The organism is Ferdinandcohnia sp. SAFN-114 (assembly GCF_059415045.1).
The window spans coordinates 1-57,671 of sequence record NZ_JBPFDQ010000012.1; the positions used below are offsets into that span (position 1 = coordinate 1).

Annotated in this window: 51 protein-coding genes and 2 riboswitches (1 of these 53 running past the window's edge); of the genes, 15 read left to right on the forward strand and 36 right to left on the reverse strand. The window is 41.1% G+C overall.

Going from position 1 to position 57,671, the window contains the following annotated elements:
• Positions 1 to 933 precede the first annotated feature (933 nt).
• From ACR65M_RS05690 to ACR65M_RS05710, 5 genes are all read left to right on the forward strand, one after another.
• Positions 934 to 2,217, forward strand: a complete 1,284-nt coding sequence (locus tag ACR65M_RS05690; protein ID WP_341333169.1) for a M20 family metallo-hydrolase — start codon at positions 934 to 936, stop codon at positions 2,215 to 2,217.
• A 297-nt stretch (positions 2,218 to 2,514) separates the two neighbouring features.
• Positions 2,515 to 3,009 (forward strand): CBO0543 family protein, encoded by a 495-nt coding sequence (locus ACR65M_RS05695; protein WP_440272804.1) that lies wholly within the window; start codon positions 2,515 to 2,517, stop codon positions 3,007 to 3,009.
• A 3-nt stretch (positions 3,010 to 3,012) separates the two neighbouring features.
• The gene (locus ACR65M_RS05700; RefSeq protein ID WP_440272805.1) at positions 3,013 to 3,498 is read left to right on the forward strand and encodes a CBO0543 family protein; all 486 of its coding nucleotides are present in this window, start codon (positions 3,013 to 3,015) and stop codon (positions 3,496 to 3,498) included.
• Between the two features lie 455 nt (positions 3,499 to 3,953).
• Positions 3,954 to 4,055, forward strand: a riboswitch (purine riboswitch).
• A 189-nt stretch (positions 4,056 to 4,244) separates the two neighbouring features.
• Positions 4,245 to 4,835, forward strand: coding sequence for a xanthine phosphoribosyltransferase (locus ACR65M_RS05705; RefSeq protein WP_440272806.1), 591 nt, complete (start codon positions 4,245 to 4,247; stop codon positions 4,833 to 4,835).
• Entirely contained in the window at positions 4,835 to 6,139 is a 1,305-nt protein-coding gene (locus ACR65M_RS05710; protein WP_121445516.1) for a solute carrier family 23 protein, read from the forward strand. The genes ACR65M_RS05705 and ACR65M_RS05710 overlap by 1 nt, the downstream gene beginning before the upstream one ends.
• A gap of 74 nt (positions 6,140 to 6,213) precedes the next feature.
• On the opposite strand, the gene ACR65M_RS05715 is transcribed toward ACR65M_RS05710, so the two are convergent.
• From ACR65M_RS05715 to rbsK, 6 genes are all read right to left on the reverse strand, one after another.
• Positions 6,214 to 7,350: an SEC-C metal-binding domain-containing protein gene (locus ACR65M_RS05715; protein WP_440272807.1), complete on the reverse strand. Its 1,137-nt coding sequence runs from the start codon at positions 7,348 to 7,350 to the stop codon at positions 6,214 to 6,216.
• Positions 7,351 to 7,471: 121 nt separating this feature from the next.
• Positions 7,472 to 8,422: a ribose-phosphate diphosphokinase gene (locus ACR65M_RS05720; protein WP_440272808.1), complete on the reverse strand. Its 951-nt coding sequence runs from the start codon at positions 8,420 to 8,422 to the stop codon at positions 7,472 to 7,474.
• A gap of 162 nt (positions 8,423 to 8,584) precedes the next feature.
• Positions 8,585 to 9,472 (reverse strand): formyltetrahydrofolate deformylase, encoded by an 888-nt coding sequence (gene purU / locus ACR65M_RS05725; RefSeq protein WP_440272809.1) that lies wholly within the window; start codon positions 9,470 to 9,472, stop codon positions 8,585 to 8,587.
• A 171-nt stretch (positions 9,473 to 9,643) separates the two neighbouring features.
• Entirely contained in the window at positions 9,644 to 10,792 is a 1,149-nt protein-coding gene (locus ACR65M_RS05730) for a M20 family metallopeptidase (protein WP_440272849.1), read from the reverse strand.
• Between the two features lie 200 nt (positions 10,793 to 10,992).
• Positions 10,993 to 11,919 (reverse strand): nucleoside hydrolase, encoded by a 927-nt coding sequence (locus tag ACR65M_RS05735; protein WP_440272810.1) that lies wholly within the window; start codon positions 11,917 to 11,919, stop codon positions 10,993 to 10,995.
• Positions 11,920 to 11,960: 41 nt separating this feature from the next.
• Positions 11,961 to 12,893 carry a ribokinase gene (gene rbsK / locus ACR65M_RS05740; protein WP_440272811.1) on the reverse strand — a complete coding sequence of 311 codons (933 nt, stop codon included), beginning with the start codon at positions 12,891 to 12,893 and terminating at the stop codon, positions 11,961 to 11,963.
• 141 nt (positions 12,894 to 13,034) lie between these two features.
• Between rbsK and ACR65M_RS05745 the strand changes: the two genes are divergently transcribed.
• Positions 13,035 to 13,856 (forward strand): purine-nucleoside phosphorylase, encoded by an 822-nt coding sequence (locus tag ACR65M_RS05745; protein ID WP_440272812.1) that lies wholly within the window; start codon positions 13,035 to 13,037, stop codon positions 13,854 to 13,856.
• Positions 13,857 to 13,926: 70 nt separating this feature from the next.
• Here the strand turns inward: ACR65M_RS05745 and ACR65M_RS05750 are convergent, their stop codons facing one another.
• The 7 genes from ACR65M_RS05750 to ACR65M_RS05780 form a co-directional block, all read right to left on the reverse strand.
• Positions 13,927 to 15,048, reverse strand: a complete 1,122-nt coding sequence (locus ACR65M_RS05750) for an ROK family protein (RefSeq protein ID WP_440272813.1) — start codon at positions 15,046 to 15,048, stop codon at positions 13,927 to 13,929.
• A 57-nt stretch (positions 15,049 to 15,105) separates the two neighbouring features.
• The gene (locus tag ACR65M_RS05755; RefSeq protein WP_440272814.1) at positions 15,106 to 15,858 is read right to left on the reverse strand and encodes a sugar isomerase domain-containing protein; all 753 of its coding nucleotides are present in this window, start codon (positions 15,856 to 15,858) and stop codon (positions 15,106 to 15,108) included.
• A gap of 5 nt (positions 15,859 to 15,863) precedes the next feature.
• The gene (locus ACR65M_RS05760) at positions 15,864 to 17,036 is read right to left on the reverse strand and encodes an N-acetylglucosamine-6-phosphate deacetylase (RefSeq protein ID WP_440272815.1); all 1,173 of its coding nucleotides are present in this window, start codon (positions 17,034 to 17,036) and stop codon (positions 15,864 to 15,866) included.
• A gap of 1 nt (position 17,037) precedes the next feature.
• Entirely contained in the window at positions 17,038 to 17,802 is a 765-nt protein-coding gene (locus ACR65M_RS05765; protein ID WP_440272816.1) for a glucosamine-6-phosphate deaminase, read from the reverse strand.
• A complete protein-coding gene (locus ACR65M_RS05770) occupies positions 17,799 to 19,052 on the reverse strand; it encodes a neutral/alkaline non-lysosomal ceramidase N-terminal domain-containing protein (protein ID WP_440272817.1) in 1,254 nt (417 codons plus the stop codon). Before ACR65M_RS05770 ends, ACR65M_RS05765 begins: the two co-directional genes overlap by 4 nt.
• A 15-nt stretch (positions 19,053 to 19,067) precedes the next feature.
• A complete protein-coding gene (locus ACR65M_RS05775; protein ID WP_440272818.1) occupies positions 19,068 to 20,432 on the reverse strand; it encodes an AGE family epimerase/isomerase in 1,365 nt (454 codons plus the stop codon).
• Between the two features lie 68 nt (positions 20,433 to 20,500).
• The gene (locus tag ACR65M_RS05780; RefSeq protein WP_440272819.1) at positions 20,501 to 22,015 is read right to left on the reverse strand and encodes a sodium:solute symporter family protein; all 1,515 of its coding nucleotides are present in this window, start codon (positions 22,013 to 22,015) and stop codon (positions 20,501 to 20,503) included.
• A gap of 378 nt (positions 22,016 to 22,393) precedes the next feature.
• On the opposite strand from ACR65M_RS05780, the gene tagU reads away from it, so the two are divergent.
• A complete protein-coding gene (tagU, locus tag ACR65M_RS05785; RefSeq protein ID WP_121449188.1) occupies positions 22,394 to 23,326 on the forward strand; it encodes a polyisoprenyl-teichoic acid--peptidoglycan teichoic acid transferase TagU in 933 nt (310 codons plus the stop codon).
• A gap of 181 nt (positions 23,327 to 23,507) precedes the next feature.
• Positions 23,508 to 23,960 (forward strand): hypothetical protein, encoded by a 453-nt coding sequence (locus tag ACR65M_RS05790; protein ID WP_121449189.1) that lies wholly within the window; start codon positions 23,508 to 23,510, stop codon positions 23,958 to 23,960.
• Between the two features lie 88 nt (positions 23,961 to 24,048).
• Here the strand turns inward: ACR65M_RS05790 and ACR65M_RS05795 are convergent, their stop codons facing one another.
• The 11 genes from ACR65M_RS05795 to ACR65M_RS05845 all read right to left on the reverse strand — a co-directional run bounded on the left by ACR65M_RS05795 (position 24,049) and on the right by ACR65M_RS05845 (position 36,656).
• On the reverse strand, positions 24,049 to 24,198 hold the full coding sequence (locus ACR65M_RS05795; RefSeq protein ID WP_440272820.1) for a DUF4083 family protein: 150 nt from the start codon (positions 24,196 to 24,198) through the stop codon (positions 24,049 to 24,051).
• A gap of 194 nt (positions 24,199 to 24,392) precedes the next feature.
• Complete coding sequence (locus ACR65M_RS05800) at positions 24,393 to 26,060, reverse strand: methyl-accepting chemotaxis protein (protein WP_440272821.1); 1,668 nt, start codon at positions 26,058 to 26,060, stop codon at positions 24,393 to 24,395.
• 88 nt (positions 26,061 to 26,148) lie between these two features.
• Positions 26,149 to 26,234: riboswitch (cyclic di-GMP riboswitch) on the reverse strand.
• A gap of 338 nt (positions 26,235 to 26,572) precedes the next feature.
• Positions 26,573 to 27,544, reverse strand: coding sequence for a Gfo/Idh/MocA family protein (locus ACR65M_RS05805; protein WP_440272822.1), 972 nt, complete (start codon positions 27,542 to 27,544; stop codon positions 26,573 to 26,575).
• Between the two features lie 318 nt (positions 27,545 to 27,862).
• Positions 27,863 to 27,991 carry a YwzD family small protein gene (locus ACR65M_RS05810; RefSeq protein WP_341333179.1) on the reverse strand — a complete coding sequence of 43 codons (129 nt, stop codon included), beginning with the start codon at positions 27,989 to 27,991 and terminating at the stop codon, positions 27,863 to 27,865.
• Positions 27,992 to 28,120: 129 nt separating this feature from the next.
• Positions 28,121 to 28,486: a hypothetical protein gene (locus ACR65M_RS05815; RefSeq protein WP_440272823.1), complete on the reverse strand. Its 366-nt coding sequence runs from the start codon at positions 28,484 to 28,486 to the stop codon at positions 28,121 to 28,123.
• A 146-nt stretch (positions 28,487 to 28,632) separates the two neighbouring features.
• Complete coding sequence (locus ACR65M_RS05820) at positions 28,633 to 29,424, reverse strand: hypothetical protein (protein WP_440272824.1); 792 nt, start codon at positions 29,422 to 29,424, stop codon at positions 28,633 to 28,635.
• A gap of 36 nt (positions 29,425 to 29,460) precedes the next feature.
• Entirely contained in the window at positions 29,461 to 29,718 is a 258-nt protein-coding gene (locus ACR65M_RS05825) for a YecA family protein (RefSeq protein WP_440272825.1), read from the reverse strand.
• A gap of 520 nt (positions 29,719 to 30,238) precedes the next feature.
• Entirely contained in the window at positions 30,239 to 35,626 is a 5,388-nt protein-coding gene (locus ACR65M_RS05830; protein WP_440272826.1) for a LysM peptidoglycan-binding domain-containing protein, read from the reverse strand.
• A gap of 315 nt (positions 35,627 to 35,941) precedes the next feature.
• Positions 35,942 to 36,112, reverse strand: coding sequence for a YvrJ family protein (locus ACR65M_RS05835; RefSeq protein ID WP_121449195.1), 171 nt, complete (start codon positions 36,110 to 36,112; stop codon positions 35,942 to 35,944).
• A 61-nt stretch (positions 36,113 to 36,173) separates the two neighbouring features.
• Positions 36,174 to 36,389, reverse strand: coding sequence for a DUF2922 domain-containing protein (locus ACR65M_RS05840; RefSeq protein ID WP_341333184.1), 216 nt, complete (start codon positions 36,387 to 36,389; stop codon positions 36,174 to 36,176).
• A gap of 36 nt (positions 36,390 to 36,425) precedes the next feature.
• On the reverse strand, positions 36,426 to 36,656 hold the full coding sequence (locus ACR65M_RS05845; protein WP_440272827.1) for a DUF1659 domain-containing protein: 231 nt from the start codon (positions 36,654 to 36,656) through the stop codon (positions 36,426 to 36,428).
• Between the two features lie 259 nt (positions 36,657 to 36,915).
• Here ACR65M_RS05845 and ACR65M_RS05850 point away from each other — a divergent pair, with 259 nt between their 5' ends.
• Positions 36,916 to 39,276 carry a putative bifunctional diguanylate cyclase/phosphodiesterase gene (locus ACR65M_RS05850; protein WP_440272828.1) on the forward strand — a complete coding sequence of 787 codons (2,361 nt, stop codon included), beginning with the start codon at positions 36,916 to 36,918 and terminating at the stop codon, positions 39,274 to 39,276.
• 349 nt (positions 39,277 to 39,625) lie between these two features.
• Here the strand turns inward: ACR65M_RS05850 and ACR65M_RS05855 are convergent, their stop codons facing one another.
• Positions 39,626 to 40,162, reverse strand: coding sequence for a glycerol-3-phosphate responsive antiterminator (locus ACR65M_RS05855; RefSeq protein ID WP_440272829.1), 537 nt, complete (start codon positions 40,160 to 40,162; stop codon positions 39,626 to 39,628).
• Positions 40,163 to 40,949: 787 nt separating this feature from the next.
• On the opposite strand from ACR65M_RS05855, the gene ACR65M_RS05860 reads away from it, so the two are divergent.
• Complete coding sequence (locus tag ACR65M_RS05860) at positions 40,950 to 41,411, forward strand: hypothetical protein (RefSeq protein WP_440272830.1); 462 nt, start codon at positions 40,950 to 40,952, stop codon at positions 41,409 to 41,411.
• Positions 41,412 to 42,262: 851 nt separating this feature from the next.
• On the forward strand, positions 42,263 to 42,967 hold the full coding sequence (locus ACR65M_RS05865; RefSeq protein WP_440272831.1) for a YwaF family protein: 705 nt from the start codon (positions 42,263 to 42,265) through the stop codon (positions 42,965 to 42,967).
• A gap of 141 nt (positions 42,968 to 43,108) precedes the next feature.
• Here ACR65M_RS05865 and ACR65M_RS05870 read toward each other — a convergent pair whose 3' ends face one another.
• The 3 genes from ACR65M_RS05870 to ACR65M_RS05880 form a co-directional block, all read right to left on the reverse strand.
• Positions 43,109 to 43,759: a response regulator gene (locus tag ACR65M_RS05870; RefSeq protein ID WP_440272832.1), complete on the reverse strand. Its 651-nt coding sequence runs from the start codon at positions 43,757 to 43,759 to the stop codon at positions 43,109 to 43,111.
• Positions 43,734 to 45,590 (reverse strand): GAF domain-containing sensor histidine kinase, encoded by a 1,857-nt coding sequence (locus ACR65M_RS05875; RefSeq protein WP_440272833.1) that lies wholly within the window; start codon positions 45,588 to 45,590, stop codon positions 43,734 to 43,736. The genes ACR65M_RS05870 and ACR65M_RS05875 overlap by 26 nt, the downstream gene beginning before the upstream one ends.
• Before the next feature lie 368 nt (positions 45,591 to 45,958).
• Positions 45,959 to 46,120 (reverse strand): YwzD family small protein, encoded by a 162-nt coding sequence (locus ACR65M_RS05880; RefSeq protein WP_440272834.1) that lies wholly within the window; start codon positions 46,118 to 46,120, stop codon positions 45,959 to 45,961.
• A gap of 345 nt (positions 46,121 to 46,465) precedes the next feature.
• Here ACR65M_RS05880 and ACR65M_RS05885 point away from each other — a divergent pair, with 345 nt between their 5' ends.
• The 3 genes from ACR65M_RS05885 (at position 46,466) to ACR65M_RS05895 (ending at position 51,119) form a co-directional block, all read left to right on the forward strand.
• Complete coding sequence (locus ACR65M_RS05885; protein WP_440272835.1) at positions 46,466 to 48,064, forward strand: SWIM zinc finger family protein; 1,599 nt, start codon at positions 46,466 to 46,468, stop codon at positions 48,062 to 48,064.
• A gap of 9 nt (positions 48,065 to 48,073) precedes the next feature.
• The gene (locus tag ACR65M_RS05890) at positions 48,074 to 50,830 is read left to right on the forward strand and encodes a DEAD/DEAH box helicase (RefSeq protein ID WP_440272836.1); all 2,757 of its coding nucleotides are present in this window, start codon (positions 48,074 to 48,076) and stop codon (positions 50,828 to 50,830) included.
• Between the two features lie 163 nt (positions 50,831 to 50,993).
• Positions 50,994 to 51,119 (forward strand): hypothetical protein, encoded by a 126-nt coding sequence (locus ACR65M_RS05895; protein ID WP_262983929.1) that lies wholly within the window; start codon positions 50,994 to 50,996, stop codon positions 51,117 to 51,119.
• Between the two features lie 78 nt (positions 51,120 to 51,197).
• Here ACR65M_RS05895 and ACR65M_RS05900 read toward each other — a convergent pair whose 3' ends face one another.
• The 8 genes from ACR65M_RS05900 to ssb all read right to left on the reverse strand — a co-directional run bounded on the left by ACR65M_RS05900 (position 51,198) and on the right by ssb (position 56,988).
• Positions 51,198 to 51,821: a hypothetical protein gene (locus tag ACR65M_RS05900; protein WP_440272837.1), complete on the reverse strand. Its 624-nt coding sequence runs from the start codon at positions 51,819 to 51,821 to the stop codon at positions 51,198 to 51,200.
• A 71-nt stretch (positions 51,822 to 51,892) separates the two neighbouring features.
• Positions 51,893 to 52,438 (reverse strand): RNA polymerase sigma factor, encoded by a 546-nt coding sequence (locus ACR65M_RS05905; RefSeq protein ID WP_440272838.1) that lies wholly within the window; start codon positions 52,436 to 52,438, stop codon positions 51,893 to 51,895.
• 81 nt (positions 52,439 to 52,519) lie between these two features.
• Positions 52,520 to 53,710 carry a hypothetical protein gene (locus ACR65M_RS05910; RefSeq protein WP_440272839.1) on the reverse strand — a complete coding sequence of 397 codons (1,191 nt, stop codon included), beginning with the start codon at positions 53,708 to 53,710 and terminating at the stop codon, positions 52,520 to 52,522.
• A gap of 16 nt (positions 53,711 to 53,726) precedes the next feature.
• Positions 53,727 to 54,557: a hypothetical protein gene (locus ACR65M_RS05915; protein ID WP_440272840.1), complete on the reverse strand. Its 831-nt coding sequence runs from the start codon at positions 54,555 to 54,557 to the stop codon at positions 53,727 to 53,729.
• A complete protein-coding gene (locus ACR65M_RS05920; protein ID WP_341333197.1) occupies positions 54,554 to 55,243 on the reverse strand; it encodes an ABC transporter ATP-binding protein in 690 nt (229 codons plus the stop codon). The genes ACR65M_RS05915 and ACR65M_RS05920 overlap by 4 nt, the downstream gene beginning before the upstream one ends.
• 11 nt (positions 55,244 to 55,254) lie before the next feature.
• Complete coding sequence (locus tag ACR65M_RS05925) at positions 55,255 to 55,620, reverse strand: GntR family transcriptional regulator (protein ID WP_341333198.1); 366 nt, start codon at positions 55,618 to 55,620, stop codon at positions 55,255 to 55,257.
• An 818-nt stretch (positions 55,621 to 56,438) separates the two neighbouring features.
• The gene (locus ACR65M_RS05930) at positions 56,439 to 56,615 is read right to left on the reverse strand and encodes a hypothetical protein (protein ID WP_440272841.1); all 177 of its coding nucleotides are present in this window, start codon (positions 56,613 to 56,615) and stop codon (positions 56,439 to 56,441) included.
• Between the two features lie 31 nt (positions 56,616 to 56,646).
• Complete coding sequence (ssb, locus tag ACR65M_RS05935) at positions 56,647 to 56,988, reverse strand: single-stranded DNA-binding protein (RefSeq protein ID WP_341333200.1); 342 nt, start codon at positions 56,986 to 56,988, stop codon at positions 56,647 to 56,649.
• A 303-nt stretch (positions 56,989 to 57,291) separates the two neighbouring features.
• Here ssb and ACR65M_RS05940 point away from each other — a divergent pair, with 303 nt between their 5' ends.
• Positions 57,292 to 57,671 carry the 5' portion of a YwpF-like family protein gene (locus ACR65M_RS05940; RefSeq protein WP_341333201.1) on the forward strand. The gene runs 58 nt beyond the window's last position, so the window shows 380 of its 438 coding nt (coding positions 1-380); it begins with the start codon at positions 57,292 to 57,294; the stop codon falls past the right edge of the window.

A 57,671-nucleotide genomic window follows, 5' to 3' on the forward strand; every position in this document is an offset into this window, starting at 1 on the left:
TCAAATTAATGAAAAAGTGTTAAATTTAATATGGATAGGTGTTTTATATATGTCTCATTTGGCTAGGTCAGTTCATTATGAGTGAGGGCGTGGGGCTGTGTGTTGAATTGAGAGGATTACGACCTATGCGGTGCGAATTGTGCTCTAGTTTGGGCGGTTTTTGCCATGAGTTGATAGGATTGCGCAATATGTCCGAGCATTTGCGTTTTATTCGACGGAATTGCGCTTTATTCGACGGAATTGCGTTTAAAGCTCAAAGAATTGCGTAATAACCATTCTAGGAACTCCCCCGCTTTTAATACGCTGTAGAATCGGCATATAAAAAAGATCAGGTGCGGTTAAACATTGAAAATTGACAAAAGGAAGTATTCACCAAACTACCTTGGTTTGGCGTGCTGATTACTTCTTTTTCAACATTCTTCTTTTTTTGCTACTAATGCCACCTCAACAAGTTGAATTAAGCGATTATTAAGATTATAATAAAGATATAATAAAAAAGATCAGGTGCGCTAACACCTGATCAACACAGTTACATGCCGCAAGTGAGCGGCTTGCCCATGAACATAGTAGTGATACCAAAAAGAAGTAACTACCTAAATCCTAGGCGTGGATAGGCGGTTACTTCTTTTTGTTTTCAACGAACAACATTACCACAATTGTGATGACCCCTAGCAAAACTAAATTAGCTTCCATTGCCACGGTCATTGCCTCGTATGTCGTCATCTTTACCACCTCCCTTCTACCAGGAAGTGGCTAACCGCCCACCGCTTTATGTAACTGCAACTCTATTTTAACATTTCAGATAATAGATTACTAGCAAAAACAGAACATTTGTTCCTACTTTGTTCTACCCTCAAAAATATTATTTTTGCGCGATAACAGTTACAAGATGTGGTAGAATTATAAAAAAAATCAAAAAAGGAGTATCCTACCTTGAACTTATTTGACAAGTTAGTTTCAACTTATGATCTATCATTAGATAAAAACGGTGTAAGTGGTGAGCGTTTGGCGTCTCGCCTGTCTGCTCTTTCAGAAATTGGGTTAACTGCAGACAACGGTTCACACCGAACTGGATTTTCCCCCGAGGAACAGGCAGCAAAAGATTTGGTAAAGCAATGGATGGAGGAAGCTGGTCTCGTTGTAACTCAAGACGGAGCTGGAAATGTTTTCGGCCGCATCGATGGTAAAAATCCAAATCTACCAGCGCTTATGTCTGGTTCCCATGTTGATAGTGTTCCAAACGGCGGACATTTTGATGGTCCACTTGGTGTACTTGCGGCGCTTGAGGTGGCTAGTGCATGGAAACAAACTGGTTTTGTGCCGGAACGACCATTTGAAGTTGTTATTTTTACTGATGAAGAAGGCGCCCGTTTTAATGGAGGTTTTAGTGGAAGTGCAGCCATGATTGGGGAAGTAACAAGAGAGGAATATCTTGCAAAAACTGACTTCAATGGCGACTCTTTTACAAATGTTTTAGAGAATATCGGACTTTCAGTTGACGGATATTTTAATTCAAAAAGAGATCTTTCCAAACTTGAGGCGTTTGTGGAATTACATATTGAACAAGGTAAAAGATTGGAGAAAGCTGGGGTGCCAGTTGGAATTGTGACTGGAATCGCTGGTCCATGTTGGTTACGAATGACATTTTCGGGACTTGCCGGACATGCGGGCAACACCCCAATGGACGACCGCAAAGATGCGTTGGTTGCAGCAAGCCAGTTCATTCATGAGGTCCAATCTCTGCCTGGACAGGTAAGTTCATCAGCGGTTGCAACCGTTGGAAAAGTCGATGTACTGCCAAATGGCGCAAACGTCATCCCGGGTGAGGTTCGCCTGACAGTTGACATTCGTGATATCAAAAAGGAAACACGAGACCGACTTATTGAATTGGTGATTGAAAAAGCTCAAACAATTTCTGAAGCACATGGGATCGCACTTCAATATGAAGAAACTTTCCGTGAAGCACCTGTTCCGATTAGTGAAGACATGCAGAAAAAGCTTGAAAAATCTGTGGTTGCCCAAGGAATTGAGCCGGTCTATTTACCAAGCGGTGCTGGGCACGACGCGATGATTGTGGGACATGTATTGCCGGTAGCGATGATTTTTGCTCAGAGCAAAGACGGCATTAGCCATAACCCAGCTGAGTGGACTCCTTTGAATGACTGCGTTCAGTCTGTCCATGTGTTGAAAGATTTTGTGGAGAAATTTGATCATTGATTAGAGTAAGCTTGTTTTAATCTTATTAATATTACAAGAGGATGCACGGTTTTTTGTGCATCCTTTTTATATTTCCGACCAATGCAACTGGGACAAGGGACCTTTCCCCTTGACCCATCGCAATGTATTTAATGATGCCTTCGTGTTATTGAATGATTTGCCTTTTTCGCTCTTTACTGTATGAGCTGGCCATTCAGTTGTGTATTGGTAGGTGTCATTACATACAATTGAAAAAAATGGACAATATTAAGAATGTTCGTTTTGCACCCATTATCATTAATCGGGGGGTCAGGCAATATGCAGATGGAGCATTATATCTTGGGAGCCATGTGGCTATTCGGATTTAGTGGTTTTTTCCTTTTTATTCCCCGCCAAAATCGGCGCGAGGGAGTTTTGGCGCTGATTATGTTTCAAGGGATTATTTGGCTTTGTGACATGCCTTCCTTTTATTACAGGTTAATAAGCGCCCCAGTCCGATTGCTCCCTAAAGCAACAGATCTTGCAATTACCATCGATTATATTTTCTACCCGGTCTTGTTTTCTATCTATTATGTACACCAGAAAAAATATGTCCATAAAAGAAAAAAGCGCAACTGGACAATCTTTTTTTCATGGGTCACAATTGTGACGGTTTTCGATATTCTAACCGAGAGATATACAGATTTATTAGAATATGGATCCCTTACAAGGTACGGAATGGTGGTTTACATCGCTTTTCTCTTTTACGTAAGCGAAGTCTGTTGTAACTGGTTCTATCGTCAAAATTCTATATCTCAAGCAAGCGGTGGATGACCCATGAGAATTGAATGGTGGATCCTGATATTAGTTTATTTCGTATCAACAGGAATTCTATTTTTCATCCCAAAACAAAAGATTCGTTTGGCAGTTGTTGCATTTTTATTCAAACAGATTATTACTTTTCTCATTGGCTTAGTGGTCGTTGAGTTAGGATGGCTTGAATACCCAATCCGATTATTTCCTTCCATTAATCGAGCAAGTTTCACGTTTGAGTTTTATGCATTTCCTGTTATCTGTGCCCTCTTTAACACACGGTATCCCAATAACCGGAGTGCCCAAATTAAATTAAGTTATTATGTTCTTTTTTGTTCAGTGATGACAGTTGTAGAAGTTATGATTGAAAAATACACTGAGCTCATCACATATGTACACTGGGAATGGTATTTTACCTGGATTTCGTTATTTATTACATTTTATCTGTCTCGTTTATTTTGTCTTTGGTTTTTTTTAAACGAGAAAGCTATATATTTCAATGAGGAATAAAGATTTATAGAGCCATTTCGCAAACGCCAAAAAATATCTTCATGTATTACTCGTAATCATGGTTTACGTCTTATTTGCTACTTTTTTTATCGATGGGAAAAATGCAACTAATCAACTATCTACACCCATTTTTCTATTATTCTTGAATCCCGTTTGTATGTGGCTTTATCTACGTAACCATGACTATAAGTCTGTATTTTTTGTATGTCATGGTTACAGCTGAAATATAAATTACGGGGAAATGGATATTATCGCTTTTATCCGCAAATTTGCGTCTCGCTAACTTACTCATACACATATTTCGACAATTTTCATCAAGTTGTACAATCCTATAAAACCCTGCTATTTCAGCATCCAGTATGTTACACCTCATCTATAGCCACCCTCTTCCTATTACTTTTCCAACACCAACCATTTACAAATTTCGCGTGCCGTAATAGAATAAGTACATACCATTTTGAATATCGGCATTCACTCATATAATCACGGGGATATGGCCCGTAAGTTTCTACCAGCGTACCGTAAATGCGCTGACTATGAGTGAGCAATGGGAATGCATTTATGCTTATTCCGCTTCCTTCGTGAAAGCCTGAAGGTCATTGACTCACTCGTAATTGAGGAGTGCAATGATGTTCAGGCTTTTTTATTTTTTTAGGATGTTCAAAAGTACGGTGAAAATGACACTTAAAATTTCGTGGTCCTTTTCATCCTCCCATTTGAACACACATTTTAAGGAGGAAATTTGCTTGGAACTTTTACAGCAGAAAATTATCAATGAAGGTAGAGTCCTTTCCGACCACGTTCTTAAGGTTGACGCCTTTTTAAATCACCAAATAGATCCTGTGTTAATGGTGGAAATCGGTAATGAGTTTGCGCAACGATTCCAGCATGACCAAATCACCAAGGTTTTAACAATCGAGTCCTCAGGGATTGCGCCTGGCATGATGGCTGCTCTTGAACTTGGGGTCCCTGTGATTTTTGCTCGAAAAAGAAAATCTCTTACTCTAGTAGATGACCTACTCACAGCGTCCGTACATTCTTTTACGAAAAATGAGACCAATGAAATTTCCGTTTCTCAAAAGTTCCTTGAACCAACAGACAATGTGCTAATCATTGACGACTTTTTAGCAAATGGGCAAGCTGCTCTGGGCCTAACTGAGATCGTTGAAAAAGCTGGCGCTAAAACAGCCGGAATAGGAATTGTAATTGAAAAATCCTTCCAAGATGGTGGAAAAATGCTTCGCGACAAAGGTTTCAAAGTTGAATCACTTGCTCGCATCCAAACACTACAGGGTGGAAAAGTTACATTTTTAGAAGAAGTGGGGGCTGGTCGCTAATGAAGGAGAACTTATTTAAAACCGCATCTCTTGGAATTCAACATGTACTCGCGATGTACGCAGGAGCCGTGATTGTGCCACTTATCGTCGGAGGCGCTATCGGGTTAACTGGTGAACAGCTCACGTACCTCGTTGCAATCGACCTTTTAATGTGTGGAATTGCAACCCTGTTACAAGTTTGGAAGAATAAATACTTTGGAATCGGGCTACCAGTTATGCTAGGTTGTACGTTCACAGCGGTTGGGCCGATGATTTCAATCGGCGCAGACTACGGAGTATCCGCGATTTACGGTTCGATTTTAGTTGGCGGAGTATTCCTCGTCCTTGTTTCAACGATATTTGGTAAGTTAATAAAATATTTCCCTCCAGTTGTGACAGGGTCAGTTGTTACCATCATTGGTATCACACTTATTCCTGTTGCGATGAACGACATGGCAGGCGGACAAGGAAGCGCAGATTTCGGTTCGCTTCAAAACCTTGCATTATCTTTTGGAACACTTATTTTCATCTTAGTGTTATACCGTTTTGCCAAAGGATTTATGCGTCAAATCGCCATTCTACTTGGATTAATCATTGGAACGATTGTATCTTACTTCTTAGGGCGCGTTGATTTTTCAGCTGTCACTGAGGCGAATTGGTTGCACATGCCAGAGCCGTTTTACTTTGGTATGCCAACATTTGAACCTTCCGCAATCATCACGATGATTCTCGTGCTAATCGTGGGACTTGTTGAAGCATCAGGCGTGTACTTCGCACTTGGTGATATCACTGGTAGAAAGTTGTCTGAAAAAGAATTGTCAAAAGGCTATCGTGCAGAAGGTATTGCGACTATTTTAGGTGGAATTTTCAACGCATTTCCATATACAACGTACTCTCAAAACGTTGGACTTATCCAACTTTCTGGTGTAAAAAAGAACACCGTGATATACGCAGCAGGCTCATTTCTAATCATCCTTGGATTCATCCCAAAAATCAGTGCTTTCACAACCGTCATCCCAACGCCAGTTCTTGGGGGTGCAATGCTTGCGATGTTTGGAATGGTTATTTCTGCAGGCATTAAAATGCTAAGCAAAGTTGATTTTTCATCACAAGAAAATCTATTGATCATGGCATGTTCAATCGGTATGGGCCTTGGTATCACAACCGTCCCAACCCTATTCTCAAATCTACCTGAAGGCGTCCAAATCCTAACAAGCAACGGAATCGTCATCGGAAGCCTAACAGCCATCATCATGAACCTAATTTTTATGAAAAAACCGGCCAACCAAACAGTCCAAATCCTAGAAGGCCAAAAAGCATCCTAGGAACACAGGGATAAGGAGCTGTCCCTCGGATCCAAAAAAACGGCGAATCCCCAAATTGGATTCAGCCGTTTTTTTTATTTTCCACAGCATTTTTTATATTTTTTTCCGCTGCCGCATATGCATGGGTCGTTTCTGCCTATTTTATTTTCGTTTATCACTGGAGTTATTTGAAGCGCTGGACCTTCTTTTTCCATTTCATTTTTCTTCCACTCGAGTAGGTCTGGGTGCTTTTCGCCAAGGATCGTGTAAAAGCTGTAGGCGACGTGCTCAATTTCCACTAGTGAAAAATCATATTCATACTCCATATGGGCGTTCATTTCAGGAAGTCCCTCTTTTGAAAAATGGAAGCTAAGCGCCTCAATAATGGGTTCTTGTACATCCAATTCATCTGTTTCATGATAGGCCTTTTTTAATCCCTGAAGTGCAAGGTCGGTTTTGATATTTCCTAAGATCGAGGCTGCATATATGACAGACTCTGGCTTTCTTACATAAGGAGCAACCGCTTTTACTACTTGATCTGAATCAAATTGGATTAGTGCTGCATTCACTTCCTCCAATAAGGCGTCATCATCTCTCATTAAGAAACTTGCAAAAAGTGGGATGTGTTTTTCTAGTTTTAGCAATCCGGCCATATAGACATTCATAATCCCATTTTCAGAAAACCACTCTTCGTTGGTTTCCTCTGCAAGAACACCGTCAATCTCTTCCTCCGTTATCCAACCCTTTTCTACAATACACTTAGATATCTTTTTCGCAATTGGATAATAGTCATATCCAGGGGAAAGAGATCGTTCAATTTTATTCAATACCTCACCGTACATGGAATATACGTCTTCTTCCTCGGCATGTTCGATAACCTCATGGATTTCCCAGATTTGTTTTGGAATATATTTTTCAAGTTGCTTTTTATACTTTAAAGCAAGTGGAGTATCAATATTATTTAATAACCCCAAAGCCAGGTGACGGTCTTTCTGCTTCATAGTAGGAATATTATCGATTAAAATAGCCAGTGCTTCTTCATTAATTTTTTGTTTATCTAGGTACATTAATATGTCAGCTTGCTTCGCTTCATTTCTGAATGCTTCCTTCAGTAACTCAACTGTCCACTCTTCAGGAACATTTGGGTATTCATGTAGCGCATGCAAAACTGTTCTTTGAATCAAAATATCATCCGAAAGTAGATGTGGCTTTATTTTTTCTAAAAATGTCATAACAATCTATCCTTTCTTGGGACACAGGGACAGGTCCCTCGTCCCACCATATTACCATATAAAAGTGGATTGTCCCAAAAAGGGCCGTTCCAAAGTGTGGAACAGCCCGGATTCATGTATTTTATTCGAATAAAGGACTTACGGCTTTTTCGTTGTGTATACGTTCGACAGCATCTACTAACAGTGGTGCTACTGAAATTGTTGTGATTTTGTCGATCTGTTTTTCTTCAGGCAGTTGGATGGTATTTGTGATTACCAGTTCCTGAATTGGTGATGATTCTATTCTTTCAATCGCTGGGCCAGATAGGACGGGATGCGTACAGCATGCATATACTTCTTTTGCCCCCATTTCCTTTAATGCTTTCGCAGCTAAGGTAATGGTTCCAGCTGTGTCAATCAAGTCGTCAATGATGATTGCATTTTTACCTTCAATGTTACCAACGATATTCATCACCTGTGCCACGTTTGGTTTCGGACGACGTTTATCAATAAATGCGATAGGTGCATTTAGTCGGCTCGCAAGTTTTCTAGCACGAACAACTCCACCTTGGTCTGGCGCAACGACGACAACATCCTCAAGCCCTTTTTCACCGAAATACTTCGCTAAAAGGGGTACGCCAAGTAATTGATCAACAGGAATATCGAAAAATCCTTGGATTTGTGGTGCGTGTAGGTCCATCGTTATAACCCTAGTTGCTCCCGCTTTTTCCAGTAAATTTGCTACAAGCTTAGCAGTGATTGGTTCACGTGAGCGCGCTTTACGGTCTTGTCTCGCGTATCCATAGTATGGGATTACAACATTGATGTTCTTTGCTGAAGCGCGTTTTAACGCATCAATCATAATTAATAATTCCATAATATGTTCATTTGCTGGCTGTGAAGTTGACTGTACTAAATAAACCTCACTTCCACGAACACTTTCTTCTATGTTTATTTGGATTTCTCCGTCGCTAAAACGTGTAACTGAACACTTTCCTAATTCGCACCCTAGTAACGTCGCCATTTCTTCTGCAAGTTTAGGATTCGAATTTAAAGTAAACATTTTAAAACACTGATTTAATTGGTAAGCCACTGTTAGTCCCCCATGCAAAAAATATTCTATATATAATATAACCTAAATTCGCATGCTTACATAGGGTCGAATCACAAATTTCGACAAAAAACTAAAAATGGTTGGACAAATTCCGTGTCCAACCCATTTTTCACCTGGGACAAGGGACCTGTCCCTGTGACCCTAAAACACAATTGTCTTGTTGTTATCCACGATAATTCGGTCTTCCAGATGCCATTTTACCCCACGTGCGAGCACGCTTCGTTCCACACTTTGACCGATTTTCTTTAGTCTTGCTACATCGTCACGGTGGTCAACACGAGCAGTATCCTGTTCAATAATCGGGCCCTCGTCTAAGTCATTCGTTACATAATGAGAGGTCGCACCGATTAATTTTACCCCGCGTGTATAGGCACGCTCATACGGTCTAGCCCCGACAAACGCTGGTAGGAACGAGTGGTGAATGTTAATAATTTGGTTAGGATATTCCGCCACAAAGTCAGGTGTTAACACCTGCATGTAACGAGCCAATACGATTAAATCAATATCATACTCTTTTAAAATTTGAAGCTGCTGCTCTTCCACCTGTTTACGGATGTCCTTGTTTGCCGGTATGTAAATAAACGGAATGCCAAGATTTTCAACAACAGGTCTTGCGTCCTCATGATTACTCACGACGAGCGCAATGTCTGTCATCAAGTCTCCGCTTTGCCATTCCCATAAAAGTTCATGCAAACAGTGAAGCTGCTTTGAAACAAAAATCGCTGTTCTTTTCACATTTTGAACGTCAATTAGCTTCCACTTCATTGAAAACTTGTCCACAATCTCTAAAAATGATGACTCCATCTCAGGCTTTTTCTCTGTTAAAGATGGGCAGTCAAACTCGATTCGCAGATAAAATGTACCCTCTTCATGGTGGGTTGAATACTGGCTTGATTCAATAATATTCGCGTCAAACGAATATAAAAATTGAGAAATCGCCATCACAATTCCAGGCTGGTCAGGACAACTCACCAACAACCTTCCACGATTCTCATTCTTACGCTGAAACTCTTCCCTATTAAAAAACATATCCATAACCTCACATTTGGGACGGAGGGACAGGACCCTCGTCCCACCAATTTTTTCCTGGGACAGTGCACCTGTCCCTGTTTCCCATATTGGGATAAGCGGATCTATTTACGGCCAATTTTCTCTGGGACACTGTACCTGTCCCTGTGTCCCACCTGGCTTGTGTCGCGCTTATTCGTTTGCTAGTTTTGTGATGAGTAGGGCGACTAGTGCACTCCTTACTGGCATTTGCGAGATAAGGAGGTGCTCGTTTGAGGCATGTGCACCATCGCCAACTGGCCCTAGTCCATCTAAGGTTGGTGCAAATTGTGATGCAAAACTGCCGTCACTACCTCCACCACTTGCTTGATCTTCTAGTTCGAAGCCAAGATGTTCCTTCGCTATATCTTTTGCTGTTTCGAACATTTTAGTGATTTCCGGTGTTTTTTCCATCACTGGACGGTTAATTCCACCCGTTACCTCTACCGTTAAACCTTCTTTGGTTGGCTTTATACCTTGAATTAATGGAATAACGCGTTCAAATTCTGCGTTATTTTTCACACGTAAGTCCAGTTCTGCTTCTGCTTCTGCAGCGACTACGTTTGAAGCACTTCCACCTTTTACAAGCCCGATATTGAGTGTTGTTCCTTTTTCAAAATCCGTTAGTCCGTGTAAATATATGGTTTGTCGGGCTAACTCCTCAATTGCACTAATTCCTTTTTCAGGCTCAATGCCTGAATGTGCTGCGCGACCCTGTACTTTTATTGTAAACATGCCGACGCCCTTACGAGATGTTTTGAGTTTCCCTTGAGTCGAGGCTGCCGCGGATTCTAGAACAAGCACATATTTGCTCTTTTTCGCCTCTGCTTCAATTAAGACTCGCGATGACTCGCTACCAATTTCCTCATCCGACGTAAACAACATGACAACCTTCGTTTTCAAAGGAACATTAAGTGCTTTAAGCGCATTTACCGCAAATAATCCTTGCACAATGCCACCTTTCATATCAAATGAGCCTGGCCCAAAAAGCATGTCTCCGTCAATCCGGAATGGAAGTTCTTCAAGTGTTCCCTTTGGCCACACCGTATCCATATGAGCCAAAATCAAAATTTGCTCTTCTCCCTCACCGAATTCACAGCGGAAATGATCCCCAAAATGCTCATTATCAAACTTTTGGATTGAGCCACCCACATACTTTTTATAGAGCTGCTGAACCTGCTCACCGACTTGGTCCACCGCCTCTTTATCATGAGATGGAGATTCTATCTCGACTAACCCCTTCAGAACCTCCACCATCTCAGACTCTTTCTCCTTCAAATACGCCACAACCTGCTGTTCCATCACAATCCATGCCACCTTCATACGTGGGACCAGGGTCTTTTGCTTCCCTGGGTCAGAGGGACAGGTCCCTCGTCCCACCGTTTTTTTCCTGGGACAAGGGACCTGTCCCCGTGTCCCAAACCCATTTCCCGTTTATTATTACAATATTACAACAACTGAGCCCACGCTACTAGTTTTAAGAGCATGGGCTTGAAATTTTTTTATTGGCCTGCAGGCATTCTTTTTAGAAAGTGTTCTAAGAATCTTGGTGCGTCAACCTCTGTACAGACATTGATTTTAGGCTCTTCTTCTTCTGAAAGCGGCACAGTTCTGCCGTCTTCTTCTCCTTCAGTAATGACGCCAACTCCTATGTACTTTGTTTTCACTAAACTCGGGTCAATAGCCACGCCGACTGCCAATGGGTCATGGAGACCACAGCCGCCAATTCCAGGATTAGCATATTCATAAAAGTCATGATAAAAGCCGACCATATTCGCAAAAAATTCCCCGACTTCGGATCCAGCATTTCGCCACGCATCCACATTTTGTCTTGGTAACAGGGTCTGCATCGTCACGTCTAATCCGACTAAGGTGATCGGTAATCCTGATGCGAACACGACTTCCGCAGCTTCAGGATCTGTAAAAATATTCGCCTCTGCATATGGGTTTACGTTCCCTGGTACAAAAACCGCTCCGCCCATAATCACCACGTCGGAGACCAGCTCCACAATCTCCGGTGCCTTTTGAACCGCTAAGGCCAGGTTTGTCAACGGCCCAACGGCAATAATTGTTACTTCATGAGGTAGCTTTTTGACCTGTTCAATGATGTAATCTACCGCATACTCTGATTTCGCTGATGTTTGAGGTTCAAAATCCAATACATTCCCTAATCCATCTTCCCCATGCACATGTTTCGCAAAGCCTTCACGCGGATTTCGATTTAGGGGCTTGTCCGCACCCGCAAATACCGGGATGTTTCTACCTAGTTTTTCTAAAACAGCCAATGTGTTTCTGGTTGCCTCATCAACTGCGACATTTCCATAGCATGTCGTTAACCCAATAATATCAAGCTCCGGCGAGTTCACTGCATACGCAATCGCCATTGCATCATCAATCCCCGTATCTACATCAAAAATAACCTTCTTCATCATTTACCTCCCTGGGACAAGGGACCTGTCCCCGTGACCCACTATTGGCCAGTGTCACCTGTCCCTAGTAATTTGTTTGTTTCTTCTAGTGTTGGCATTGAGGCTTGAGCGCCTTTTTTGGTGACGGTTAGGGCACCAACGGCATTTGCAAATTCCGTTGCTTCTTGCAGAATTTTGCCGCCAGCAAGCGCTGTGGCAAGTGCGCCAGCGAATGCATCACCAGCTGCTGTTGTATCAACCGCAACAACAGATTGCGGGTTGACAGCAAACGTGTCTTCTTCCCTAGACACAACAACGCCTTTTCCGCCAAGCTTAGCAAAAACAGTCCCAACACCTCTATCCAATAGCCAACTGCTAGCTTTTTTAGCGGATTCCACATCCGTAATTTTCGTATCCGCTACAACTCCTAGCTCGCTCTCATTCGGAACAAGGTAGGTCACTTTTTTTAATAGCTCATCGGGAAGCTTTCGTGCAGGTGCAGGGTCGAGCATAACGGGGACATTATATGTATGCGCGATATTCGCAACTTCGATGACCGTTTCCAAAGGAATCTCCAACTGTATCATCACAAGCTTCGCCTTACGGATGATCTCTTCGTATTTAGACACATATTCTGGTGTCACATGGTCGTTGGCGCCTGGTGAAACAACGATACTATTTTCTCCTTCGGCATTTACACTGATCACCGCAACGCCGGATGAAACGCCGCTTATCTTTTCAATATTTGACGTGTCCACCCCGACTTCATTCAATCCTTCTAAAAGCTGCTTACCAAAAATATCGTCCCCGACACAGCCCAACATTGCGACCGATGCCCCTAATTTCGCAGCTGCATACGCTTGGTTACCACCTTTCCCACCGTTTCCTGTAAAAAAGCCATGACCGAGTACCGTCTCACCCCATTCTGGTCGCTCCTTCACATTCACCACCATATCCACATTCAAACTACCCACCACAACAACATCCGCACTCATTTAATATCCTCCCATGGGACAGAGGGACAGGTCCCTCGTCCCAAATTTGAAAAAACACGATTTTCATATAGAATATTATAGACAAACAAATGAGCAGTAGCAAAAGCTATTGCTCTGAAACAAATTAGGGGGAATATGCATATGCATAAAACTGCAGATATTATGGAGGCAATGAACTACATAATGAGTAAAACGGATCATCGACCGACTATCGGGATGATTCTTGGTTCGGGGCTTGGCACGCTTGCGGATGAAATTGAAAATGCAATCGTCATCCCTTACAACGAGATTCCCCATTTTGCGAAGTCGGAAGCAGTTGGCCATGCGAATGAGCTTGTGATTGGAAAATTGATGGGAAAAACTGTTGCGGCAATGAAGGGGCGGTTCCACTATTATGAGGGCTTCACGCTAGATGAGGTGACTTTTCCCGTACGTGTAATGAAAGCACTGGGCATTGAAAATCTACTTATCACAAACGCATGTGGAGCTGTGAATACAAGCTTTAGCCCTGGGGATTTGATGTTAATTACGGATCACATTAATTTAGTTGGAATAAATCCATTGATTGGTCCGAACAATCCTGAATTAGGAACCCGTTTCCCTGATGTGTCCGAGGTTTACAACAAAGGGCTACGAGGAATTGCGACTGCGGTTGCTGATGAAAAAAAGATTACATTACAACAAGGTGTGTATGCCTGGTGGAGTGGTCCAGCTTACGAAACGCCAGCTGAGATACGGATGATCCGTACCCTTGGAGCCGATGCAGTTGGAATGTCAACCGTCCCAGAAGCAATTATCGCTGTACACTCAAGCATGAAGGTTCTTGGTATTTCATGTTTAACCAACATGGCCTGCGGAATCTTAGACCAACCCTTAAGCCACGATGAAGTAATCGAGGTAGCAGGTAGAGTCAAAACAAAATTCATCGAGCTAGTAAAAGGGGTTTTAGAGAGAATAGAATAAAGAGACGGGGACGAGGGGTAGGTCCTTGTCAGTGTACGTAAATAAGCAGGGGATATCTCCCCTGCCTGTTTTATTCTCTTTCAAAATCCAATACGACTGCGGTTGCAGCTCCCAAGGACTGGGAAAATGGTTCATCGTTGAAATGTATTAGTGTTTTGGAGAATGGAATTTTAAGTGCGTTTTGTTCGAGAAACGTCATAAGGGAATGTTGGAATGCTTCATTTCGATTGTATGGACTATCGATGATAATCCTACCTGGGTTCAGTAAATGAATAATATTAATGAGTGAAGTCCCTAAATACATTCCGTATTTCTTAAATTGAGCCTCTATCTGTTTTTCCTTTACCTCAACAGAACCCCACATACCGGTAGATTCCATGTGACCCATCCACTCTTGAAATGCTTTCCTGCTTATCAGTTTCTCTAAACATCCACGTTGGCCACACCCACATAATGGTCCATTTGCATCAACAGAAATATGACCGATTTCCCCCAATGTCCAACTGTCCCCATTCCATATATGGCCTTCAGACGTAAAGGCACCTCCGATTCCATCTCCAATTCGGATATAAAAAGAACTTTTTGAACCCGACTCATCACCCATTCCATCTGAACATAAAGAAGCCATATTTACATTGTTTTGTACGATCATCGGAACGGTGATTTTGTCTTTTAACGCCTCACAAATCTTGAAATTTTTCCATCCAAGATTTGTAGAATGGTATACAATTCCCTCATCCGCATTCACGATTCCTGGGATTCCAATTCCGACACCTACTACTTCCGGATGTTCAAGCAACAGGCTATCCACTATTTTTTGAACTAGCCGAATCACCTTTTCCTTATCTTTTCCCTCTACTTCTAAAAACCCGCGTGCAATGGGATCTAAGAAAAAGTCTGTAACTGTATACTTTATACCATTGTGATGTATGGCGATGCCGATGGCCTTAAAGGCATTTTGATTTAATTCAATAACAATCTTTGGCCGGCCAGCCCCTTTTAAGTCTTTAACTCCAACCTCTTTGATGATTCCATCCTTTACGTATTGATCGACAATTAGGGAAATCGTGTTTTTACTAACTCCTATGGCTTTCGCCAGGTCTTTTCTTGAGGTCTGCCGATATTTCCGTAAAAAAGATAAAACCTTTTTCTGATTTTGTTCGCGAAGAACTCCTGGGCCTCTTGTTCTCATTTCACTATCCTCGTCTCTTTTGTCCAATAACCTACCGCTATTATACCAAGTGAGGCCTTATAGTTTCCTAATTTTATGCTTAAAACGTGAAATAAACTGATTATTCCATTCATCCCCACCAGTTGCATTGCCACTTTTCCAAATTGGCGGTTGGATTCCTTGTTCTACTAGTTTAGCAGTAGCTTCCATTGCAATGGAATTTAAAATAAATGCATTGACGAAGGTTGAGACCGCACCTACCTTTTGCTCCAGTTGATCAATTTCAATAACGGCGTCGCCGACATCTACTTTTGAATCAATCGCAAGGTCAACGACATCATGGAGATTTTGTTTTGAGGGGTGTCTTGCCGGATGTCCCTCAGGCGTATCTAGGGCATGCTGCTTTGAGGATACACCTATTGTTTTTACACCTAATCGTTTTGCCTCTAGAGCAGCATCGATTGTTGCGGCATTAATTCCGTAGGCATTGATAATGATTAATAGATCACCGGATTGCAAACCGTAATCATGTAACACAATCTTTCCATAGCCTGGTGTTCGCTCGATTGCCATGGAACGTAGCGCCCCTCCACTTAATAATGTCCCTTCATCTAAAATAGCACTCACATGCATAAGTCCACCTGCACGAAAGAATAATTCCTGTGACGCTAGATTGGAATGTCCTCCTGGCCCATAAGCATAGACAATTTTATCTTCCTTAATATGATGAGCTACCACTTCAGCAGCACTCATGATATTTGCTGATTCTGTCTCGATTACCTTATCCATATAAGCTTTCACTTTTCTATAGTATTCAAGTGCATATTTCATTCCGTTCACCCCTTCTTCACAGTTATTTTCTTATATAAAACCTCTCCAGCCTTTATCGTTTCGACCACTTCCATCCATTCATTATGCTTTTCATATAGGAAGAAATCTGCAGGCGCCCCTACTTGAAGGCCACTTGCCTGATCTAGCTTCATAATCAATGAAGGTAAAACCGAAGCTTTATCAATGGCTGTCGGTAAGTCCGTAATTCCCATTTGAACAATCCGATTTACACCCCAGAGGATGCTTTGGGCTGAACCAGCCAGTAATCGCGGTTCTCCTTTTAAATGAAGCCGCCCTTCCTCTGTTAGTGTAACCTCACCACCCACAGATGCTATGTAATCACCAGCAGGAAGGCCTGCTAATGCAACACTATCGCTAATGATGAGCATTTTCTCATTTTTGACCTTCTCTATGACCTTCAAGACTGAAGGTGGCAAATGAAATCCGTCTGCTATCACAGTTGCAGCTAAATCGTCCTCCGCTAGCTGATCCCACAAATAGTTCGGGTGTCGTGGCAGCTTGACATGGGCACCATTACCCAAATGAGTTGACATCTTTGCGCCTGCTTTTACTGCCATTTGAATCTGCTCTGACGTCGCATTTGTATGCCCAATTGAGATTAACACTTCAGAATCGGAAGCTAATCTTATAAACTCATTAGCACCTTCCCACTCCGGTGATAGCGTAACAATTTTTATCAACCCATTCACAGATTCATTTAATCTCTTAAAAAACTCCCAATCTGGTTCCCTAATATGGTCAAGATGATGAGCGCCCCTTGGACCATCTTCCATAGATAAAAATGGACCCTCTAAATGAATTCCCGGTATCATTTTTTTAATAAGTCCGTTATTTGAAATGGCATTTGAAATCACACAAACTAGTTTTACTAAACTTTCATACGAATTTGTAATAACAGTTGGATAAAAGGAAGTTACACCCTGCTCAAGCAAACTGTAACAAACGCGTTCAATATCCGATTCCTTCGTAGCAAGTGAATTAAAATCAATCCCCATATATCCATTGACCTGCAAGTCAACAAATCCCGGAGCAAGATAAGTCTCGTTTTCAACTTCTGCCGGTTCAATCGATTCGATCATTCCATCTCTAATCTCAATACGGACACCGCAATCTTCTTTATAATGAATGCCCTCAATCACAAGTTTTTCATTCGCCATACTATTCATCCCCAAATGAATCTTGATCCACGTAAAGATATGCATTCTCATGTGTTCTCAAAACCGATGCCGGACATTCTGTACTAATTGGCCCATTTAAGGTTTGAGTGACTGCCTGTCGTTTCGTACTGCCTGGAACCATACAATACATGTATTTCGCAGAAAGTAACGTAGGAATTGTTAACGTTAAAGCAAAAAGAGGAACCTCTCCTATCTGGGAAAAGCAGCCATCATTGACCTGTTGTTGTCTGCAAATATCATCAAGCTCAACCTTTTTGATGACCTCTTTATCCTCAAAATCCGCAACCGGTGGATCATTAAATGCAATGTGGCCATTTTCACCAATTCCTAGACAAACGATATCAATTGGCTGCTTTTGAAGAAGCTGTGAGTACCGTTCTACTTCATTTTCATTTGAACTATCAAGTAAATGAACCTCTTTGAATGGAACTTTCGTAAACAATCTTTCTTTTAAAAAGTTTTGAAACAGCTGTGGCGCTTCCTTATCAAGTCCCACATACTCATCCATATGAAAAGCGATAATTTGATTCCAATTAATTCTGTCGTCACCTATTAAATATTGTAAAAACTCATTCTGTGAAGGAGCTGCAGCAAAAACCATACGTATCTCTTCTTGATTTTGCTGTAACTTTACTAGTTTGTTCCCCACATCGCGAGCCGCATATTCTCCCATTTCATTGCGCGTTGCGAAAACGTAATATGTTAATTGATCCTTCTTTCCGTTTCTTTTTATATTCACTTTCATTCACCTTCTAGTATATTATCAATTGCGTTCTGGATTATTTTTTCCGTTTCTATGTGAAAAGGGGCAGGTAAGCCAAAGTAGTAAATAAACTCCTCCGCCTCATAGCCACCTTCCATTAGCTGAGTTTGACTTGGAATATATCCAATCATTCCATTACTGTATCCAATGGCAAGAACCCCCGAATCAATCTTTTTTACGTATTGACTGTAGTGCTGAACCATTTCACCATTAAAAAAGATAAAACGGAGCCTACTGCTTATTTCTAGAAATTGTATTTCTAGTCGTGTTTTATTTTTATCTTGCCAATTTTGTTCGATATGTTGTTTCCATATACTTAGAACGTCAGGTTCCATTTCTTCATTTGAGGTATACTCTTTTTGAAAAGGTAAGGGAACCCGGGAGGAATAAGCTTGCAAACTATCAGAATGTATCACTTCAACATCACTTATGTTCATCCCAGATATAATATCCTCCGCTAATTGGTTCCCAATTGCCTCCATGTCTTGTAGGCTTCCCCTAAAAAACGTATGATCTTTTATTAAAGCCGGCCTCACATCGCCACAGCATCCCTGCAAAAAGCCAATCACTGCGTGATGATATGTCTCTTTTAGTCTCGCACAACAAACTCCGGTATATTCGGATGAGACCACATTTGCATCTGTTGTTGTAGGATGGCAGGCGTAGTGAATCAACATTGCCTTCATGTCGTGTTTGATATTTTCAAAGGTAATGATGGTTACATCTTTATCGATTGGAACATACGGATTCGGGCTCATCACCATTTTATTTTCGTGCTTTAAACGACGGTAAATACCAATATCACTTGTAGTTTTCCTTCTTGCAATCGTCACCGGTTCTTTGTTGGAGATGGCGCATTTTACACTTTTCATTATTACATCTTCCAATGACTCTTTATAACTCTGATCACTTACACCTAAGAGACTCGTAAAAGCTTCACTTGTTTGCGGACCAGAATGGTTATGTGTGGCATGGAAACAAATAGATTCCGGCTTTACGGAATACTCATCTGCCACTCTTTTTCTCCATGTATCCACAAGTTGATCATCCCACCAAATGACATCTCCAATGATGAGTAAAAAGGCCCTTCCATCTTGTTCAAAATAGTAAATTTTAAGAAAAAGCTGAGAATGAACCTCCATAGCCTTCCCTTCTCGATGTGCATAACCCGCTAACTGAACAGGGGGCTGCGGTGTCATGTCTATTTCATATGTTCCAAGAAGTAAAGTCATGATTCATTCTCCTTTTCAAAACAGCTTCAAAATAAGAATAAAATTTCTAAGAATATGGAAGGGGTCTTTAACTGGCAAAGCGACTACTTTTTGCAAAGGCTCACCCCTTCTATCCCGAATTTGAATCCATTCTCCTATTTCCTTGTTCGGATTAGGAAAGATTGAAAAACTATATTCAAAAAATGTTTTATACCAGTGTAAAAAGAGCTCATCTTTCGTCTGTTTGTATAGTAATAACAATGTGTAAAGAGCCTCTGAATGTGGCCACCAAAGCTTTGTATCCCATGTTTCGAGAATTAATTTTTCATACGGGTCATTTATTAGCCTTCCTGCTGGTTCTGTTCCATTTTTATCTACAAACCGAAGCAATCCTCCATGTTCATCATCCCAACCTAATTGAATGGCCTGCCGTGTTACATTTGCTAAAATTTGTAGGTTTTTATGCTGTTCTTTTTCCTCCCATTCATGGAGGCTATGAACATGAAACCATACTGACTCCAAAGCATGGCCTGGGTTTACATGATTCGCAAGTAAGGTGTCTTTATTACTTGAATCCATTGGGCGCAACTCTACAATTCTTCCATCTTCAAGAATGAATTCTTGTAGGATTCTCGCGCTTATTTGTTTTGCCTTTTTCACAACTGGTTTGGACAATTTTTCAGCTGTTTCTTCCACCTCCTGAGCAACGTTAAGCATAATCATCTGAATAGAATGTGAAGAATATCCAATCGGAATCGGATATGGTTCCGTTCTAAAATATCCTTGCTCAATTCGATGATGAATCGATTCATAGATATTGTATGCTTGATCAAATGCAGTCTCATCATGAAACACATCTGCATACTTAGTAACACCAATGACAAAAAAGCAATCTGCAAAAACACTAATGTCTTCTTGACCTTTGATTGGTTTTCCATCATGGGTGGCTGCATATAGAACGTATTTATTTTCCTTGAGCGTGTGATTAATTAAGAAATGATATGTTTTGTCTGCCATTTCTTTTAAACGTTTTTTGTTTAAAATGACTTTTCCCTGTTCTACTAACCGATAAAGTTCAGCACATAGCCAGAGAAATCGCCCCTGTGACCACGTGTATTTATCCTTACTTACTAATGTACTTCCATCATTAGAGAAGCAGGTAAAAACACCACCTGCTTCATTATCAAATGCTTTTTCCCAAAAAGGCCAAAAGTTTTCTTCAATTTCCTTTTTATAAAAGCTAACAAGTTGTTGAGTATCCATTACGAATCTCCTTACCTGATCAAATGCACCTTGGTGTCTCATGCCAAGATTTTTTCGAACTTGCTCGAAATCTTTCCATTGTAGATCTTTGGCATCAAACGGAGGCTTTAATTTTATTTTGCCTGCGTTTGTACCCATTCCAAACTTGTTTCACTTGTTGGACACACGCCCACTTACAGAAGTAGGAAAATGTATGCTGAATAAAGTTATAGGGATGGTGTAATATTCTTTGAATCTTTCGCTAATTCTTCATCTGATTTACTTATCGCTGATAACATATCTTCAATTTCAGGCTTAACTGGTTTATTTCTATTCAATAAACCTAGTCCAATAAATACTAATCCTGAAGTGAAAATTGGAGCCCCAAGTTCAACATATAATGCCCAGTCCACTCCATATTTTGTTAAAGCAAACATAGCAAGTCCTGCAATAATAGAAGAGATTGCAGCTTTTGAATCACTGTACTTAAAGGCAGGTAATAATCCTAAAAGCATTGGAATGGAAACAGGTCCAACCAACGCAGCAAACCAGGAAATTAATAGACCTAACACTCCTCCAAAATTATCTGAGAAAATTCCTATAATCAGTGTTAAGAAAGTAAAAGTAAACGTAACAATCCTTGCAATTTTCAAGGATTTCTTCTGATCAAGACCTTTAAATTTACCTGACATGACAGGGAGAATATCCCTTGTAATAACTGCTGAAATCGTATTCGCATCTGAGGAAGTCATCGACATAGTTGCGGCAAATAGGGAAGCCAGCACAAGACCAATTAATCCTGCTGGTAATAGTTCCTGGGTGAGTAGTGCATATGATTGTGTAGGGTCTTCTAAATTCGGTAAAATAAGTGGTGCAGCCCACATTGGGAAGAATAAAATTAACGGCCATACGAGATAAAGGATTCCTGAAAAAAGGGCTGATTTCTTTGCTTCATTCCCTGAAGGAGATGCAATGTAACGTGCTGCAAGATTCCAAGTTCCTCCGTTATAACTGAAGAATACGATGAACACGAAAACTAACACATAGCCCAGCGTATATGGTTCATTAAATGGTTGACTATTTGCTTCTGGGAGTTTATCCCAAATACCAGTTATCGATCCCCATCCACCCATTTGACTTAAAACAACAAAGAACATGACAATACCTGCAACGATTTGAACAATAAACTGTTCAAAATCTGTCCATAAATCTGCCCAAATACCGCCAACTGTAATATAAATTAACGAAACAATTCCAGATAATAAAATTCCATAAACAATTGGGATACCAGTAAACACATTAAGTAAAAGGCCAATTGCAGCCCATTTCGCGCCAACATCAAATAATTTTACAAGTACACCACTCCAAGCAACTAATTGTTGTGTTGGAACATTGTAGCGCATCGCTAAATATTCTGTTGGTGATTCAATATCAAGCTTTGTTCGTAGCTTCGACCACCTTGGTGCCATAATGTACGCACCTAAAATAACAGATAAAACTATTGGTATCGCCCACCAAACATACAAACTAAACCCATGCGTATAAGCTAAGCCTGCGTATGCTACAAAAACCGCGCCACTATACCCTCCGACATGGTGTGAAATACCACCTAGCCACCAAGGAAGCTTTCCGCCAGCAACGAAGAAATCTTTTGAACCCTGTACTTTATTAAACGACCAAAAACCAATGACAACCATAAGTAAGAAAAATGCTATAATGACTCCCCAATCTAGACCACTCATGTTTTTTCCCCCTTTAAAAAATATTCTTCCATCGACCCTTAAACAATTTAACGGCATGTATTTTTAATTGTTTCGTACCCACCCCCTATAATTAATCCTAATATATGACTAATTATTTTAAAAATACCACAACAGATTTAATTTGTAAAATAAATTAGAAAATTTTGTACCTTGTTACATTTTCCTGCAGATTTGAGACTCTACTAATCTAACATTTTGGATAGAGTTACAAATACGCACACACTTTTGCTCTCTTCGCTAAATTTCGACCTACATAGACATTTTCTCACGCAAATCTGAAACCTTTTCTGCCTCTAATACGTCTAATATATTGTGCAGTTTTTGATTATCCTAATCTTAAAAAAGGTGTTGATTGAAATGAGTCGTGTTGACCGCCATTCGAAACAGAAAACGAAGCGGAAATGGCCAAAGGTTATTGGAACGATCTTTCTTGTTATATTATTAGCTATCGGTGGATACGCCGTCTATTTATATCAATCAGTAGCGAGTACGGTTGGAAAGATGCATGAAGACCGAGGTCCTTCCGATAAACGAACTACACAGATCGATATCAGTAAAAAGGATCCGATTTCCATTCTGCTCATGGGTGTTGATGAACGCTCGGGCGACAAGGGTCGTACTGATACGTTAATTATGGTTACTGTGAATCCAAATACGAATTCCATGCAAATGTTGAGTATCCCTCGTGATACACGCGTTGAAATTGTTGGCAGAGGAACACAAGATAAAATCAACCATGCCTACGCATTTGGTGGCGTTGATATGACGATTGATTCCGTCGAGAACTTCCTAGACGTACCGGTTGATTATTATATAAAGGTAAACATGGAAGGTCTGCAACAAATCGTTGACGCGCTTGGCGGAGTTCAAGTGAACAGTACATTTGCGTTCTCATATGATGGTGCGTCATTTTCCGAAGGAACTCAAACTCTAAACGGAGAAGAAGCCCTTAAATATGCAAGAATGCGCTATGACGATCCTCGTGGTGACTTTGGTCGACAAGATCGTCAAAAGCAAGTCATCCAAGGGATTATCAACAAAGGAGCAAGTTTCTCTTCCGTCACCAAATTTGATGACATTCTTGGAGCACTTGGCAATAACGTCACAACCGACATTTCCTTTGACGAGATGAAAACTATACAGGCAAACTACAAGGATGCTCGTCATAACATTGAGCAATTCAGCATCGATGGAGTCGGCAAAACCCTAGACGCATGGTACTGGATCGTCTCCGAAGACGAACGCCAAGCTGTCTCAACCCGCTTGAAAAAACACTTAGAAATCGAATAGGTAGATATGCCAAGGGGTTCGGTGGGACACAGGGACAGGTCCCTTGTCCCACCACATCTTGGAATTAGAAGTTGTAAACAACCGGTTATAATACCGGTTGTTTTTTTATGCCTTACATGTTTTCCTCCTTTTTCCACATACTAATGGAACAGACTCATTGTTTCAAAGGAGGGTCCTTATGATGAAATTCAAATTTTTACTTTGTATAGCATTATTATTTCTTTCGGTATCGCCTGCTTCTGCTGCGGAGAAGAAGTCACCGTTTTTTGGTGTGAGCGCTACTGTCGTACAGGTCGAGGAAGGTACATTTGAGGTGAAAACGAAGGGCGCTGAGGAAAACGAAGGATTTGTTTTTTCACCTAGAGGGGTAAAAGGTGGAGAAACGATTATATTTGAGGTGCAGGTGAAGGGCGAGGCCGCCGTTTACTTACTTGTGGATGAGACTGATGCAAGAGGAACTTTTTTAGCTGAGACGGTTTCCCCGGTGATTGGCTTGCATGATCCGTGGCGAACAATTCAGCTTGAGGTCGAGTTGCAGGATACCACCTCCCAGATTGACGCGATGGTACTCACGAACAAACAAGAAAAAACCAAATTCATGTTTCGTAATGTAAAAGTAAGTGTTAAAAAATAAAGGATGCCAACACAGGCATCCTTTTTCTGAAATAAAAACTGGTCACCAACACTCTCAGAAAAAAAGACCTGGGATTCTCTCCCAAGTCCTACTCTACTTTTTTCGATATTTCATCTAGCTTCGCTTCCATTCGTTTAACCCGCTTTGAGAACCGTACCACATAAACGAGTACCGCTATTATACTTAATGGAACGAGAAGTGCAAATAATTGAAAAAGAATGTCACCGATATTTACCACTACGGGAGTCCCTCTCTTCCTTTTTTCTATAATATACCATGGCACTTGTGGAGGAGTCCATCAGCCTTCTGGGGCAAGGAACCTGTCCCAGTGTCCCAAGGTTCAGCTGGGACCCAAAGTGGAGGTTACAGCGGCGGCTGGAACCCTGGCACATGAAATCTGCCCTAAGGGTCCTTCCCCCAGCACTATTTGTCTCAGGCTTGGATGAGTTCGTTTAGTTCGCCGGCGTTTTCTTCGAGTTGTTTGGCGCTTTTGGCGACTTCTTCCATGGAGCTACTGGATTGCTGGGCGGTTGCGGATACTTGTTCAACGCCAGCAGCTGATTCTTCAGCGACAGCCGCAATTCCTTCGATGGCACCGCTAATCTCTCTTGTATCGTCAAGTACCCCGTATAACGAGCTTGACATTGCTTCTATTTGTGTACCGATTTCTTCAATTGTTCGTTTCAATTCATTAAAGGTTTTTCCGGTCGTTTGAATTTGGTTGGTGCCTTCTTCAACGGATTGATAGCCGTCATCTAAGGATTGAACGACCTGCTTTGATTCTGTTTGGATACCTTTTACAATCTCTGTGATCTCTGCGACCGATTTACCAACCTGTTCTGCAAGCTTTCGAACCTCATCGGCAACAACCGCAAATCCTCTTCCGTGTTCTCCTGCGCGGGCTGCCTCGATTGCTGCGTTTAATGCTAAAAGATTCGTTTGCCCCGCGATCTCCTGAATAACTTTAACAAGCTTCGTAATCTCGTTTGTTTTATGGTCCAGACCAACAACAAGCGCGTGTGACTGTTTCATTTTTTCATAGATGCTCGACATTTGTTGAATCGATGTTTCCATATATGAACTGCCGTCGTTTGTCATGGCAAGCATGCCTTGTGATTGTTCCTTAATACTATCGCCCTTAACCGCTACATGCATGATTTCGTCCGAGAACGTGGACATTTTTTCAATTAATGTGGTAGCAGACGTCGCCTGGTCTTCTGCACCGCGTGAAAGTTCCTCCATTGTGACTGCTATCTGCTGACTGCCCGCCATAACCTCATCCGCATACTGGGTCAATTCTTCACTTTGACCAGTGACACTGTCGGAGACGACAACCATTTTCTTAAACATGCCTTTTAAATTTTCATTCATCTCATTAACCGCCAAAACAAGTTGACCAATTTCATCTTTGAGCTTCGTTTTAATTGGGGCTGATTGAAGATTGCCATTGGAAATCGCCTTCATTCGACTTGCGACACTTTTTACCGGTCTAGCAATCACCACAGAGGTATAAATCGAAATCACAATTCCTAAAATAATCACAGCAGCTGTGACCAGAAGTCCTACGAAGTTCACTGATTGACCATATTTCACAACGTCCGTACCCGTTGAGACAATCTGTCTTTCTCGATCATCCGTGAGCTTTTTAACTTGTTCCATCAATTCATTTGACTTCGGCTGGATATACGTCTTCAAATTATGCATCGCAAGCTCAGTATCCCCGCTATCATAAGGGGCAAAAACTTTTTCCTTCATCAATTCACGCCAATTTTTCATTTCCCTTATAAGCTCTTCAACCTCTTTTACCTTCATTGCATTTAATTTTCGATCCGTTAAATCAAATTCTACCGAGTAAACATCATACTCATTTCTATAGGTATCATCCCCATACAGTACATACGCCCTCGCAAGCGCAATACTCTGGGCAATATTGTATTTCAAACTATCATATTCTAGTAAAACTGAGAGTTCCTCCGACACAACATCGTCCGTTTTCTGATTCATATTGGACACCGCTATGTAATTATAGGTCGCTAAGCCTATACAAAGGATGATAATGGCAAAAAAACTAACAAATAACCTTGTTCGAATACTTTTCATCTATGGTACCTCTTCCTCGTAGAATAGTAGAAAATCAGGCAAAAAAATAAGACCAATCACTAAAAGAATGGCCCAACAAGCGTACATTATTGGCAGCCAGGCGATCATGGTACAGTGTACGGTAGACCCTAGGCTTTGCGTCCAATCCTTTCGGAGAGTTTGCCCTATTCTGATATACGTTTTCTTCTATTAGTATATAAGTTTTTCTACTCTTCAACAATAGACCACATCATAATTCCCATTACTTTTTCACTACTAATTCTAGCAACAATTTCATAAAATCTTCCTTATTCGCCGGTAGAACCTCAGGTAACTCCACATTCACCTTCATCATCTTCGAATCCCTCCATTTTTCTGGGACAAGTGACCTGTCCCTGTGTCCCATCTTCTAGTAATCTAGTATTGCCGGATTTTTGATAGATATACATGTTTGGGAGAGAAATTTTGATAGATTTGAGTAAGGGAGAGTAAAAAAGGAAGAAACGAAAAAAGCCAGCCCGGGGGCTGACTTTTTAGTTACGAGCGGAAGCAAGTGCCTGCTCGATCACGCGCATATTTTTCAACGTTTCATCAAGGTTGTACATCGGTTGTTTATTAGAAAGAACACTTTCTGCAAAATGCTCCACCTGAAGCTTATACTGGTCACCTTGCACCGTTTCTTCACGTTGGCCTCCTTCGTTGTTCACCACAAGCACACCGTTTCCACCTTCATTGTCAGGACGGAATGCATGCTTCACTACGATCGAACCTTTCGTGCCGACCACTTCATACTGCTCCTTAAATGATTGCTCAAAGCTAACATCAAAGTTCGCAATTACGCCACTTTCAAACTTCAGCGTACCTGCTGCCGTAATGTCGACGTCATGTGTCGGGTGAATGTTTGCAGCTGCCTTCACTTCAACTGGCTCTTCACCCGTAATCAAACGACTTGCATGGATGCAATAGCAACCCACATCATATAACACGCCGCCACCAAGATCCTTTTGCATCTTAATGCTTCCAGAATTCAAATCATGGAGGAAGGAGAATGTTGAGCGAATTAACTTCACATCACCAATTTCGCCTGTTGCGATCATTTCTTTTACACGGTTATGCTGTGGATGGAACTGATACATGAACGCTTCCATGAAAATCACATTGTTTTCTTTAAAAGCTGCCGCCATCTCTTCCACGTCTTGTGAGGTCAATGCTGCTGGCTTTTCACAAAGCACATGTTTTCCGTGCTTCGCAGCTTCAATCGCCCATTGTTTATGTAGTTGATTTGGAAGCGGAATGTACACCGCATCAATTTCAGGGTCATTCAATAAATCGGTGTATGATTCATAATGCTTTGGAATGCCAAGGTCAACAGCAAAGTCTTTCGCCTTCCCGCTTTCACTCGCAACAGCCACAACCTCTGCATTATGTGCACGCTCCATCGCTGGAATCACTGTATTTCTCGCAATTTTCGCGGTTGATAAAACACCAAAACGAACCTTTGTCATCTGAGTTCCTCCTAAATTATTGAATCAAATGCGCCTTGGCGTATTTGCGCCCGATTTTTTTTCGAGCTATCTCGAAAAAATCCCACTGAAAAATCGAGGCATCCGCCGGAGGCATAACTTTATTCAGCCAAGGGTTGCACTCCTTAAATTGTAAACTCTTTTACCATTGTCTTACTAATATAAGTAGTGGACTTCTAAGCAATAAAGTTACTAAACAATTACATATTCTCATATTTTAGGAGATTACGAAAGGTTTTATCTTGAAACAAAAAAAGCCAGAGTTCATCCTCTGACTTCATCCTTAAATTTCCTATCGAATTATGCAGATTGGCAATCTTTTAATTTACCAATTAGATCCTGCATAACCTCTTCAGTTGTAATAGAAGATGTTTCTTCTACTTTTTTCTGAATGTCTACCATTATTTTTAAAAGTTGTTCAGAACTCATACTTTTTACCTACCATTTTCATTTTCCAATTAAAATCCATTTTACACTATTCAGCAAACTTTGCAAAGGAAAATTGTGACAAAATTTTAACAAAAAATCCCTAACGATTTGTCAGGGATCAAAACTTACTTATTGTATTGGAGGAGGTCCGTCACCCATATGAACTCCATCCGCAAAAACTGATAATAACACTTCGCCATTTTCGTGAACAAACGGAACAGCGACCATTGTGTAGACTTTCCCCTCAGAGTTAGGCATTTTTATTGCCATAATCTGATTAGCCCCGACAAACTGGTATCCGTTACTCTTTTTATCTGCTTTCACCACTTTAAATTCATTCGATTTCAATATGCTCGCAACCGCCTTGTTACGCTCTGCTCCTTGCAAATAGTCGCCACATCCACAACCATCCCCATGTGCAAATGCAGTATTTCCGGGTAGGACAAGTATTAACAACACCAGCACAATCCCTAAAACTTTGACAAAGTTCCCCATTCAAAACCCTCCCTTTAGTAGCTACATTCTACAGATTACACAGAAATCGACAAATTCCTTTATTTTCTGTAAAAATGGTACTAAGGTCGGATGCACACTTCTTTTAACCCCAAAAAAAACAACCCATCAAATGGATTGTCACGGTTTTAATCGAATAAAAATTCATCATCTAGATCAGGGCCATTGATCATTTCATCGTATTTCTCAAGCTCTTCCTGAAGGACTTTTTCGAGTTCTCTAAATTTTGTCGAGATGCTGCTTGGCGACACATCAAATTCTTCCGCAAGTTCCTCATGCGTAGAAAGACCTTCATACGGATAGATCATTTCAAGCATATAGACCAAAGCTGCCTCATAAATGCCTGTTTTGATAATCCTTGGGTTTTTGCGTTCGCAGTATTTATGCCATAGTGAAAGTCCAATTCCTACGATTTCCTCGTCATAATCGTACTCTTTCATCCGAATCTGAAACATTTCGGCGACCTCTCGCTGTTTGGAGGTCTGCCAGTGGTAATCATCCGCCGTTACTTTCGCCTTTCCGAACATAAAAACCATGAATACATCGATAAATTCATTGGACATAAACTCAACTGGACTGGTCTCACTGCTTTTTTCAAAGAGTTCAAGAATCATGTTTCGCATATCGCCCGCATATTCCGTTGGCAATTCAAGAAATGTCGGGAAAAAGATTGAATTTGCACCGGCAGGCAACAACGTTCCGAACACAAAATAGCCTGCCTCCACATCTGTTTCCATCTCATAAATTCGCACTTGATGCTGCTCACCCGTAAAAATATCCTGAACCTTCATATACGTTCTTTGCTCATCAACCTTTGTCACCATATATGCAGACGGTCTTGCAGCCTTCCATCTCTGTAAAAGGTCGCGTGTTCGTGGGCGGCTATATTTTGGACCGTAAATATCAACATACTCTTCCAAAATCGTTTTTCCATCAGTCGGAATCGAACTAATGATTCAAACGCGCGAAAAGAATGAAAATAAATCATAGACATCATCTGGAAGCTCATTAAAAATATCACTATACTGATCCAGAACGTCATCAAAAAACTCTTCATACAAATGGATGGCGTACTGGAACATATCATGTTGGACATCGTTCAGTTCATTTTCAACGACTTGATCAATGGAAACAACCGTAGACCGTCCGCAGCATCTTTTATACTTTTTTCCACTCCCGCACGTGCACTGGTCATTCCGTCCCGCTACCTTCATGAATTTCATTCACCCTTCTCTGTTATCCTATGACACTATCATATCACATCTTCTGGATATATCAGTGGGTGTTGTGGCCAATTGGCGATAAATTCATTCTATTGTTAATATTTCTTATCTTACCTGTGAAAATCAGCATTATTATACTTGCTATCGGCAATGGTAGATGATTGTTTTTATTAAAATAAAGACAATCTAATAACTTGAACAAAGATTTACGGCTAATATTTAAATTTTATGGCCAATAAATGACGTTTTCGGCCGATAATCGAAAAATATGGCTGATAAACAGAATTTATGGACGATAGCGCTTCGCCTCAAATTTTGCGAGGTAAATGCACCGGGGATTTACTGTCACTGTTTGAAATTTACTGTCACTAGCCGGAATACTGCCGCTATTCCAGATTTACTGCCACTAATCTCAAAATACTGCCACTAATCAAATTTTACTGCCACTAGCCCAAATTCACCCCCACTACCAAAAACCCGAATGCCCACAAAAGGCATTCGGGTCTTCAATCTAAATCTGGATCTTCAACGTTTGTCCGATACTGAGTATGTCGCTTGTTAAGTTATTGGTTGTCTTAATGTTTGCAACGGTCGTGTTATATCGCTTGGCGATACCATATAAGGTTTCACCGGATGCTACAGTGTGAACCACAACGTTTGTTGGGACTTTTAATACTTGCCCAATGTAGATCATGTCTGATGTTAAGTTGTTGGCATTTTTAATGGCGGTCACGGTTGTGCCATTTTTAACAGCAATTCCTGACAGCGTATCGCCCGCTACAACTGTATAATTCACCATATACACAGGTGCAGTTGTGCTAGGTTCAGGCGCAGGAGGTGGAGTTACCACATTTGCCTCGTCCGTTGGAATCCGTAAGACTTGGCCAACAAACAGTAAATCTGTCGTTAGGCCATTGGCTTCCCGCAATTCGCTTACGGTTGTATCGTTTCGATTGGCAATTCCCCAGAGTGTATCGCCTGCCGATACGGTGTACGTTTTATAGTTTTGAGTTGGCCCCGTATACACTGGTGACACGACAGGAACGGTGTTTGGCAATGTCGTCGTGTAACTGTTCCAGACATTTTTATTTTCCTGGCCTAGACTCCAGTTGCCGACACCACGAATATTATATTTGCCGACGAGCTCAAGCTTCTTACTTATGGACTCTTCATTTTCAAACCATATCGTATAAGTGCCCGGAGAAAGTGTCGTGCCGTTTATTACGGTCACGGGATCGCCTTTTTTAATCGTGATAATCGCTTTTGGCGTTTTACTCACTTCGTCAAATACAACGTTACCATTATAGCGATCAATCATCGTCTGGACCTGCGTGTTCGAAATTCCGTATCCGCCATAGCTTTGACCCTCAATCCAATAGCGTCCAAAATGCGCAATTCCAAGGACAATTTTATCTGGCGCTACATTTTGCGCGAGCGCATACTGGATTGACTTTTCAACCCACGAATAACTTGCGACTGACCCAGGGTCTCCTCCCTGATAGCTCTCATCGTACGCCATAATCATGAGATAATCGGCATACTTCGCAAGACTTGTGTAGTCATATGACCCATGCCAGCCTGCTGTCCAGCCATTTGGATTCGCTGCCACCGCAACTGAAACTTCCTTTGTCGGTGGGATTTTTTCACGCAGCAATCTTACAAATTCCGTATAATTTGCACGGTCAGCATCCGTCACATTTTCAATATCTACATTGACACCATCCAAGTTGTAGCGCGCGATCGCATCGGCAATTTGCTGAGCCGCAAGCTCCTTGTTTGCAAGCATGGCACGACCGACATCACGATTCCAGTGATTACTTAAAAACGGAACAACACGAATTCCTTGGCGGTGCATTGTCTCGACAAAATTCGGATCTACCTGGTAAGTAAGTTTCAGCGTTCCATCCGCGTTAATATCAAAATAACTTGGCGACACAATGTTTACCGCATGTCCTGTGGAATTTACCGTACTCACATACTGCTTCGTATTACCAAAATACATGTACCCAAGATTGACAACTTCACTCGCCGTAATCGGCAGGCGCAATGTCTGATTCGGCTGTATCGTACTACTCGTCAAATTGTTTAGCGACATCAATGCATCAACGGTTGTATTATAGCGCTTTGCCACGGCATACAAGGAATCACCCTGCGTAACTGTGTATGAACTTAACGAAACATTCGTCACCTCACTCTTATTTCCAGCGACATCGGTTTGGATAACAGATGCCGAAGCAACCTTAGAGACATTGTCGACAAATATATCTAAGGAATAAAATCCATTTTTGTCTGCATTCGCAATTCGCGTTACCAGCACCTTCTTATTGGCATCAAAGAGGGAAACCTCCACCTTTGCATTTGCCTCAGCGGTTCCAATGACGGTATAAATGTACTGCAGGTTTTCATAACGGAAGCCATTTTTCGTTGCGATTGCATTTTCAACCACCGTATCCTTCACAATTGTTGTCGCTTCAACGATGCTTCTATTTCCAGCACGGTCAGTTTGTCGTGCTTCAAAGGTTAATGGCCCGTCCTTCAGTCCCGAAAGGTTAAAACTGGCCCGGAAAGCCCCGTTTACAACCTGAGCAGTTTGCCTCACCGTTGTCGTCCCATCGCTCACTACCATCTCAACAGTTGCGCCTTCTTCAACGCTTGAGCCCGTAATTGTAAAATTGGACATGTTCCCGCTGTTGACATAGACAGGCTTATTCGATACTACACCGGCCGGTGCTGCTGTATCTTTTTCAAGCGTAAATGTTTGCGCTTCACCAACATTCCCTGCGTTATCCGTCGCACGGAAAGTAGCCTTGAGTTTGCCATCCCTGAGCGTACTTAGGTCAAAGATTTCCTCAAATCTGCCTTCGCCATCCGTTTCAATCTGTTTAGTAATCGCATTGACACCATCGGAAATTTCAACAACGACTGTAGCATGTGGCTCCACAACACCTCGAATTGGATACACCAGAACATTATCTGAAAAGATCGGCAGAGGAGTTTCCATCTTAATCTCGTTTGGTCCCACCGTATCCTTGATCAATGTCTTCGTTACTGCAGGACTTATATTTCCTGCTTGGTCAAACTGAGTTAATTCAAACGACAAATCCCCATCTGAAAACTCCGTTAGGTCAACTGGCACACGGTATTCCCCGTTTTCATCTGTAGTTGCAGTGACCATTTTTTCCTGTCCATTGCCGTTAAAAATGCGAATTTGGATGTCCGTGTTTGCCTCTGCTTTTCCGAGCAACTCGTAGTTCGCCTGGTTTTCTGTGGTGATGAAATGATCGTTGTGAAAAATGGGTGCAGTTGGCGCCTCGGTATCTTTATCAACCGTAGTATTGCTGGCATTACTTGTAATACCGGCAGCGCTCGTTTGGAACGCCGTAATCGTGAGGCTTGTGTCTAGCAAGGTGCTCACATCAACTGCGATATTGTACTCACCGTTTTCGTTTGCTGTTGTAGATGTGATAATATCAGGATTCACCCCATCAGACACTGTGATATCAACAGTTGTACCCGGCTGTGCCATACCAAAAATGTGATAACTTGATGCATTTTTACTATTAATTATCTCGGTATTGCTAATCACTGGCGGCGCAAGAGTCGTTTCCTTGATTAAGGTCGTTTGCTCAATTTTGCTACGATTTCCGTGCTCATCGATTGCACTTGCTGTGATAAAAATTTCCCCATCATTCAAGTTGCGAAGGTCAACATTGGTCCGAAACTCACCACTGTCGTTCGCTACAGCTTCTACTGTTATCTCATGGTTTACCCCATCAGATAGAACAATTTGTACAGTGGAACCTGAGTCGGCCATCCCAACCAACGTATAGCTATTCGCATTTTGTGTCGTAACCGTTTGCCCTGTATCAAGTACAGGCTCACCTACGAAAGTGTCTTTTGTTACGGTTACCTGCTGCTGTTGCGAACTATTTTGAGCTTCATCAGTGGCGGTTGCAGTAACCATGATCGCTCCATCCTTTAGACCTGATAAATCTAAATTTGTCCGAAACTCACCATTCGCACCTGTTGAAGTCATCGCTTCTACGGCTGTGTTCACACCATCTGTGGCGCGAATCGTAATGGTTGAGTTTGGCTCCGCTGTTCCTGCAAATGTATATCCGTTCGTATTTTCATTCGTGATGCTCGCAAGTTCCTGAAAAACGGGTGCATCAATAGTGGTATCTTTTTTCACTGTTAGTTTTGTTATACCACTTTCGTTACCAAATGAATCCACGGCCTTTGTGGTGATTGCAATTGGGCCATCACGCAATTGACCAAGGTTAACTAACGCACTAAATTCTCCTTTTTCATTCGCCAGTACCTCAGTGGTAATTGGTGTATTCACTCCATCAAAAAAGACAATTTGCACTCGCGACGCAGGCTCAGCCGTACCTCTTACAGGATAAGCAGTCGTAGATTGACTATTGATGATTTGCGTATTAACCATGGTTGGCGCATCTATTTTTGTGTCTTTTTTAATGGTTTGGATTGCTTCCGTGCTCTTGTTTCCTGCTTCATCCGTCGCTGTTGCTGTGATTGTTAGTGAGCCATCCTGGAAGCCGGAAAGATCAATTCCTGTCTGAAACGCACCATTTCCATCTGCTTTAACCTGTATCGTTTTAGGCTGATTAACTTCGTTAGTTATTCGAAGCGTTACTAACGCGTTTGCCTCGGTTGCACCCGTCACCTTAAGATTTGATTGATTCGCTGTTGAAACCAATGGAATTGACGCAAGTGTAGGCACGATTGGTGCAGTAGTGTCTGCAGGCGGTGACTCAGGCCCTTCTGGTACAACGGTTGGCTCCTCTGGTGGAGTCACCGGTGCTTCTGGAGCAGTTACCTCTCCCGGTATCTCTAACACCTGGCCGATCGATAAATTTGTTGAAGATAAATTGTTTGCAGCTTGTATATCGCCTACCGATACGCCGAATCGTTGCGAAATACTATATAAAGTATCGCCTGCCACAACCGTATACGATGTAGCCGGAGCTGGATTTGTCGGTGCAGGTTCTGGTTCAGTCGGTGTAGGTGCCGTTTCCTCAGGCTGTACTTGGCTCGTCGTCCCTGGAACCTTCAATACCTGCCCAATGCTAAGCACATTTGTCGTCAAATTATTAAGTGCCTTCAACTGATCAACAGTCGTACCAACTTTTACAGAAATCCCATACAACGTATCGCCCGCTTTAACCGTATAGGTTGATGTTTCCGTCGTTGGTGACGGTGTAGGTATAGTTTCTCCGACGGGTGTTGTTGCAATTGTCCCTTCTGTCGGCGGTGGTGTTGCTACTGTCTCTTCAGCTGGCGGTGGTGTAGTCGTACTTGCCGCCTGGAGTTGCGGAATTCTCAGTTTTTGGCCAATCATCAGCATGTCAGATTTTAATTGGTTTGTACTACGAATTTGGTCTACTGTCGTGTTATATCGCTTTGCAATACTATACAATGTATCGCCTGAGCTAACGGTATATGTAAAGAACGGTAGCCTTAGTTGTTGACCGACAAATAACATATTTGATGTAAGCCCATTGATTTTTTTGATCGAATCGACCGATACATTGTAGCGAGTCGCAATCGAGTAAAGCGTATCACCCGCTTTTACTGTGTACATATCATAGATGGACTGTGTTTGCCCACTAGTGGTTTGCGCTCCCACATTTGGCGCTGTTGTTCCTAAGTAAAAAGTGGTGATTAGCATCGAACCCGCTATCACCTTTGCCATCCTAACCGGCAGGTGCGGGAACTTTTCTTTTGCAAGATGGCGAATTTGTGTGTTCAGTTCCTTTCTTTCCTCATGAATATGGTTGCCAAACTCAGAGGCGAACTCTGTCATATGAGACTCCACATAGACAACTAGTGTATATTCATTATTATTTTTTTCTAGCTTATACCCTCGAATCTCCAAACGAAACACCTCCTAATCAAATGCGCCCTGGCTTATTTGCGCCCGATTTTTTTAGGCCCACACGATATGTGTTCACAAAGACGTAGCAACAGGATGTTGCGCTCTAAACCTTTGTTCTTCGCTCGATAGGTTTCCTCAAAAAATCGTGGCATCCGCCGGAGGCCCGTTATTCAGACAGATTCGAATCCACTGAATAACGTTGATACTTCTCGTCTTAGTTTCTCAACTTCCCTTTTATTCATTCCTTTTTTTAGACTTTCGACCAGTTTACCTCTATAAAAAACACCCGACTCATCCAAGTCAGGTGTCTGCTCTCTACGATATATTTTTCTTCGTATCAAATGGTGGTTCGGCCTTCATGCTTTGTGGCAGCATTTGAATCGAGTCTATGACACTATCAAGCTTTGTTTCGATTCGATGCAGCAGATAGAATGTCACGACGACTGGAAAGCCAACCTCCTGGATAAAAGGCAGTAGCTGATCCACCCCATTTTCCTCCTTTCTAAAAGTAAAGCCAACTCTCAAAAGAGAGCTGGCTCCAATTTCATTACAATTGAACTTCTTCAACATTGCGCTCTACAATACGTGCGCCTTTTTTTGCTACAATTGGTCCACCAGATGTTAGGAACGCATCCGTTGCTACGATTAAATCCATTGCTGCATTGACAGCTTGTACATCTACTGGTTCCACTGGATTTTCAATCGAAACGGTTGCTGTTTTCCCACCCAAATTCGTAAACTGCATTTCTAGTGTTTTTGCCATTCGTTACTCCCCCTTTCTTAAAATTCAACATAAAGATTACTCTGCAGTGCCTACTAACATAAAGCTATCGTTACGCTCAATGTCAGATAGTTCTAATGTTTGAAGACCGATGATTGCTGTTGCAACTGCATGTAAATCATCCGCAGATACAGAAGGGTTAATGTTGTTATAGTTTTTGTTTTTATAGATAAGCTTACCCTTACTGTCCACACCGTTTTCAAACACAAGACGTAACTGTGTATCTAGAATCTCTAGTTTTGCTGCCATGTCCCTCACCTCCTTTACACTATTGTTATAGAGGGGGAAGGGGCAAAAAGGGGCATCATTTAAAAGAAATTTAGGCAAAAAAAATACCTCCACTAGGGAGGCCAACAAAAATATATAACAAAGGGGGGGAATACATTATACAGCATGACCCCTTTTCACCCGTCTTATACCTAAAAAAGAAAAAATTATTGGAGGTCCCATTAAATTCCCCCTATTGGCTCATACTAATCGTACATTTGCATGTCGCTGAGGTGTACGTATGATATCTATTTTTATGTCTGAACTCAATATTGCATACTCTCTATTTTCCATTTTCATTGCGCTTTCTGCAAGCATCATTTGCTTTGATATCGCGTTAAACCTAGTCCCGAAGTCTACTAAACGAAACGAGATCATTTGGCTTCTACTCGCTACCCTAACCTTTAGCCTTGGAACCAAGACAGCTTATGTCGTCGGAATTTCTGGTCTTTTCGAATTTTCTACTGTGAATTTTCGGATTGCGGCATTCTGTGTATCTTTTATGGTGATGTTCATAACGAGCTTTTTAGGTTTAAAATTACAATTAAATCGGAATACCCCGTATCTTGTACCGGCAACCTTATTTACAATCGGAAACAGTGCTGCCTATTTTATCATCATCGTATCAAACAGTGCCTTCACTCTGTCTTTTTATAATAAATGGTTTTTATTTAGCGTGCTTACTAGCCTCATTCTTAACACGGTTGCCAGCTACCTAGTTAAGCAGAAACTACTTAAAAACCATTCGGTGAAAATAGGATTAATTGGTGTGTTATTTGGAATTTCCATGATAAGCATTCATCTGCTCTCGATAAAAGGACTTCAGCATGTGATAACATACGATGATCAAGTCTATACGAGCAATGTTATTGTTCCATTCCTTTTATTAAGTGTATTTTTGTTTATGTTCATTGCACTAATCGGCAATAGGTATCAGCAAAAACTACTTGCTGAACAAAGAAAATTAGCAAGTCAGGAGCGCTATTATCGCTCCCTCTATGAGTTAAATTCGCTCGCAATTATCATGATGGACCTTAAGGGAACCATTATTGATTTAAATCTAACTGCAGAAAACCTTGCAGAGATGAGAAAAGAAGAAATGATCGGAATGCATTATCTACAATTCATACCTGAACATGACCAAGCATTTGCGAAACGGCAATTTGAGAAAACGTTGACAGGTGAAGTGGTTGAGTATGAAGTTCAAATGTACAATTCTTCTGGTGAAATCATAGATTTAACTGTCAGAAATATTCCAATTTCTGTCGATCATAAGATTCATGGAATCTACGGGATGATTAAAGACATCTCAGAAGAAAAAAGAAATCTGGAAAAGGTTCAATTCATGGCTTATCATGCCCCCCTCACAAATCTGCCGAACAAACGAAAGCTTAGTGAGGATATGGCCAAAAACATGGCGGAACAAATCCCTTTTAGCCTTGTATACCTTGATTTAAATGAATTCAAAAAGACAAATGACCGCTACGGACATTTAGCTGGAGATGCTGTTTTAGTTGAGGTCGCCAACCGACTTAGGGAAACAAAGGATTACGGTGCTGCCTATCATATCGGTGGCGATGAATTTGCCGTTGCTTTTTCAGTTGTGGAGAAGGAAACGCTAAAAAAAATGGTTATTCAAATTGCAGATAAAATTCGCCTGCCAATCACCTTTCAAGAGTTTACTTTAGAGGTTTTTGCTAGTATTGGGATTGCACGTTTCCCATTTGATGCTAAAAACGTAGAAGAATTACTTCAGAAGGCAGACCTTGCGATGTATGCATCAAAGGAAATTGACGGAAGTGACATTGTGTTTTATCACGAAACTCTCTTAAAAAAGGTCGAGGAACGCTTTCTTCTTGAGCAGAACTTAAAAGAAGCCCTTGAGAAAAATCAATTTGAGCTGTATTATCAACCACAATTTGAAATCCAAACAGGCACTTTTCGTGGCGCAGAGGCTTTATTACGCTGGAATCACCCTGATAAAGGTTTGGTTAGTCCAGATGTCTTTATCCATGTGTTGGAGGAAACAGGCCTAATTGTGGATGTCGGTGAGTGGGCGATTACTCAAGTGTTAGAATCGATTCATTCATGGGCAAAAGCAGGTTTTACCATCGGAAAAGTTTCGGTAAACATCTCAAAAAAGCATTTTGAAAAGCAGAATCTCTTTCGTTTTATCCAGGATGTGAACGCAGGAGGAACTGCCTGTCTCAGTTGCTTAGACATCGAAATCACAGAAAGCGCCTTACTCAATTTGGAAAAATCAATTGATCATGTCCTGCAATTGAAGAAACTAGGAATCAGCATCAGTCTTGACGATTTCGGCACAGGCTATAGCTCCCTAAATGTACTTCACCAATTGCCAATTGATTTTGTGAAAATTGACCAATCTTTCATCAAAGCATTTAATAAAGACGCTAAAAGCATCATCACAATGATCATCCAAATGTCTAATAATCTGAACGTCAAGGTCGTCGCCGAGGGCATTGAAACAAAGGAACAACTCGACTTCCTCATCCAAGAAGGCTGCAGCTATGGCCAAGGCTACTATTACAGCAAGCCACTCCCAAAAGCAGAATTCGAAAAAAAATGGTTAAAAAAATAAGTGGGTCACAGGGACAGGTCCCTTGTCCCACCATTTTTTTACAATGAGGGTGAGGTTTCTTAAATCCCACCAAATATAAAAAAGGTGGTCCTCTTTGTAAGAGACCACCCCCAAAATCCGATTATAAGAAGAGCTGTGATAGAAGCTTTATCCAACCAAAAAACGCGATCCACAAGGGAATACTCAATGTTGTTCCCCACACCATACCAACAGCTAATTGATTCGTATTCTCTTCCATCACTTCGCCCCCTTCATTTCTCTTATGAACATTATAACGGAAAAATGATAGCGTTTTCATAAAAACTTACCAACAAATTATGCCAAAATAATTCAAAAAGGAGCTTTCGCGTTAGACCCAAAGCTCCCTTTTAGACGTCGTTATCGCTGTCGCTCCTGCCTCAAGTGCTCTTTGGACATCGTCTTTCGTCCGAATGAGACCACCTGCTAGCACTGGAATGTTCAATGTTTCTTTGACCTCTTTAATCATCCAAGGCATGGCTCCTGGCAGCACCTCAATGTAGTCGGGTTTATTTTTTCCAATCAACTTATAGCTTTTTTCAAGAGCATGCGTATCAATTAAAAACATCCGCTGAATCGCAAAAACTCCTTTTTGCTTCGCCTTTAGGATGACGCTTGATTTTGTCGAAATCAGCCCATACGGTCGAAACTCTTGGCAAATAAATTCGGTCGCATACTCATCACTTTTTATCCCCTGTACCATATCCACATGATAGATCATCTTCTTCCCATGTTCCCTTGCCATTCGATTAATATTTTTCAGCTGAGCGATGTGAATTTCCGTGAAAATCCCAATTTCATATTTACTTTTTAAAAAGGACTCGAATTCCTTCAACGTAGTAGACGCGGGCAATATCTGTTGATCCAACTGTCTCCCCTCTTTCTTCCGTCTTTTATAAGTAGTATACACTCCCTTCACCTATTGAAAAACAACAAAAAAAGACCCTACTCACACTGGAGCAGGGCAAAAGAGAAAAAAGTCTACAGGTAAAAAATTTATAGTCAAATGTAGAAAACTCCATTCCCTACATTAACTAACAAGAATGAATAACTAGTTTAGCATGAAATTATCCAATGTAGTATTTTACTATAATTATATACTAACAATGTATTAGAAAAATGTATATTGGGAAAATCGATGTAATTTTATAGCGATTATTGGGGTATTTTTAGGGCGACTTTCCTAAAACAGGCCTTTTTTGATGATATTTGTCTAAAAATGCATAAAAATTTTAATTTTATTCTACAAGTTTCCACATTTTATGCAAAGTGGACATGCTATTCTAAAACTATAAGTTTCAGATAATTCTAAAATATCAGCAGTAAATAGAGATCACTATTAAGATTGGGGGAGGAGTTCTAAAAGTGCCTTATTATACGTTTAAAGAAATTCGGACACCCTTAAGTATCATCGGAGTTCGCTTTTACAAACGACTCGAAGATCGGATTTATTTCATACGAGTCAAAAACGGCCCACGCCGTCCATTTCTAACTCGATTCAGTAAAACCAACGCTAGAGTATAAGCTCTAGCGTTTTTTATTTTGTGTGGGACCTATCCCCCTGACCCATAAAGTTATTCTGTTCATGTACTAGGACAACTTTCCGAGGGCATATCCATATTAGTAAACAAGCTTAAGGAGGCTTTTGTTTATATATGAGACGACGACGCGGCATGCCGATTCAACTGATCCTAGTTTCAGTTGGGGCCATTCTGATTGTGATTCTATTTTTTTCAATGTTTCGTTCATCACCGGAGGAGGAGGCAAAGGAGATTGTCCACTCCTTTTATAAATTTGAGCAAGATGCGGATTTTGGCAGCTCATGGGAATTGTTCCATCCCCTGATGCAGGAGCGGTTTGAAAAAGCCGACTACATCCAGCAGCGCAACCATGTCTTCGTGGGCCACTTCGGGACCGATACCTTCAAATATACGGTAGAGGAAGTTGAACATCTCAAAAGCTGGCAAATGGCCAAAAACACTAAAACTTTTCAAGACGTCTATAAAGTGCCCATCACCCAAACATACAAAAGCGCATACGGCACCTTCACCATCCACCAAGACGTCTTCGTTGTAAACGAAAACGGCAACTGGACGATTTTGTGGTCGTATCATTAGGGGTGGTGACTGAACCACGGGGCCGATTCTCGTCGTTTTCGCATATGGCGGACAGTGTGCGAAGGATGAAGGACTCTATCAGGAGATTTCGCCGCGCTTATAGGGACTCTATGAGTCTCTTTTTTGCTTGAAAATGCCTCATCCCGAGGGAACATTTTTTGTCAGGGGCAAGGGACCTGTCCCCGCGACCCACTGGCAACTCCGAACCATAGTGGATTTTGGGGTATCGGACAAAATTGTGAATATATCGGACAGAGTTTCCCAGATATCGGACATTGCCCGAATTTTATCGGACATAACTCTACTTATATCGGACACAAACCACATTTATCGGACAAACCCTTAGTACACTCAGGTTTAAAAGCCTTCCGGTTCATCCGGAAGGCAGACTATCTAATACAGTTTTTGGGTTATCGGACAAAAATGTGAATATATCGGACAGAGTTTCCCAGATATCGGACATTGCCCGAATTTTATCGGACATAATTCTAATTATATCGGACACAAACCACAATTTATCGGGCAGACCCTTAGTACACTCAGATTTAAAAGCCTTCCGGTCCATCCGGAAGGCAGACTATCTAATACAGTTTTGGGTTATCGGACAATTATGTGTATATATCGGACAGAGTTTCCAGGATATCGGACATTGCCCGAATTTTATCGGACATAACTCTACTTATATCGGACACAAACCACAATTTATCGGACACAAACCACCCCTCTTCCCAAGTTCATCAGCCATCTTACAAACCTACAAAAAAATCCAATCCCCTCAATTTGTCCGAACGTCTAAACCATACCAACCCTCGAATAGACTAATAGAAACCATTTAGAAATGGGGTGACAGCATGTTTTCAGCTGATGGAATGCAGACGTTTGAGTTGTTTTCCGGTACTCATCTCGTGACGCTATTCATATTCATGGTCCTTACCTTCCTATTAATCGCCCTCAGAGAGAAGCTCGGCCCTTATCAGTCAATCATCAAATGGACATTTTTCAGCATCTTGGTCGCTAGTGAAGTGTCACACCAAATTTGGCTAGTCGCTACCAATCAATGGGAAATCGGCTCCCTTCCGTTACACCTTTGTTCAATTAGCACTTTTATTTGTATCTTCCTATTCTTAAAGCCTGGTAAAAAAGCATTTTACCTCGTGTACTTTACAGGATTGCTCCCACCAATTCTAAGCATGGTAACTCCCGAACTATTCCATGACTTCCCGCATTATCGCTTCCTAAAGTACTTCCTTCATCACGCCACAATTGCTTGGTCCGTACTTTATTTCATTTTTTACGAGGGCTATCGTGTACCGCGAAAAGCTGTCTGGACCGCATTCTTACTCCTTAACCTAATCGCTGTTCCAATCTTTTTTATCAATCTCCTTCTCGACACAAATTTCTTCTATCTCGCAAACCCAACCGAATCCACAACGATCCTGTCCTATTTCGGTTCCGGCATTACGTATTATCTAACAATTGAAGTCGCTGGTATCATCGTATTTCTCATCACCTACTTCCCGATGGCGATTTGGATGAAAAAAGAAAAAAGCCATTAAGTCATTTGACTTAATGGCTTTTGGGACAGAGGGACAGGTCCCTTGGCCCAGACTGGGACGAGGGACCTGTCCCCGCGACCCAACTGAGGAGACTCGCGAACTCAAACACAGACCCACTATGTTCCCCAGCACACTTTCACCTCAAATCCCAGAGTTTTGCATGGGAACTAGTTTGTTTTGTACGGCGTAGATAACAACTTGAGAACGGCTTTTGACGTCGAATTTTTTGAATATCTTGCTGACATGAATTTTTACCGTTTTGTCACTGATGAAGAGACGATCCGCGATTTCCTTGTTGCTCATCCCTTCCACCAAGCATTGGAGAACTTCCATTTCCCGCTCCGTTAGCACATTTTCCTTTGGCTGCTCCTGCTGCTGTTGATGGAAATTGAGGAGCTTTTTCGTCATAGATGGATGAATCACAGACTCGCCTCGTGCGACAGTACGAATCGCTTCGACGACCTGCTCTGATGGTGCATCTTTTAGCAAATACCCGTCAGCACCCTCGCGAATCGCCGCCATGAAATACTCGTCATGGTTGTGCATGGTCAGTACCAGTACCTTGATTGATGGATATTTTTTCTTCAGGATGCCTGTCACTTCTACTCCATTTTTTTCAGGCATATTGATATCCATTAAGATCACATCTGGTTCGCACATTGGTACATTCTTTAGTGCATCATCACCTGAAACCGCTTCGCCGACAACACGAATGTCGTCCTCGAGCTCTAATATATTTCTAAGTCCGTCACGTAACACAGCATGATCATCCACCAGCATAAGCTTGATCAATAGTACTACCTCCTTCAAGTCCCATCTTTGGAACAGTTAATGTGATATCCGTACCTTCGCCCTCTTTAGAATCAATTTGGAGGGTTGCATTGATTTTTTCCGCGGCGTCATTCATATTTAAAATGCCAAAATGAGGGTTGTTTTGCGCCTTGACCATTGCCTGAAACAGTGAAAACCCTACGCCATTGTCCTTGATTTTTAAAACAATATGCTCCTTTTGATAGCTTAACAGAATTTCAATTTCTGTGGCCTTTGCATGCTTGATTGTGTTTTGCAAACTCTCTTGAAAAATATCAAATAATTCCTTTTCGACCATCGAGCTGAGCGGAACTTCTTGGCCTCTTATATCAAATGAAAACTTGATATTGTATTCACTTTTTACCATTTCAATTCGCTTTTCGATCGCCGCTGACAAGCCAACCCGTTCGGTCGGATACGGTCGCAACTCGTAAATAGATTCACGAACTTCTCGTAAACTAAGTCTTAATTTATCCATACTTTCTACGATAAGTTTTCTCGTTTCCTCAGGATTTCGATTGAATTTTCGTTCGGCTGTTTCTAGTTTCATGACTGCACCTGCAAGAGTCTGGGCAACCCCATCATGAATCCCCCGTGCAATCCGGTTTCTCTCCTCGAGAATTATCCGTTTTTCTTTTTCTTCTATTAAAAATCTTGTCTTTACCGCAACCGCAAGCTGGTTCGACAGTGTAGCAATCGAGTGGATTTCGTCGTCCCCAAAGCTACGTGCACGACTTTTTGCAACCACGAGCATTCCAATGGTTTCATCCTCGACGACCATTGGTGAATACACAAAGGCCTTCATATCTTTTTTAAAGAATTCATCAATGGGGCCAAGCTTTTTTACCCTGTCCTGATAAACAATAGGCTGCTTTTTTCCATCAAAACGGGCCAACGCTTCACCTGTTAAGGCATCCTTTGGAGTGACCCTTCCATCATAATACAAAATCTTCCACACATCATTTTCTTTCACCCAGAGCATAAGAGCTTGCACATCTACGATTTGAGAAAACGTATTTTTAAACGTCTCAATCCACTCGGTTGAATGAATTTTCTTATTCACGCCTGTTGTAATTGCAAACAGCGCATTTAAGCGTTTCTTTTCATTTTCAAGTGTGGAGATGACCGAATACAGCAGAGAAACGGCCACCAATGGCGAGAAAAAGAAGAATAGGGAGAACACATCAACAATTCGACCACCAAGGAACACCATAACAATCCCATATAGCAAGGAAATGAATGCACTCCCCAACTCTGTTAAAGTCTTTGCTTTAAACATGTAAAATGGATAAGGTTGTGGACGAATCAGCAAGACAAAATCAACAATTAAATTATTTATCATAAAAAAGAGTGCAACAAAAAGACCATATGTAAGGATAGCTGTCAAAAATTCACTGTTCGTTGCAAGAATCTGGGTGATTGTTGTTTGTTTTATGATGTAGTTTGCAAGAAATACACTGACTGCCAGCTGAGCTGGGTTAAACAGGACAATTCTCAGCGGACGTTGACGAAGGATATTAATAATTAATACGATTGTTACATAAATGATAATTGGATACGATATCCCAAACAACTCTTGCATAACAAAGATAAATGGAAATGTAATCGTCGTGGAGCCTCTCAAGAGCTGGATCGGAAAATACTCGATTAACGCTAAAAATGCTGTAAGTAATAGGAGAATCGCAATTTCATCGGTTGGTTCAATAATCAATAGCGAATACCCCACAACCGTCCAACCAAGTATTGAAATTAATATCATATAGATTTTTGCATAGTTCTCTCTCTTGTGAGAGGACACCATTGGAAGCTTCACACTTCTCCCCCTTATCATAACGTTCAGTAAATTTTTGTCCGTTACTATTATAATAAGTGTACAGTTTAAAAATAACAAATCATACCAATGTAAACGAATACACAAAAAAAACTGCATAAAAACCCAGACTAGTCGAATGGCTTGAAAACCACTGACCAATGCTGGGTAACCACAAACAACTGAAATGTTTGTGGAAACAATTATGCCAAAAAAACACAAAGTTTTCTATTACCCATATTAATTATTTCGATACGCCAAAAGTAGTAGAGCCTGTAATTTTATGCACAAAAAAACTGCCACCCCAAAAGGTAGACAGCGTTGAATAGGTCCCTTGTCCCAATTTTATGTGTTGGCTTATTCGATTTTGGCTATGCTGTAGGTGAGCCTTTAATATCGTCAGCTATGTCTTTAATAAATTTCTTCATATCTATATCTGTACTTCCTTCGCCTTTCATAAAAGCACGAATTAACGCTCTTCTAACTTGGTTCTGATCAATCGAAATATCCTTACTCGAAGATTTAGGCTCCAAATTATGTTCACTCCTAGCTGGAAAAATACATATGTTTCGAACTCTGTCACAGCGAAGGATGGAGACACCTCCGCGTAGCAGAGTTCGATAAGTGCCTAAGTGGCCAGGCACTATGGGAGAAAATGATTTCTTGGGGAGTTTGGATGGAGAAACCAACTCCACCAAGTAATTTACTATACATGTACGCTGAATACCCCTTTTTTGCGACTGTCTTTTGAAAAAACTTTCTAAATTTAAGTAATATGTGCAGACCTTCCTAGTCCAAAATGCCAATTCATTCTATTTTGCGGTATAATAAAAAGATATGATTTCATCAATCTAAGCAACATGGGGAGTGAGACTAGCTTGCTTCAAAAAGATATTCCAAAGGATGCGGTCATGCATTTTTCCGAAAAGCTACGGGGCATGATTACATTCGACAATGAAGTTGATCGGACACTAATTAAAAAAGGACTAAACCTCTTCCGTCAGGGGAGTGTGTATAATGTAAAATACAACGGGCAAAAGCTTGAAGGACGAGTTCAGGATGTCACACCTGTTGATGTTGCACTTGATCTTGACTCACTAGACGCAAGTAGCTGTTCGTGCCCAACCACGGGCTTTTGCCGACACCAGATGGCTTTGTTTTTCTATATGTATGCCAGTGTTGACCGAGTCGGGTCCCTGCTTGAGCAGTGGAAAGAAGGCAGCAAACCGAAGCCTACTCTTGAATCAATTCCTATAAAAAAAGGTAGTATCCTAGAGCGTGTGGAATACAAGGAAAATTCACTCGAAAGCTGGCTTGCCCTTTTTGACAAGGAATACGAACGGTTTGAATCAGGTCACCCAGAAAAAACGATTTATTTTTTCGCAACGCTGTACCATTCTTTTTTCCAAACATTAAAAAGAAAAGCTCCTTATTCTGAGGAGTACAAGCGTTTATTTCATATTCATGCAGCCCTTTTTTGCATTCGAAAAACAGTCGAGTTGCTTGATCAAATGGAAGTGCGAAACTATCAGGTGGATACGTATATCAAGCCTTATTTTCATAATTTCACAGACATCGTTCTAGATCATTCCTTAGAAATGAAGAGAGTGTCACTGCCATTTTCGTTTGACGAACTCCTTGAAAAAAGCATCCAACCGGTCCGTGAGACACTGCTATGTCAGTCGATGTTTCAATATGAGCGCATGCAAATGTATCGTTTGCTTTGGGCGACTTTTTTTAATCGAAAAAAATGGATTGAAACCGAGCAGAGTGCCCTGGACACGGAGCATCAAGCACAACAGATTGCTTTTGCCCATCTTTACTTTTTACTAAAGGATGATATGAATGCAATCGAATCAATGAAAAGGCTTGGACACGAGGCAACACCCTATAGTTTCTGGTGGATTTCCTATCTTACCGAATCTAAAAATTGGGACCGAGTTCGTCCTTGGATTGGCTATGCATTAGAAGGCATTCGCTCGTTTATTTTTGGCATCCAAAGCTATGAAGGACGCCGCCACATGACAAGATTGTTTTTACAAAACATTATGCCGTACGCCGAGGAACAAGATGATACGGTTTATATGGATGCCGTAAAAAAACTCCTCCCGTACAGTTATGTCGAGTACAATGACTATTTGCTTGAGACGGAGCAATTCCGAAAATGGGTTGAACTGCAAATCATGCTTGGCTATGATATCGATGAAATAGACCGTTATATTTTAAAAGAAATTGAAAACCACGATCGGAGTGCATTGTTCCCTCTTTATCACCAGGCCGTCGCAAAGGCGATTGAGGGTAAAAATCGGCCAAGCTATAAAAAAGCCGTTAAATATTTGCGCAAGATCCGAGCTCATTATAAAAAATGTAAACAAGAAGATGTGTGGGAGGACTATATTGCGAGACTTGCCACGATGAACAAGCGATTACGTGCCTTCCAACAGGAGCTGTTACGGGCTTCTATGATTTCGGATTAAAGGGGTGAGATGATGGTAATTGGAGAAACATTTGTAATCCATGCAGAATGGGTTGCTGACAATGGTTTTTATATTTGGTGCACCACAGAAGATGGCAACGAGCTTACAGCTAACAATTGGAAGCGAAATCTCTTTGCTTGGCATGAGGCCACCTTTTACGGGACCTTCCTCGAAGAGAACAACTTTCAACATCACGATGCCGTCCTTCTTTCACCCTGGCAGGCATTTACCTTTTTTGGAGAGTTACCGGTTAATTCCCTGATCGAAGTAGAGCTTAGCGAGAATGCACAGCATTATCACACCATTTCGAAAAGCTTGTTGCCACTTATTAAGGAAGGCGATTTTATGCCCGACTTTGATTATTGGCGTAAGTCTGAGCATTTTGGCTGGAAACCGATCGGCACTGAGGTAACGGGATTTGCGGCGGAGTGGTTTTCTGAGGCAATCACCGATTGGATTCAAAGTGATTCCACGCTTTCTGACGCCTGGCAGGAAATTGCCTCAACCTTCCCGCTTGTAAAAAGTACCGCGGGCGCTGAGTTTGTCGTTGATGAAAACAATTGGCTTGAACGGATTGGCTGGAAGGAAGATCACACCCCATTTGATTGTCTCATCCAAATTGAGGAACCGGAAATGGACAATGGCACGTGGAAGCTACAAACTGTGCTTCGAAGCAAAAAAAAGCCCTATAAGACGCATTTGGCTCTACCTAAAGAATGGGCGCCTTTTGAGGAAAAAATCACGATTGACCAGGAGATGTGGTGCAAAATTGTGCCATGGCTTCGTGATGAGGAAGGAATCGTTCACGAGTTAACTGAGCGCCAAGCCTGGGACTTCTTAACGGAAGCAAGTTCAAGGCTCATCGATGCCGGAGTTGGAATCCTGTTACCAGCATGGTGGCAAGCAATTAAGGACGCTCAACTTGCAATTAAGGCGAAAGTAAAAACAAATTCAGGTGCCGGTCGCCAATCATTCGTTGGCTTGCAATCCATCGTCAATTTTGACTGGCGTTTTTCAACAAACGGTGTAGAGCTATCCGAAGAGGAATTCATGTCACTGGTGAACGAGCAAAGACGATTAATCAATATCCGTGGAAAATGGATTAAGCTTGATCCTGCATTCATCAAACAGGTTCAATCGATTTTAGAACGTGCGAATAAAGAAGGGCTCCATATCCGTGATGTCCTAGAGCAGGAACTACTATCACTTTCTGAAAAAGCTGAACATGAAGAACAGGAAGCAGCACGAGCATTTGCAGGCGTTCAAATTGAACTCAACCGCCATCTGTCGCAAATGATTACGCAGCTAACGGACATCAAGGAGATTCCACAAGCCGTCATTCCAGAAACCTTCAGGGGTGAGCTTCGTCCATATCAGCAACAAGGTGTCGACTGGCTCTTATTTTTACGTAAGTTCGGTTTCGGGGCCTGTCTTGCCGATGACATGGGACTTGGAAAGACGATTCAAATGATTGCCTACTTTTTAACGGTAAAAGAAAGTGGTGCCAAGCCTTCACTAATCATTTGCCCAACATCTGTACTTGGCAACTGGCAAAAGGAGCTTGAGAAATTCGGACCGGATTTACGCGTCCACCTTCACTATGGATCGAACCGCTTGAAGGGTGAGGAGTTTACCCAGCAGGTGAATGAAGCTGACATCGTGCTCACCTCTTACGGATTGTCCCATTTAGATGAGGAGGAAATTTCCTCTTACGACTGGGGTACGATTTGCTTGGATGAAGCCCAAAACATTAAAAATGCACAAACGAAGCAATCACGAGCAATCCGCAAGCTAAAAAGCGACCATAATATCGCATTAACCGGAACGCCAATGGAAAACCGACTGACTGAGCTTTGGTCGATTTTCGACTTCATTAACCGTGGCTATTTAGGCAGCCTTGGTGGATTCCAAAAACGATTTGTGTCACCAATTGAAAAGGATCATGACCAAGAAACAATTGCTCAACTGCAGCGCTTAATCAAGCCATTTTTACTAAGACGTACGAAAAATGATGAGGCCGTTGCATTGAATTTGCCAGACAAACTCGAGCAAAAAGAATACTGTCCGTTAACAGTTGAACAAGCATCGATTTATGAACAGCTCGTGAAGGATACATTGGAACAAGTCGAACAGCTTGCAGGCATCCAACGTAAAGGGTTGATTTTAAAAATGCTTGGGCAATTGAAACAGGTTTGTGACCACCCGGCACTTTATTTAAAGGAAGCTGCTCCGAAAAATGTGGATGATCGATCTGCAAAAATGGAAAAGCTCCTTGAGTTGGTCGACCACATTCGGGACCAGAACGAGAGCTGTTTGATCTTCACCCAATATATTCAAATGGGAGAAATGATTCAGGATGTGCTGTCAAAACGCTTTAATGAACCGGTGCGATTCTTGAACGGAAGTGCTGCGAAAGTACAACGTGACAAGATGATTGAAGGGTTTCAAAACCGGGAATACAATATCTTGATTCTATCACTGAAGGCCGGCGGAACCGGATTAAACTTAACAGAGGCAAACCATGTCATCCACTATGATCGCTGGTGGAACCCTGCCGTCGAAAACCAAGCCACTGACCGTGCCTACCGCATCGGCCAAAAACGCTTCGTCCACGTGCACAAGCTAATTGCAACCGGCACACTTGAAGAAAAAATTGACGAAATGCTGGAGAAAAAGCAGTCACTCAATGACGAAATCATCACCAGCGAAAACTGGATCACCGAACTCTCCACAACCGAACTAAAAGAACTCTTAGGCGCGTTCTAGTTCAGGTCATAGGAGACTCAGGTACTAATCTCAGACTCTGGGTCACGGGGCTTGGTTCAATGTCCCAGGCCATACAGATGGGACACAGGGACAGGTCCCTTGTCCCAGAACAAACGGATTATCAAATCTTGCTGTCGCGCAAAAATTAAAGGAGCTGATTCATTTGGCCGAAAAAACAACCAAACCCAAGAAAAGAGCCAAAAAATTTGTGCCAAGTGAAAAGCACAAAGACAAAACCGAACCTTGGCAAAAATTTTACCACCTTGTCGAAGAAAAACTAAAGAAATAAGCAAAGGGTGGTGACTGTTGTCACCACCCGCTTTTTATCTAGAATCCCTTTGCTTGCAAGAGACCCCAGCCCACTCTATTAACCTACCTTTATATCTTCCTCAAATTGTTTATATAAAATATACCGCTGCATTCCCCGCGTTTTTTCATAAGCCTTTCGGATTTCAGCAACATACTCATCATGATTGCCTTTCTTTTTAGCAATCCCAGAAGCCAAGGCATGCTTCATCCACTCGGACTTCACCTGATTTCCAAGCTCAGTCGCCTGCTCCAGCTTCCCCTCCTCCACAGCAACAATCGCCTGATAATAGGCTTTATACTGTAGGGGACGGATGTCCTCAATGTCCTTTTTTACTCGTAAAATATCATCCTCGTATAAGGCATGCAATGTCTTAAACAACGCCTGTCTTGCGGGATCTTTATATTTTCGAAGCAAGGATTCTGTCGCTTCCTTCACGTCCTGGTCAATCCGATTGCCCATTCCGTAATAGAGCTTAAACGCTGGATTTTTTCTACGTTTCTCCAGATAGGACTCTATCTTTCTTACATTTTTCTCCCAGTAAATCGGATAAATAAATAAGTAAGTACCAAGAACAGCTATTACGATAATACTTATAATCATACTTGTCGGTTGACCTAGCTCCAAAAACCCTAGCAAGACTCCTAACAATAACGATATCCCAAACAAAACTGCAACTCTCACCACAATCATCCCCAACAATTTGTCATTATTGGATAATTATACCTCACTAGACTCCCATAAAAAAAGACCAATCATGTCGTTTTCCATGATTGGCGGGACGAGGGGACAGGTTCATTGTCCCAGCTTTCATAAATTTGCTTCAACATTCGCTTTCCGCGAAAAAGTTTATTCTTCACAAACGAAATATCTTTACACAATATTTGGCTAATTTCCTTGTAGCTATAATCACTAAAATAATAGAGAGATAGTGTTTGTTTGTAATCCTTGGGTAACGCTTCGATTTGTTGATAGAGCCTTTCTCTTTCGAACCTTTCCAATATTTCGTTCTCCACCATTTCATCGTTCGAATATCGCAAATCCTCCATCTCATCAACCAAGACAGTCACTTTTACAACCTTACTCCGAAGATAGTCAATACATTGATTACGTGTGATTTTATATAACCATGATTTCAATTTAGACTGTTCTCTAAACGAATTCAATTTTAAGAAGATCTTCAAAAAGACTTCTTGCATAATATCATCAACAACTGCCCAATTTCGAACATATCGAAAGGCTACGTATCGTAATTCTGTTCCGTAATTCGTAATGATTTCTTCCATTTTATGTTCCGTCATATTCTCACCTTATTGAGTGGGACACGGGACCTGTCCCCGTGACCCATTTTTTTGGGACAAGGGACCTGTCCCTCTGTCCCACTAGTTGTTAATTTCGTAAATGTATAGTTTGTAGTCTTGCTGTTCCTTCTTTTGGTTTTTGACAACAAGTGTTCCTTCGTATAGGGACTGTCCGGTGTTTAAGTCACTGATTGCGAACGGATATTTTCCATCAACTGAACTTATGATATAGATTTTTCCGTTTTGCAACTCGATAAAAGGGGCATGTTCGCCTTTTTCTTGTTCCACTTTAAATATTTGCTTTTCACCCCAGCTGTCTTTTTCAATATTATACTGATTCACTTCTATTCCATTTGGCGATTGGTTTGGAATATATATTGTAGTGTCATTGATAGCAAACGAATCAATGCCATACCCTCGTTCTTCCGGACTCATTTCTAGCTTTTTCAATTGATTGGTCTCGATGTTATAGACCATGATTTCATCCTCAATGATTTTTGGTTCACCCATTTCCACCGCATCTTCATATGCAGGCTCTTCATGAGCGTACACTTGGAACAGCAAATATTTTTTCGGTTCTACTGAATAGTATTCATCAACGACTCTTATATCTGACCATCCATTCTCAATTTTTGGCGATCCATATATGGTTTCATCGCTAACTGCCTTTTTGTCTAAGTCAATTGTATATACATTAAGGTCCTCACCGCTTTCAGTGCGAAATCCTCTTGCGATAACCTTTATTTCGTTATTGATGGATTGGACCTCCATCACCTCGACCCAATGATAGTTGTCATCATTAGGAACATCTAACTCCATTGATGTCGTTTTGTCTGTTTTAACGTCTAAAACCTCTATTTCGAAATACATATTTTTAGAGACATTTCCATTACCTTCAACATTTACATACACAACAAAATTCTCATCAGCATATAAGCTATTTTCTAAGTAACTTTTTCCTCTCATAAAATGGCTATACTTTTCTTTTAGCTGATTATAAGCAGGTACCGTACTCGTCCTTGTCAATTCTTCAATTAACGACTGGTTACTTAAATTAATCGTTTTATCTTTCGAAATAAGCAAGGAATGATGAATATCATTACCGCTAAGATCTCCGTTAATCCTTATGTTCTCTATTTCTTTTTCATTTCCACTTACCTTTTCGATGCCGACTACAATATTTTCAGCTGCCAAACTAGAATTTATATAAAAAGCGCCAATCACAAGCACCGTAATTACACTAAGCGTGATTATTTTCCAATATCGTTTCATGCTTTTCGACCTCCTATCATACCCTTATTTTTTTGTTCATGAGGTAATTCCCGATCCATATTGCCCCAGCAAGGGTAAGTAAGCATGTACCAAGTTCCATATAGAACAATTCATTCGCATAAAAATAATTACGTAAGATAAGTTCATTCACTAATATCGGTGCAAAAAAGACTAAAATGGATACTGCGGCATAAAGGATTCCGAGGAAAATCCCTTTTAATCGATATGAACGTTCAAATAGAATCCCTGTAAACACGACACATACCGCTACAATCCCAACACCGTATATGAGAATAAAGTCTGCAATTGTCATAGGGAATAAAACACCTAAGTAATAATGGTTGGAAATTGTGGCAATTGAAAAATCAGTACGTAACTCATCTGGAACCAACCATTTTATAATCTGCATTTCAGCAGGAACCAATAATAATTGTAAGGCAATGAGACCCAAAACAAACAATAAAACCGTTGTAGCCTTCGCCAAGTAAATATTCAATCTTGCAGTTGGTAAAACGAGCAAACGATAACTAAACGTGTTCTTTCCAAACCAATCTCGGTACCAAATAAAGAATACATAGATTAGTAAAGTAACCCCAGCTAGCATAATCGGCCCCAAAAACCACAATGTTTCCGAAAAACGAAAAAAGCTCATTGTGCCATATTGAGAAATAAAATCACTCTTTGATAATAAATCCTCATATATCGCCTTGTTCGCACGACCTACATATCTTCTGGCTTCAAATATGACGCCCACCATTTGACATAACACCGTAATTCCTACTAAAACAAGATATAGTTTAAAAAATCGAGAAAACTCGAAATTGACTAGCTTCAAAAATCGATTCATGCTCTATACACCTCTCTCATCACATCGATGACCGATTTCCCCTCATTCTCCCTGACTTCTTCGGTATCGAATTCCCTTAACACAACGCCATTATCTAGCAACACCACTTTATCAATTAAATGCTCGATATCATTGATCTCGTGAGTTGTAATGATTACGCCACGATCCTCAATTAAATGGCTTGTAAATACATCCGCGATCTGCTCTCGACTAAAAATATCAATCCCCGAAAAAGGCTCATCCATTAAGACATAATCGACATCTAATGCCAATCCAAGGATCAAGTTTACCTTAGCCGTATTTCCCTTTGATAGATCCGAGATTCGGTCCGTTTCTTTTAATCTAAAAAATTCGAGTAGCTCCTCGGCACGTTTTTGATTCCATGAATCATAGAAATCAGCCATAAACATGAATGCTTCGTGAACTTTCATTTGTGGCAGCATCGTGATTGTATCAGGAATAAACGTAATTTTTTCATAGCTACCTTTGTGAATCTTTTCCCCATCTATAAGAATCTGACCTCCATCAATTGGAGTTAATGCCATAATCGCCTTCATAATGGTTGTTTTCCCAACACCGTTAATCCCAATCAAACACGTAATCTTCCCTTTTTCAGCAGTAAAGTTTACACCGTTTAACACGGTCTTCCTACCAAACTTCTTGGTTACGTCCTTTACTTCAATCACCAAAATCCCCCCTATTCCTTCTCATACTCTTGTTCAACTATTTTCAATGCCTCTTGCAAAGGCATATTAATTGACCGAACTGAATGAATAAAAGTGGTAACAGCCTCTAATACCAATTCCTCACGAACCATCTTCAATACTTGTTCATCCTTCGTAATGCGACTAGGTAAATTTCCCTCTGTAAAAATCAACCCTTGTTCCTCCATTTCTTTATACGCACGCTGAGCCGTATTTGGATTTATCTTTAATTGATTCGCTAACTCTCTCCTTGAAGGAATTTCCTGACCTGGTTCAAAAAAGCCTTTCGCAATTTGTTCTTTAAAGAACTGAATGACTTGAACATATACAGGATCCCGATTATTAAACTTCACATCCATAGACCCATCTCCATTCATCCCCTGTATCAAGGGGTTAATACACCGAACTCAAAAAGAAGCTTATTTTGACGACTGTATTAAACACACCATACAGCTGTGATAAAAAAACTGCGGTGTATCAATCGGTTAATACACCTTATGAATGTATTATATGGTTAATACACTCTAACTGTCAACACTAAAAAAAAGGCTCTTTTCTAAAAGATTGTTGCTTTTTTGTTAATAAATTTCAAACCAAGTTGATTGGAGCGTAAGGTGGCGACTCCAGCGGGAAAAGCGTGAGACTTGAGACCCCGCAGGAGCGGCAGCGACCTGTCCAGTTGCAGCGGCTAGAAACTCGAGAAATTTCAACTCCTCCTTCAGAGGCAAAATACGCCTCTTTATGGAGTCTCCGACGCACACGACGTGCTAGTGCCGACTTCTCCTCAGGACGTGGCGCTTTAGTCGGCCAATTTTCTCATTTCTGTGCAAGCCGCCTCCACATTTCGACGAGGAGGCTCAAGCCACGCCCGCGGAAAGCGTCCACCTGAAGAGGAAGTCAACGGTATAATAACAACAAATCTTACGAAAACAGCCAAAAAGAAAAAATGTAAACAAGCCTATTGACCAACAGGAACAATTGTTCTATCATGAAGGTAAGAAAAAAGCCAACCATGTTGTGACCATGATTGGCGAGATTTGAAGAATTACTGGAGCATCCATCTATCTCTAGAGGAACCTTTTTGAAATGACGACTGAGGCTGCTTATTGCGAGGTACATGGATAGTGGGGATATAGAAAAAGTTCATATTCTAAATCTCTTTTTTACCGTTCTCAAATTACAAAACCCTTCTTTCTAAAAGACGATCGATCTGTAATAGTCTTTCCTTATAGTTTTGATCAATCTGATCCATGCGTTCTCCAATTTGGCCTTGTAATATTTCCAGATGCAATGCGATTCCCATAGCAAGCTTATTCAGCTTATCGTTAATATTCTTTATCTCATCATTGTTCATACATACACCTCCTAAACTTAGGCATCAAGGATCAATTTTCTACAAGCTCCCTAGGCTTTCCACCAAGAAATTTGACAGAGTCTGCTAACACTTCCGTCACATATACTCTTTTGCCCTCGTTGTTTTGATAGTTCCGGGTTTGAATTCGACCTGTAACACCTAGAATAGAACCCTTTTTACAATAGTTTGCCGTATTTTCTGCCGTTTTCTGCCACAGTGTACAGTTAACAAAATCGGTATTAATTTCGCCTCCTGCATTTTTAAAATTCCGGCTAACCGCAAGTGTTACATGTGCTACAGCTCTCCCGTCCTGGGTGTAACGTAAATCAGGATCACGAGTCAATCTTCCAACTAATATTACTTGATTAATCATATTTATTCCCCCTTGGTTACATCTAACAGGGCTATCATACTTCATGATTCAATAGAGGTAAAATTAGGAAAAATAAATTATTTCAAGGATGACTCTATAAAAAATTGAATTTCGCTACACCTCTTTTACATTTTTAATTGTAAATAGATTAAACCCAAGAATTATCTAAGATTCTACAAATTTTTTCAAAAAAGGACACAACTTTCAGATTCATTTCATCTTCATCTACATATAATAACCAAGTAAATATGCTATAATTTAACTATCTATTTAGTACGAAAGATTTATAAGGGGGTCAGGGATATGAAAACGTTTAGGTTGGTATCACTTAAAGTTCTTCATCAGGATGAACAGCCGGATCGGGTCGAGGATATTCCGTTGATTGATGGATTAATCATTAATCGGGAGGATGGGGAAAACCGTTGGATTGTGGAGGCATTTATTGAAAAACCGTATAAGGCCATTTTCGAAAAAGCAAAACAAGCCCAAGAAAAGCTTAATCTCCAAGTAACCATTTCAAAAAAATCAAATGATCCTGCCCCCTTAATGGGTGAAGTAAAGATCATTAAGGAAATGGAGAATAGTGTGAGTGTCCTTTTAGACGGAAACTTAGTTCCAAATCGACTCAACATCGCTGAAATCGTTCTTACCGACCTTATTAACCAAGGCTTAGAAGGAGAAGG

What these genes read in the sequence shown, in the direction of transcription:
- ACR65M_RS05695 (WP_440272804.1), top strand. Translation starts at nt 2,515, where the DNA reads ATGCAGATGGAGCATTATATCTTGGGAGCCATGTGGCTATTCGGATTT.
- ACR65M_RS05700 (WP_440272805.1), top strand. Translation starts at nt 3,013, where the DNA reads ATGAGAATTGAATGGTGGATCCTGATATTAGTTTATTTCGTATCAACA.
- ACR65M_RS05710 (WP_121445516.1), top strand. Translation starts at nt 4,835, where the DNA reads ATGAAGGAGAACTTATTTAAAACCGCATCTCTTGGAATTCAACATGTA.
- ACR65M_RS05715 (WP_440272807.1), bottom strand. Translation starts at nt 7,350, where the DNA reads ATGACATTTTTAGAAAAAATAAAGCCACATCTACTTTCGGATGATATT.
- purU (WP_440272809.1), bottom strand. Translation starts at nt 9,472, where the DNA reads ATGTTTTTTAATAGGGAAGAGTTTCAGCGTAAGAATGAGAATCGTGGA.
- ACR65M_RS05730 (WP_440272849.1), bottom strand. Translation starts at nt 10,792, where the DNA reads ATGGAACAGCAGGTTGTGGCGTATTTGAAGGAGAAAGAGTCTGAGATG.
- ACR65M_RS05735 (WP_440272810.1), bottom strand. Translation starts at nt 11,919, where the DNA reads ATGAAGAAGGTTATTTTTGATGTAGATACGGGGATTGATGATGCAATG.
- rbsK (WP_440272811.1), bottom strand. Translation starts at nt 12,893, where the DNA reads ATGAGTGCGGATGTTGTTGTGGTGGGTAGTTTGAATGTGGATATGGTG.
- ACR65M_RS05745 (WP_440272812.1), top strand. Translation starts at nt 13,035, where the DNA reads ATGCATAAAACTGCAGATATTATGGAGGCAATGAACTACATAATGAGT.
- ACR65M_RS05750 (WP_440272813.1), bottom strand. Translation starts at nt 15,048, where the DNA reads ATGAGAACAAGAGGCCCAGGAGTTCTTCGCGAACAAAATCAGAAAAAG.
- ACR65M_RS05755 (WP_440272814.1), bottom strand. Translation starts at nt 15,858, where the DNA reads ATGAAATATGCACTTGAATACTATAGAAAAGTGAAAGCTTATATGGAT.
- ACR65M_RS05760 (WP_440272815.1), bottom strand. Translation starts at nt 17,036, where the DNA reads ATGGCGAATGAAAAACTTGTGATTGAGGGCATTCATTATAAAGAAGAT.
- ACR65M_RS05765 (WP_440272816.1), bottom strand. Translation starts at nt 17,802, where the DNA reads ATGAAAGTGAATATAAAAAGAAACGGAAAGAAGGATCAATTAACATAT.
- ACR65M_RS05770 (WP_440272817.1), bottom strand. Translation starts at nt 19,052, where the DNA reads ATGACTTTACTTCTTGGAACATATGAAATAGACATGACACCGCAGCCC.
- ACR65M_RS05775 (WP_440272818.1), bottom strand. Translation starts at nt 20,432, where the DNA reads ATGGGTACAAACGCAGGCAAAATAAAATTAAAGCCTCCGTTTGATGCC.
- ACR65M_RS05780 (WP_440272819.1), bottom strand. Translation starts at nt 22,015, where the DNA reads ATGAGTGGTCTAGATTGGGGAGTCATTATAGCATTTTTCTTACTTATG.
- tagU (WP_121449188.1), top strand. Translation starts at nt 22,394, where the DNA reads ATGAGTCGTGTTGACCGCCATTCGAAACAGAAAACGAAGCGGAAATGG.
- ACR65M_RS05790 (WP_121449189.1), top strand. Translation starts at nt 23,508, where the DNA reads ATGAAATTCAAATTTTTACTTTGTATAGCATTATTATTTCTTTCGGTA.
- ACR65M_RS05800 (WP_440272821.1), bottom strand. Translation starts at nt 26,060, where the DNA reads ATGAAAAGTATTCGAACAAGGTTATTTGTTAGTTTTTTTGCCATTATC.
- ACR65M_RS05805 (WP_440272822.1), bottom strand. Translation starts at nt 27,544, where the DNA reads ATGACAAAGGTTCGTTTTGGTGTTTTATCAACCGCGAAAATTGCGAGA.
- ACR65M_RS05810 (WP_341333179.1), bottom strand. Translation starts at nt 27,991, where the DNA reads ATGAGTTCTGAACAACTTTTAAAAATAATGGTAGACATTCAGAAAAAA.
- ACR65M_RS05815 (WP_440272823.1), bottom strand. Translation starts at nt 28,486, where the DNA reads ATGGGGAACTTTGTCAAAGTTTTAGGGATTGTGCTGGTGTTGTTAATA.
- ACR65M_RS05825 (WP_440272825.1), bottom strand. Translation starts at nt 29,718, where the DNA reads ATGAAGGTAGCGGGACGGAATGACCAGTGCACGTGCGGGAGTGGAAAA.
- ACR65M_RS05840 (WP_341333184.1), bottom strand. Translation starts at nt 36,389, where the DNA reads ATGGCAAAAACACTAGAAATGCAGTTTACGAATTTGGGTGGGAAAACA.
- ACR65M_RS05845 (WP_440272827.1), bottom strand. Translation starts at nt 36,656, where the DNA reads ATGGCAGCAAAACTAGAGATTCTAGATACACAGTTACGTCTTGTGTTT.
- ACR65M_RS05850 (WP_440272828.1), top strand. Translation starts at nt 36,916, where the DNA reads ATGATATCTATTTTTATGTCTGAACTCAATATTGCATACTCTCTATTT.
- ACR65M_RS05860 (WP_440272830.1), top strand. Translation starts at nt 40,950, where the DNA reads ATGAGACGACGACGCGGCATGCCGATTCAACTGATCCTAGTTTCAGTT.
- ACR65M_RS05865 (WP_440272831.1), top strand. Translation starts at nt 42,263, where the DNA reads ATGTTTTCAGCTGATGGAATGCAGACGTTTGAGTTGTTTTCCGGTACT.
- ACR65M_RS05890 (WP_440272836.1), top strand. Translation starts at nt 48,074, where the DNA reads ATGATGGTAATTGGAGAAACATTTGTAATCCATGCAGAATGGGTTGCT.
- ACR65M_RS05905 (WP_440272838.1), bottom strand. Translation starts at nt 52,438, where the DNA reads ATGACGGAACATAAAATGGAAGAAATCATTACGAATTACGGAACAGAA.
- ACR65M_RS05910 (WP_440272839.1), bottom strand. Translation starts at nt 53,710, where the DNA reads ATGAAACGATATTGGAAAATAATCACGCTTAGTGTAATTACGGTGCTT.
- ACR65M_RS05915 (WP_440272840.1), bottom strand. Translation starts at nt 54,557, where the DNA reads ATGAATCGATTTTTGAAGCTAGTCAATTTCGAGTTTTCTCGATTTTTT.
- ACR65M_RS05925 (WP_341333198.1), bottom strand. Translation starts at nt 55,620, where the DNA reads ATGGATGTGAAGTTTAATAATCGGGATCCTGTATATGTTCAAGTCATT.
- ACR65M_RS05930 (WP_440272841.1), bottom strand. Translation starts at nt 56,615, where the DNA reads ATGAACAATGATGAGATAAAGAATATTAACGATAAGCTGAATAAGCTT.
- ssb (WP_341333200.1), bottom strand. Translation starts at nt 56,988, where the DNA reads ATGATTAATCAAGTAATATTAGTTGGAAGATTGACTCGTGATCCTGAT.